General features: G+C 70.1%; 42 protein-coding genes and 1 pseudogene (1 of these 43 running past the window's edge). 26 read left to right on the top strand and 17 right to left on the bottom strand.

The window, feature by feature from the left end; genetic code table 11:
• The first annotated feature begins 214 nt into the window (after positions 1–214).
• On the top strand, positions 215–1,066 hold the full coding sequence (locus ACWD4O_RS35220) for an alpha/beta fold hydrolase (RefSeq protein ID WP_451286244.1): 852 nt from the start codon (positions 215–217) through the stop codon (positions 1,064–1,066).
• A gap of 166 nt (positions 1,067–1,232) precedes the next feature.
• Here ACWD4O_RS35220 and ACWD4O_RS35225 read toward each other — a convergent pair whose 3' ends face one another.
• The gene (locus ACWD4O_RS35225) at positions 1,233–2,714 is read right to left on the bottom strand and encodes an FAD-dependent monooxygenase (RefSeq protein WP_451286245.1); all 1,482 of its coding nucleotides are present in this window, start codon (positions 2,712–2,714) and stop codon (positions 1,233–1,235) included.
• A 50-nt stretch (positions 2,715–2,764) separates the two neighbouring features.
• Here ACWD4O_RS35225 and ACWD4O_RS35230 point away from each other — a divergent pair, with 50 nt between their 5' ends.
• The 4 genes and pseudogenes from ACWD4O_RS35230 to ACWD4O_RS35245 all read left to right on the top strand — a co-directional run bounded on the left by ACWD4O_RS35230 (position 2,765) and on the right by ACWD4O_RS35245 (position 6,635).
• Positions 2,765–3,388 (top strand): TetR/AcrR family transcriptional regulator C-terminal domain-containing protein, encoded by a 624-nt coding sequence (locus ACWD4O_RS35230; RefSeq protein WP_451286246.1) that lies wholly within the window; start codon positions 2,765–2,767, stop codon positions 3,386–3,388.
• Between the two features lie 291 nt (positions 3,389–3,679).
• Positions 3,680–4,368 (top strand): annotated as a pseudogene (locus ACWD4O_RS35235) (maleylpyruvate isomerase family mycothiol-dependent enzyme); the annotation flags it as partial.
• 420 nt (positions 4,369–4,788) lie between these two features.
• Positions 4,789–5,649 (top strand): LysR family transcriptional regulator, encoded by an 861-nt coding sequence (locus tag ACWD4O_RS35240; RefSeq protein ID WP_451286248.1) that lies wholly within the window; start codon positions 4,789–4,791, stop codon positions 5,647–5,649.
• Between the two features lie 119 nt (positions 5,650–5,768).
• Complete coding sequence (locus tag ACWD4O_RS35245; RefSeq protein ID WP_451286250.1) at positions 5,769–6,635, top strand: NAD-dependent epimerase/dehydratase family protein; 867 nt, start codon at positions 5,769–5,771, stop codon at positions 6,633–6,635.
• 84 nt (positions 6,636–6,719) lie between these two features.
• On the opposite strand, the gene ACWD4O_RS35250 is transcribed toward ACWD4O_RS35245, so the two are convergent.
• Positions 6,720–7,484, bottom strand: coding sequence for a hypothetical protein (locus tag ACWD4O_RS35250; protein ID WP_451286252.1), 765 nt, complete (start codon positions 7,482–7,484; stop codon positions 6,720–6,722).
• Positions 7,485–7,793: 309 nt separating this feature from the next.
• Here ACWD4O_RS35250 and ACWD4O_RS35255 point away from each other — a divergent pair, with 309 nt between their 5' ends.
• From ACWD4O_RS35255 to ACWD4O_RS35305, 11 genes are all read left to right on the top strand, one after another.
• A complete protein-coding gene (locus ACWD4O_RS35255; protein WP_451286254.1) occupies positions 7,794–8,789 on the top strand; it encodes a LacI family DNA-binding transcriptional regulator in 996 nt (331 codons plus the stop codon).
• 409 nt (positions 8,790–9,198) lie between these two features.
• The gene (locus ACWD4O_RS35260) at positions 9,199–10,728 is read left to right on the top strand and encodes an ABC transporter substrate-binding protein (protein WP_451286256.1); all 1,530 of its coding nucleotides are present in this window, start codon (positions 9,199–9,201) and stop codon (positions 10,726–10,728) included.
• Between the two features lie 90 nt (positions 10,729–10,818).
• Positions 10,819–11,760 carry an ABC transporter permease gene (locus ACWD4O_RS35265; protein WP_451286258.1) on the top strand — a complete coding sequence of 314 codons (942 nt, stop codon included), beginning with the start codon at positions 10,819–10,821 and terminating at the stop codon, positions 11,758–11,760.
• Positions 11,757–13,622 carry a dipeptide/oligopeptide/nickel ABC transporter permease/ATP-binding protein gene (locus ACWD4O_RS35270; RefSeq protein ID WP_451286259.1) on the top strand — a complete coding sequence of 622 codons (1,866 nt, stop codon included), beginning with the start codon at positions 11,757–11,759 and terminating at the stop codon, positions 13,620–13,622. Before ACWD4O_RS35265 ends, ACWD4O_RS35270 begins: the two co-directional genes overlap by 4 nt.
• Positions 13,619–14,584 carry an ATP-binding cassette domain-containing protein gene (locus tag ACWD4O_RS35275; protein ID WP_451286261.1) on the top strand — a complete coding sequence of 322 codons (966 nt, stop codon included), beginning with the start codon at positions 13,619–13,621 and terminating at the stop codon, positions 14,582–14,584. The genes ACWD4O_RS35270 and ACWD4O_RS35275 overlap by 4 nt, the downstream gene beginning before the upstream one ends.
• A complete protein-coding gene (locus tag ACWD4O_RS35280; RefSeq protein ID WP_451286263.1) occupies positions 14,581–16,116 on the top strand; it encodes a glycoside hydrolase family 43 protein in 1,536 nt (511 codons plus the stop codon). Before ACWD4O_RS35275 ends, ACWD4O_RS35280 begins: the two co-directional genes overlap by 4 nt.
• 58 nt (positions 16,117–16,174) lie before the next feature.
• The gene (locus ACWD4O_RS35285; RefSeq protein WP_451286265.1) at positions 16,175–18,364 is read left to right on the top strand and encodes a beta-galactosidase; all 2,190 of its coding nucleotides are present in this window, start codon (positions 16,175–16,177) and stop codon (positions 18,362–18,364) included.
• A complete protein-coding gene (locus ACWD4O_RS35290) occupies positions 18,361–20,901 on the top strand; it encodes a beta-glucosidase (RefSeq protein ID WP_451286267.1) in 2,541 nt (846 codons plus the stop codon). The genes ACWD4O_RS35285 and ACWD4O_RS35290 overlap by 4 nt, the downstream gene beginning before the upstream one ends.
• Before the next feature lie 7 nt (positions 20,902–20,908).
• Positions 20,909–22,480: an apiosidase-like domain-containing protein gene (locus ACWD4O_RS35295; RefSeq protein WP_451286269.1), complete on the top strand. Its 1,572-nt coding sequence runs from the start codon at positions 20,909–20,911 to the stop codon at positions 22,478–22,480.
• A gap of 5 nt (positions 22,481–22,485) precedes the next feature.
• Positions 22,486–25,173: a family 78 glycoside hydrolase catalytic domain gene (locus tag ACWD4O_RS35300; RefSeq protein ID WP_451286271.1), complete on the top strand. Its 2,688-nt coding sequence runs from the start codon at positions 22,486–22,488 to the stop codon at positions 25,171–25,173.
• 87 nt (positions 25,174–25,260) lie between these two features.
• Entirely contained in the window at positions 25,261–25,785 is a 525-nt protein-coding gene (locus ACWD4O_RS35305; RefSeq protein ID WP_451286426.1) for an enoyl-CoA hydratase-related protein, read from the top strand.
• Positions 25,786–25,804: 19 nt separating this feature from the next.
• On the opposite strand, the gene ACWD4O_RS35310 is transcribed toward ACWD4O_RS35305, so the two are convergent.
• Both ACWD4O_RS35310 and ACWD4O_RS35315 read right to left on the bottom strand, forming a co-directional pair.
• Positions 25,805–26,014, bottom strand: a complete 210-nt coding sequence (locus ACWD4O_RS35310) for a hypothetical protein (protein ID WP_451286273.1) — start codon at positions 26,012–26,014, stop codon at positions 25,805–25,807.
• A 68-nt stretch (positions 26,015–26,082) separates the two neighbouring features.
• Positions 26,083–26,982, bottom strand: coding sequence for a LysR substrate-binding domain-containing protein (locus tag ACWD4O_RS35315; RefSeq protein ID WP_451286275.1), 900 nt, complete (start codon positions 26,980–26,982; stop codon positions 26,083–26,085).
• A gap of 153 nt (positions 26,983–27,135) precedes the next feature.
• On the opposite strand from ACWD4O_RS35315, the gene ACWD4O_RS35320 reads away from it, so the two are divergent.
• From ACWD4O_RS35320 to ACWD4O_RS35330, 3 genes are all read left to right on the top strand, one after another.
• Positions 27,136–28,146, top strand: coding sequence for an aldo/keto reductase (locus ACWD4O_RS35320; protein ID WP_451286277.1), 1,011 nt, complete (start codon positions 27,136–27,138; stop codon positions 28,144–28,146).
• Positions 28,147–28,193: 47 nt separating this feature from the next.
• Positions 28,194–28,625, top strand: coding sequence for an SRPBCC family protein (locus ACWD4O_RS35325; protein WP_451286279.1), 432 nt, complete (start codon positions 28,194–28,196; stop codon positions 28,623–28,625).
• 889 nt (positions 28,626–29,514) lie between these two features.
• Entirely contained in the window at positions 29,515–31,998 is a 2,484-nt protein-coding gene (locus tag ACWD4O_RS35330; RefSeq protein ID WP_451286281.1) for a SpoIIE family protein phosphatase, read from the top strand.
• A gap of 86 nt (positions 31,999–32,084) precedes the next feature.
• On the opposite strand, the gene ACWD4O_RS35335 is transcribed toward ACWD4O_RS35330, so the two are convergent.
• Positions 32,085–32,657 (bottom strand): GtrA family protein, encoded by a 573-nt coding sequence (locus tag ACWD4O_RS35335; protein WP_451286282.1) that lies wholly within the window; start codon positions 32,655–32,657, stop codon positions 32,085–32,087.
• A 152-nt stretch (positions 32,658–32,809) separates the two neighbouring features.
• On the opposite strand from ACWD4O_RS35335, the gene ACWD4O_RS35340 reads away from it, so the two are divergent.
• On the top strand, positions 32,810–33,388 hold the full coding sequence (locus tag ACWD4O_RS35340; protein ID WP_451286428.1) for a TetR/AcrR family transcriptional regulator: 579 nt from the start codon (positions 32,810–32,812) through the stop codon (positions 33,386–33,388).
• 258 nt (positions 33,389–33,646) lie between these two features.
• Positions 33,647–34,465 (top strand): APC family permease, encoded by an 819-nt coding sequence (locus ACWD4O_RS35345; RefSeq protein WP_451286284.1) that lies wholly within the window; start codon positions 33,647–33,649, stop codon positions 34,463–34,465.
• Here ACWD4O_RS35345 and ACWD4O_RS35350 read toward each other — a convergent pair.
• Positions 34,451–35,671, bottom strand: a complete 1,221-nt coding sequence (locus ACWD4O_RS35350; RefSeq protein ID WP_451286286.1) for an MDR family MFS transporter — start codon at positions 35,669–35,671, stop codon at positions 34,451–34,453. The genes ACWD4O_RS35345 and ACWD4O_RS35350 overlap by 15 nt on opposite strands.
• Before the next feature lie 324 nt (positions 35,672–35,995).
• Between ACWD4O_RS35350 and ACWD4O_RS35355 the strand changes: the two genes are divergently transcribed.
• The gene (locus ACWD4O_RS35355; RefSeq protein ID WP_451286288.1) at positions 35,996–38,659 is read left to right on the top strand and encodes a LuxR C-terminal-related transcriptional regulator; all 2,664 of its coding nucleotides are present in this window, start codon (positions 35,996–35,998) and stop codon (positions 38,657–38,659) included.
• Between the two features lie 91 nt (positions 38,660–38,750).
• Here ACWD4O_RS35355 and ACWD4O_RS35360 read toward each other — a convergent pair whose 3' ends face one another.
• The gene (locus ACWD4O_RS35360; RefSeq protein ID WP_451286290.1) at positions 38,751–39,881 is read right to left on the bottom strand and encodes an FAD-dependent oxidoreductase; all 1,131 of its coding nucleotides are present in this window, start codon (positions 39,879–39,881) and stop codon (positions 38,751–38,753) included.
• A gap of 117 nt (positions 39,882–39,998) precedes the next feature.
• On the opposite strand from ACWD4O_RS35360, the gene ACWD4O_RS35365 reads away from it, so the two are divergent.
• Together ACWD4O_RS35365 and ACWD4O_RS35370 are read left to right on the top strand one after the other, a co-directional pair.
• Complete coding sequence (locus tag ACWD4O_RS35365; protein ID WP_451286291.1) at positions 39,999–40,589, top strand: TetR/AcrR family transcriptional regulator; 591 nt, start codon at positions 39,999–40,001, stop codon at positions 40,587–40,589.
• Positions 40,590–40,811: 222 nt separating this feature from the next.
• The gene (locus tag ACWD4O_RS35370) at positions 40,812–42,977 is read left to right on the top strand and encodes an MMPL family transporter (protein WP_451286293.1); all 2,166 of its coding nucleotides are present in this window, start codon (positions 40,812–40,814) and stop codon (positions 42,975–42,977) included.
• 159 nt (positions 42,978–43,136) lie between these two features.
• On the opposite strand, the gene ACWD4O_RS35375 is transcribed toward ACWD4O_RS35370, so the two are convergent.
• From ACWD4O_RS35375 to ACWD4O_RS35395, 5 genes are all read right to left on the bottom strand, one after another.
• Positions 43,137–45,794, bottom strand: a complete 2,658-nt coding sequence (locus tag ACWD4O_RS35375; protein ID WP_451286295.1) for a LuxR C-terminal-related transcriptional regulator — start codon at positions 45,792–45,794, stop codon at positions 43,137–43,139.
• 145 nt (positions 45,795–45,939) lie between these two features.
• Positions 45,940–46,944, bottom strand: a complete 1,005-nt coding sequence (locus ACWD4O_RS35380) for a threonine ammonia-lyase (RefSeq protein WP_451286297.1) — start codon at positions 46,942–46,944, stop codon at positions 45,940–45,942.
• Between the two features lie 25 nt (positions 46,945–46,969).
• Complete coding sequence (locus ACWD4O_RS35385; protein ID WP_451286299.1) at positions 46,970–47,896, bottom strand: GNAT family N-acetyltransferase; 927 nt, start codon at positions 47,894–47,896, stop codon at positions 46,970–46,972.
• A gap of 110 nt (positions 47,897–48,006) precedes the next feature.
• Entirely contained in the window at positions 48,007–49,479 is a 1,473-nt protein-coding gene (locus ACWD4O_RS35390) for an MFS transporter (RefSeq protein WP_451286301.1), read from the bottom strand.
• A 412-nt stretch (positions 49,480–49,891) separates the two neighbouring features.
• A complete protein-coding gene (locus tag ACWD4O_RS35395; protein ID WP_451286303.1) occupies positions 49,892–50,383 on the bottom strand; it encodes an ATP-binding protein in 492 nt (163 codons plus the stop codon).
• Between the two features lie 470 nt (positions 50,384–50,853).
• Between ACWD4O_RS35395 and ACWD4O_RS35400 the strand changes: the two genes are divergently transcribed.
• Both ACWD4O_RS35400 and ACWD4O_RS35405 read left to right on the top strand, forming a co-directional pair.
• Complete coding sequence (locus ACWD4O_RS35400) at positions 50,854–51,894, top strand: hypothetical protein (RefSeq protein ID WP_451286304.1); 1,041 nt, start codon at positions 50,854–50,856, stop codon at positions 51,892–51,894.
• A 98-nt stretch (positions 51,895–51,992) separates the two neighbouring features.
• Complete coding sequence (locus tag ACWD4O_RS35405) at positions 51,993–52,760, top strand: alpha/beta hydrolase family protein (RefSeq protein ID WP_451286430.1); 768 nt, start codon at positions 51,993–51,995, stop codon at positions 52,758–52,760.
• A gap of 339 nt (positions 52,761–53,099) precedes the next feature.
• On the opposite strand, the gene ACWD4O_RS35410 is transcribed toward ACWD4O_RS35405, so the two are convergent.
• The 5 genes from ACWD4O_RS35410 to ACWD4O_RS35430 all read right to left on the bottom strand — a co-directional run.
• Positions 53,100–54,419, bottom strand: coding sequence for an aspartate aminotransferase family protein (locus tag ACWD4O_RS35410; protein ID WP_451286432.1), 1,320 nt, complete (start codon positions 54,417–54,419; stop codon positions 53,100–53,102).
• Between the two features lie 196 nt (positions 54,420–54,615).
• Positions 54,616–54,924, bottom strand: coding sequence for an ATP-binding protein (locus ACWD4O_RS35415; RefSeq protein ID WP_451286433.1), 309 nt, complete (start codon positions 54,922–54,924; stop codon positions 54,616–54,618).
• Positions 54,921–55,265, bottom strand: coding sequence for a hypothetical protein (locus ACWD4O_RS35420; protein ID WP_451286306.1), 345 nt, complete (start codon positions 55,263–55,265; stop codon positions 54,921–54,923). Before ACWD4O_RS35420 ends, ACWD4O_RS35415 begins: the two co-directional genes overlap by 4 nt.
• A gap of 417 nt (positions 55,266–55,682) precedes the next feature.
• Positions 55,683–56,891 carry a serine hydrolase domain-containing protein gene (locus tag ACWD4O_RS35425; protein WP_451286308.1) on the bottom strand — a complete coding sequence of 403 codons (1,209 nt, stop codon included), beginning with the start codon at positions 56,889–56,891 and terminating at the stop codon, positions 55,683–55,685.
• 320 nt (positions 56,892–57,211) lie between these two features.
• Positions 57,212–57,671, bottom strand: partial view of a helix-turn-helix domain-containing protein gene (locus tag ACWD4O_RS35430; RefSeq protein ID WP_451286310.1) — the 3' portion only. It continues 155 nt past the right edge of the window; the window shows 460 of its 615 coding nt (coding positions 156–615); the start codon falls outside the window, past its right edge; the stop codon is at positions 57,212–57,214.

A 57,671-nucleotide genomic window follows, 5' to 3' on the forward strand; every position in this document is an offset into this window, starting at 1 on the left:
GCCGGGGCCACCGTCTCCGAGACCCCCGGCAGCCACGCCGTCTACGTCTCCCGCCCGGCCGTCGTGGCCGCCGTCATCGCCCAGGCAGCCCAAGGAACCAACGGCCAGGCCTAGCAGCGGGACGATGCCGCCGCGTCGCGTCACCGCACCATCTCCTCCGGCCCGCAGCCGGGCGAGACCCATTCCCTCCCGACCCACCTCGAAGGAGCCCCTGATGGGCCCTGAACTCACCCGCCGCCGAGTGCTCGCCACCGGTGCCGCCGCCGCGGGCACCGCAGCACTGGGACCGCTCTCCTCACCCGCCTCCGCCGCCGACCGCTCCACGGCCGGAACCAAGCCGACCATCGTGCTGGTGCACGGCGGATTCGCCGACGCCTCCTGCTGGAACGGCGTCATCGAGCGACTCCAGCACGCCGGCTACCCGACCATGGCCCCCGCCAACCCGTTGCGCAGCCTGCCCACCGACGCCGCTTACCTCGCCAGCGTCCTCCAGTCGATCAGCGGCCCGATCGTGCTGGTCGGACACTCCTACGGCGGGGCCGTCATCACCAACGCCGCCGCCGGCATCCCCCACGTCAAGGCGCTGGTCTACATCGCCGCCTTCGTCCCCGACAAGGACGAGCAACTCGGCGTACTGATCAACAAATACCCCGGCAGCATCATCCAGGCCGCGACACGGCCAGTGCCCTACCCAGGCCCCGACGGCACCACCGGTACCGACCTGTACCTCCAGGCCGACAAGTTCCGGGCCGCGTTCGCCGCCGACCTGCCCGTGGCCACCACCCGCCTCATGCAGGCCACCCAACGGCCCTTCAGCACCGCCTGCTTCACCGACGTCACCACCACCGCCGCCTGGCACACCATCCCGTCCTGGGCACTGACGGCCGAAGCCGACAAGGCCATCCCGCCCGCGCTGCAACGCTTCTTCTACCAACGCGCCGGTGCCCGCAAGATCGTCGACGTGCCCGGCGCCTCCCACGTCGCCATGATGAGCCACCCGCGCATCACCGCCCGCCTCGTCCAAGACGCCGCCAACGCCGCCCACACCGCCCACACCGCCATCTGACCCTGCGTCCACCAGCCCCGGCTCGCACCTTCGCAGGCCGGGGCCCAGCCACCCCGGTGCGCTCGCGTCCTTCGGGGCGCTGTACGTCGTCCGGACACGGCAGTCGGGCTGACCGAACAGGCTGCCGCGACCGCCGCCGTTGACCAGGCATGTCGGCGGGGCGCGGTTAGCGGGCGGCAGTGCGGTGGGTGGTGGCGAGCGCACTGTCCACGGCGGCGGACAGTGCGGTGTTGTCCTCGTCGACGCCGGCCCAGGCGACGTGCCCGTCGGGGCGGATGAGGGCGGCCCGCACGGTGGCCCATGCGGCCGGGGGCTGGTCGAGGGTTGAGGTGTGCACCGCGAGCCCCGGCCGCGTCCGGTTCGCCAGGACGCCCGCCGTCAGGTCGAGCAGGAGGTAGCTGTCCGGGCGCAACCGGGAGAACAGGTGGTTCTCGGAGCCGGTGAAGGCCAGGTCGGGGGCGCGGGTGCCGGTGAGCGGGTGGGCTGTCGGGTCCGGCGCGGGATAGCTGACGGCGAGCGCGGTGAGACGTTCGGACAGGGCCTTGTTGAGTGCCGGCTGGGTGGCGACCAACCCGCTGAACAGGGAGCGCAGGTCGAGGCCTTCGGGGGTGAAGCAGGTCATCAGGGCGGTCTGGGCGCGGCTGTGTTCCATCAGCTGGGCGCCTATGGGGTGGCGCTCGGTGTGATAGGTGTCGAGCAGGTGGTCGGGGGCCCAGCCGCGGAGGGTGGCGGCGAGTTTCCAGCCGAGGTTGTGCGCGTCCTGGATGCCGACGTTCATCCCGACGCCACCCGCCGGGAAGTGCTGGTGGGCGGCGTCACCGGCGAGCAGGATCCGGCCTCGCCGGTACTGGGCGGCCAGCCGGGTGGCGTTGCCGAATCGGGAGAGCCAGATCGGGTCGTGCATCCCGAAGTCCTCGCCCGTGATGGCGACGGTCTTGGCCCGAAGCTCCTCCAGGCCGAGGTCGCCGGGCCGTTCCGTCGTCAGGCTGTCGGGGCTGACACCGACCACGCGGTAGCGCCCACCGGGCAGCGGCGCGACCATCACCCCGCCCCGGAGTCCGAAGGTGCTGAACCCGGGCCGCGGCGGGCTGTCAAGAGTGACGTCGCCCAGCCAGCCCAGGGCGGTGGAGGGCGTGCCGGCGAAGTCGATGCCGGCGGCGGTGCGAACGGTGCTGCGGGAGCCGTCGCAGCCGATGACGAACGCCGCCTGAAGTTCGTACGGCCCGTCCAACCCGTCCACCTGCACGGTCACCGAGTCCGCGTGCTCGGTGAACCCGGTGACGCGGTGACCGCGCACGATCTTGGCGCCGAGCGCGAGCGCGTGTTCTTCCAGTAGTTCCTCGGTGCGGGCCTGGGGCAGGGCGAGGGTGTACGGGAATTCGGTCTCCATCTCCCGGAAGTCGAGCCGGTCGTCGAGCATGGCGAAGTGGCCGCCCGGGATCGGCAGGCCCTCGGCGAGGAAGGGCTTGTGCACACTGCGCGAGGCCAGGATCTCGATGGTGCGTGGGTGGATGGTGAGGGCCTTGGAGCGCTGGTCGATGTCCACACGCTCCTCGACGACGGTGACGGAAACCCCGCCCAACCGCAGTTCGGCGGCGAGCCAGAGCCCGACCGGTCCCCCTCCGGCGATGACAGCCTGCTGTTCCATGAGCCATCCTAGGTCAGTGACCAATAAACCGTCCGCAGTAAACTAGGTCAATGACCAATAGGCAAGCGAGCGGGGACCGCGGCCCACGACTGGACCCCGGAACGGTGATCCGCACCGCGCTGGAACTGCTGGACGAGAAGGGCCTGGACGCCCTGTCCACCCGGGCGGTCGCCGACCGGCTCGGCGTACGGATGAACACCGTGCTGTGGCATGTGAAGACCAAGGCCCGGATGCTGGAGTTGATGGCGGACGCCGTCGTCGGCGAAGCCCCGCTCGACGATCTTCCGGCCCCCTGGGACGAGCGCGCCCGCGAACTGGCCCGCCGGTACCGCCGCGCCCTGCTCGCCCACCGCGACGGCGCCACGCTCGTCGTCGGCACCTACGCCGCCGAACCGCATACCCTGCGTTTCGCCGACACCCTGGTGGGCGCGTTGCTGGACGGCGGCCTGGACGAGCGTGAGGCCGCCTGGACCACGTGGGCGATCATCTACTTCACCCTTGGCCTCACCCAGGAAGGACAGGCGGCGGCCCAGCAGCCCTCGAACGGCCGTCTGGCGAACGCGGTCTCCAAGGCGGGCTACCCCGCCCTCCATCGCGTCCTCGGCCATCTCGACGCGGAATCATTCGGCGAGCGCTTCGAGTTCGGCCTGTCCGCGATCCTCGCGCGAAGGTGACCGAGGACGAGAAGACGAGCCAGAGGGGCCCCGACCGCCGAGCGGCCGAACCCCGTCCGCGACATCCACGGCAAAACCGCGGAAGTCATACGGTCGACGACGTAGAGGATGGCAGTGCGCCGCGAGGCGCGCTGTTGTTTCGGACGGAGGTGGAGGACCACCGTCGCTTCGCCGTCGTAGCGGCGAGGGGACAACGTGCGCCTTCATCTCACTGCCGGAGTGCGGGAGTTCATCGCTGCGAACCGAGGTATTCGATGGCAGACCGAGCCTCCCGGCTGACAGGCTTCGACCATGAGTCTCCAGCCCGACGGCGTGTCCGACCCTTCCTGGCTGGGCAAGCCGATCGACGCTCGCCCACTGTTCGGGCCAGAGCTGGCGTCACTCCTCGACCTGCTACGCGGTCTGCGGCGCAATGAGTGGAGCAGGGCTGCGGTCCCGGGCTGGACCGTGCACGATCTTGTCGCGCCGATCACAGCCCCATCGAGATCATCGAGGCCCTGGAACTGGCCGGGACCCAGGTCGCCCGTCAATTCGAGGGTGACGACCTCGACGCAACGGGCCTGGGAGTGTCCTGGGCAGGGGCCGACCCGGCGCCCAAGTGGCTGGACGTCGCCCGGGAGTTCACCGAGTACTGGACCCACCGCCAGCAGATCCGCCACGCCACCGGGCGGGACACCGATCCGGAGCCCAACGCTCTGTCCACGGTCCTGGACGCCTTCATGAGGGCCTTGCCCCACACACTGCGTGACACGCCCGCACCCGCCGGGACACAACTCCAGGTGGTCATCGATGAGCCGGCCGTCGGCACCTGGACCGTGACCGCCACGGCGGACCGCTGGTCACTGGCCGAAGCACCCAGCGGCCGGCCGACCGCATCGGTGCGGCTCGACCCAGAGACCGCCTGGCGACTCTGCACCCGCGGCATCGATCCCGGCACTGCCCTCGCCCGGGCCCGCATCAGCGGAGACCGCCAGATCGCCGCCCAGCTCGCAGCCGAATACGGCTATGTCAACCGCGTTCTGCCCGAAGGTGAGCTGGACGATTTCGTCGACGCCTTCGCCCGCCGCATCGCTGGATTCGACAAGGCCGCGATCTCCGGCACGAAGGAGTTCGTCGACGCGGCCAGCCGAGTCCGGTCCGTTGGGGCACGTACGGCATCAGGCCACGCTCCGCTGGTTGTCGACGAGCGCGGTCTGCCGTGCGGCGGCCGGCCCCAGCAGACTGCCGCCCGCATTCGAGGCGGCGGCCACCGGCGTCAGCCGGCCGGACTGCAGACCGTCTGTCGCCGCATCCAGCCCGGGCAGTCCGAATGCGGGGCCGTCGGCCGGACCGGTGGCGAGCACGGCAGGCTAGGCTGAGAGGTTGCTGTTCGTACCGTGGAAGTTGCCGTGGGAGTTGCCGTGGATGTCGACCTGCGCAAGCTGCGCTACTTCGTGGCCGTGGCCGAGGAGTCACACTTCGGCCGGGCAGCCGAGCGGTTGCACATCACACAGCCGGTGCTTTCCCGGCAGATCCGGGCCCTGGAACACGAATTGGGCGCGCAACTGTTCACCAGGGGCAAGCAGTCCACCGAGCTGACGGCCGCCGGCCGCCAGCTGCTGGAGGACGCCCGGCCCCTGCTGGCCTCCGCCCAGGCGCTCGGCCGCCGCGTCCAGCGGGCCGCGCAAGGGGTGTCCACGTTCACGGTCGGATTCATGCCTGGAATCACCGTGACCGGCGCCGTGCGGGACTTCACCGCCAGGCACCCCGAGCTGGACGTGCAGGTGGTGCGCACCTCCTGGGACACCCAGGTCCAGGCCGTGCACGAGGGCCTCCTCGACGTCAGCTTCGTGCGGCTGCCGGTCGAACGCCGCGGCCTGACGCTGCGCCCTGTCTTGCGCGAGCCGCGCGTCGCCGTCCTTCCGTCGCATCACCGCCTGGCGGGCAAGAAGTCCATCGGCATCGCGGACCTGGCCGCCGAACACCTGCTCCAGGACCCCGACGCCGTCCCCGAGTGGCGGGACCTCCCCGACCGGATCGACGACGAGGAGGCCGGCGCGCGGCCCGCCTTCGGCAGTGTGGAGGAGAAACTGGAGCATGTCGCGACCTCGGGGGGCGTGCTGGTCCTTCCCTTGTCGACCGCGGCCTACTACACCCACACCGACGTCGCCCACGTGCCCATCGACGACATCGGCCCCAATGAGGTCTGTCTTGCCTGGAGCGCGGACCGGCACTCTGCACTGATGTCCGAGTTCGCCGACGTCACCGCCGCCCAGTGCTGATGCCCCCAGGGCATCAGCACTGACAGAAGAGGTCTTGGACGCCCATCGCAGCGTGGCCGCAGGGTGGAGGAGCGGCAGGATTCCCGCCGCATCCGACATCCGAAAGGACCGTGAGGACAATGAAGGTCTTCATCACCGGCGGCTCCGGCTACATCGGCCGCTCCGTCATCGCCGCGCTGATCCGACGCGGCATCGAGGTGACGGCGCTGGCGCGCAGCGAGCAGTCCGCTCGCACCGTGTCGGACCTGGGCGCTACTCCCCTGGTGGGGTCGCTCACCGACACCGATGTCCTGCGGGAGGCCGCCGGCCGGGCCGACGGCGTGATCCACCTCGGGGTGGACTACTCCGAGGGCACCGCGGACGTCGACCGCGCCGCGGCCGAGGCGATGCAGGACGGCGCAGGGAGCCGGCCGTATGTGCACACCGGCGGGGTGTGGGTGTACGGGGACACCGACGGGGTCGTGGACGAGGACGCCCCGCTGAACCCGCCGGGCATCACCGCCTGGCGGCTGGACAACGAGAAGCGCGTGCTCGCCCGGGCCACCACCGGAGAGCACCCGGTGGTGGTGATGCCCGGGCTGGTCTATGGCCGGTGCGGAGGGCTCGCGCAGTCGTTCTTCGTCGAGCCGGGGCGTGCCGCAGGCGCTGTCCCCTGCATTCGGGACGGCTCCGCCCACTGGGCACTGGTCCACGTCGACGACATCGCCGAGCTGTACGTCCTGGCCCTGAACGCCCCGGCCGGCGCCGTCTACGCAGGGGTCAGCGGACAGAACCTCCCGCTCGCGGACATCACTCTGGCACTCAGCCAGGCCGCCGGATGCCCGGGCAGGATCGACTCGCTGTCCCTGGACGAGGCCGTACAGCAGATGGGCCCGATCGCCGAGGCGTTCGCCCTCGACCAGCAACTCACCGGCGCCCGGGCCCAGCGCGAGCTCGGCTGGACGCCCACTCGGCTCGACGCCCTGGCTGAACTCTCCCAGGGCTGAGGCCCCCGGCAGAACTGACGCGGGCTCAGCCAAATGAGGGGAGACATCCAGACGGCTCCGACGCCGTCACCGCCAGGGCCGAGATCAAGGAGTCGGAGTCCCGCCGTCTGCCTCTTGCGGTCGCATGAAGTCGAGGTCGTCGCCCCACGCGTCCAGCACCTCGCCGTGTCCGGCCTCCCGGGCCGCTGTCTCGACGAGGCCGAAAAGCTGCCGTTGCAGGGTCACGTCACCCGTGGCGGAGATGCGGTCCACGGCACGGAGCAGCACGTCGGTGTCCCAGCCCGGCAGCGGATCCCGGGCGAGTTCCCACTCCAGGTACTTGTTGTAGGGGCGGGGGCGACGGTCGAGAGCGAAGAGCAGTTCGAGCAGGAGTCGCATGCTGTCGGCTGCGTCGAGGCGAGCGGCGAGAGCCCGGCCGTCCCGGTGGTTCTTGACGGAGCGGTAGAGGGAGTTGGTGTAGGCGTCGAGCCATCCGCCGGAGTCCCGGAAAGCCTCATCGGCGTCCAGCCGAGCCCAGTCGGCAAGGATGCGGGCGATACCTCCGTCGAGCCGGTCGAGCACGATCCGGGCACGGGCGAGGGCGTAGCGCTCCCAGCCGGGCATCCCGGCCCCACGGAACTCGGTGAGAGTGACGACGACGAGGTCGAGCCCGGCGCTGCGGTGACCCGCGAACCGGGTCAGATCGGTCCTGGCGTCATCGGCGACGACCGCATACAGGTCGTGGTCGGAGTACGGGGTGACCATGCCGTCGTGGGCTCGGGACCCTTTGAGGACAAGGCCGACGACGGCCGGATCAGCGGCAGCGAGTTCGACGAACGCGTCGTAGGTGAGGGGCTGCTGAGCAGTCAAGGTGTGGATCTCCGGTGAGGTGAGACGGGAATGCCTGCCGGGGCGACCCCGTTACGAGGCGCCCACACCGTCCGCGGCTGCACGTGGCTGCACGTGGCTGCCGCCCGGGAGATCAACGCACATCTCGACTCTATCGCCCGCCCCGCCCCGGGGCCCGTCCCGCCCCAGCCCGGCCCGGCCCGGATTTCCTGGTGCGGGGTGTCCGAAGTCTCGGGTGCCCCGCACCTTCACTGTTACGATTCAGTGATGCTTGCCGCCCGGTCGGGCGCACCGTATCGGCTTGTCCGACATGTTCTCCAGGAGGCTCCCGTGGCGCGCAGGACCGGCCGGGTGACGGCGACCGACGTCGCCAAAGAGGCAGGGGTCTCCCAGACCACGGTCAGCTATGTGCTGAACGACGTGCCCAACCAGAAGATCTCCGAGCAGACCCGGCGCAGAGTCCTGGACGCGGTGGCGAAGCTGGGCTACAAACCGTCGGCCGCCGCCCGCGCGCTGCGCCTGGGCCGCAGCGATCTGGTGCTGATGTTCCTTCCGGACGTTCCGGTCGGCGGCACCCTGACGGCCCTGGTCGAGCTCCTCGGCGACGAGTTGGAGCGGCACGGCCTGAACCTCGTCACCCGGCGCGAGCGGCACACCCCGCTGGAGTCGCTGTGGCGGGAACTCATGCCGGCGGCCGTGATGACGACCTTCGACGTCTCCGCCGAGGACGCGGCCAGCATGCGTGCGGCCGGCATCCACGTGGTCAGCGCCGGGATGAGCCCGACGACCGACCCGGGCGTCCTGACCATCCCCCAGCAGCTCATCGGTGCCATGCAGGTCGAGCGGCTGGCGGCGACACGGCACTCCCGCATCGGCTACGCCGCTCCCGGGGATCCCCGGCTCGAGGGTTTTCTGGCGCTGCGGCTCGACGGCGCTCGTGCCGCCTGCGCGGAACGCGGTCTGGAACCCCCTGTCGTGCTCGAGGTGCCCCTCGACATCTCGGCGGCCGCGGCGGCCGCCGAGCAGTGGCATGCGGCCGTCCCCGCCGTCACGGGAGTCTGCGCCTACAACGACGAGACGGCTTTCGCCCTCCTCGCGGGCATGCGCAGGGTGGGCCTGGCCGCCCCCGGCGACCTGGCCGTGATCGGCGTCGACAACGACAAGCTGGCGCCGTTCGCGATGCCGCCGCTGACGACCATCGACAACAACCTCGACGTCCTCGCGGGCCGCGCGGCCCGGATGATCGTCAACGGCGTGACCGGCCGATCGCTGCCGACGCCGCCCCAGGTGACCCCGCTGAGCCTGGTGGTACGCGAGTCGGCCTGACGCCGACCGCTCCGCTTCCCGGCGCCCCACTGCACCGCCCCTCCGGTTCCCGGTTTCGGCGATCCGGCTTTCGGCGATCCCGCTATCCCTCTATCCGGCGATCCGGCGATCCGGCGATCCGGCGATCCGGCGATCCGGCGATCCGGAGAAAGCTGACGCACGAGTCTTGTGGTCCGCCAAAGTGCGGGGCTACGTTACCCATACGTTTCACTTGTACGTATCAGTACGCATCACCACGTCCGCTCACCCCACCGAAAACGGTGGAAGCGAACGGCCCTTCCACCAGGGACGGCTGACCGCCAAGAACGGTCCAGGCCGCGTCAGGACCTGGTTTCCCCTACCTCCGAGGCCCTTGAGGGCGGCTCGCTGCCCGACGCCGCCCGGTCATCCACTCACCAGCGGAGCACCCATGCGAAGAATCGCGCTGACGGCCGTATCGGCTGCCCTGATCTTGTCCTCGGCCGCATGCGGCTCGGGCTCGGGCTCCGGTTCGGGCAAGGCGGCCACCGGCGGCACCCTCACCCTGGCCCCCCTGGTCGCGGCGCAGCCGTGGGACCTGGCCGACGCCGGACTCGGCAACAACGCGCAGTACTACCAGCCGGTGTACGACTCGCTGCTCCGGCTGTCCCCGACGGCCGAGGTCAAGCCCAACCTGGCGACCAAGTGGTCGTACGACGCGGCCCGCACGGTGCTCACGCTGACCCTGCGCACCGGCGTCAAGTTCACCGACGGCGCCGCCTTCGACGCGGCGGCGGTCAAGGCCAATCTGCTGCACACCAAGGAGGGCAGCAACGAGGCGGCGGGCCAGCTCAAGGGCATCAGCGGCGTCGATGTGGTCGACGCCACCACGGTCGCCATCAAACTCTCGGCCCCCGACCCCTCGTTGGTGCCGAACCTCGGCAACGTGGCCGGAATGATGGCCAGTCCGCAGGCCATCACCGCGGGGACGCTCAAGACGGCCCCGGTGGGCTCCGGCCCGTACACCCTGGACAAGTCCGCGACCACGGCGGGCAGCACGTACACCTTCGTACGCAATCCGGGCTACTGGAACAAGGCCGCCTTCCCCTTCGACAAGGTCGTCCTCAAGCCGCTGACCGACCCGACCGCCGTGCTCAACGCGCTGCGCTCGGGACAGGTCAACGGCGCCCTGCTGGCCAGCGCCAAGAACGTCGCGCCGGCCAAGAGCAGCGGGCTGAACGTCACCAAGTACACGTCCGGGGACATCGAGGGCGTGTACATCTGGGACCGCGAAGGGAAGATCGTCAAGGCGCTCGGCGACGTCCGGGTCCGCCAGGCCCTGAACTACGCCTTCGACCGGTCCACGATCGTCAAGACGGCGAAGCAGGGACTGGGCAAGGCCACGACTCAGATCTTCAACCCCGCGAGCTCGGCCTTCGACAGCTCGCTGGACTCCACGTACTCCTACGACCCGGCGAAGGCCAAGCAGCTGCTGTCCGAGGCGGGTTACCCGAACGGCTTCTCGGTCACCGTGCCGGACGTCTCGGCGGTCTTCCCGGACCAGCAGGCGGCCATGATCCAGCAGCTCGAGGACGTCGGGATCAAGGTGAAGGTCGACAAGATCCCGGTCGCCCAGTTCATCAACGCCCTCCTCGCGGGCAAGTACGCCCTGTCCTACATGACACTGGCCTCCTTCAACCCCTGGGACACCATCCAGATCGAGGTCGCCAAGACCGCCCTGTGGAATCCGCTGCACACCGAGGACGCCAAGGTCACCGACCTCATCGACAAGGCCCGGTCGGCGACCGGCGCGGCCCAGGACGCCCTGTTCAAGGAGCTCAACACCTACCTCGTCGACCAGGCGTGGAACGCGCCCTGGGACTCCGTGGAGAGCACCTACGCGACGACCAAGAACGTCACCTTCACCCCGCAGGCGTTCGCCGTCGTTCCTCCGATCTACAACTTCAAGCCCACTGGCTGACCCGGTCGGCGAGCCGGGCGGGAACGTTTCTTCCGATCCCGCCCGGCCGCCGATGAACACCGGTCAGGGAGAGGCAAGGTGGAGAGACTGATGATCGTTTTCTTGATCCGGCGCATCGCCGCCGGGCTGGTCCTGGTCCTGGTGATCGCGACCACGACCTTTGCGCTGATGGGCCTCACCGGCTCCGATCCGGTGCGCCAGATCGTGGGGCAGACCGCCACCCAGCAGCAGGCGGCCGCCAAGTCCGCCGAACTCGGGCTCGACGATCCCTTCGTGGTCCGCTACGGGCACTGGCTCGCGGACGCGGTACACGGCGACCTCGGCAGCTCGTGGTTCAGCAGCGAGTCCGTGACGAGCTCACTCGCCAACAAGCTGCCGGTCACCCTGTCGATCGTGCTGGCGGCGCTGCTGCTGTCGGCGGTGCTGAGCACGGTGCTCGGCGTGGCCGCCGCCGTCCGCCGGGGGGTGCTGGACCAGTTGGTGCAGTTGCTCGCGGTCCTCGGGTTCGCCGTGCCCAGCTTCCTGGTCGCCCTGGTGTTCGCCGTGGTGATCGGCGTCGACCTGGGCTGGCTGCCCGCGACCGGCTACGTGCCGCTGGCGGACTCGGCCGGCGGCTGGCTCCGGTCGATCACCCTCCCGGCGCTGTCGCTCGCCGTCGGAGCGATCGCCGCCACCGCCCAGCAGGTGCGCGGCTCCATGGTCGACGTCCTGCGCGCGGACTACGTGCGCACGCTCCGCAGCCGTGGCATCAGCGAGCGCAGTCTGCTGTTCCGGCATGCGCTGCGCAACGCCGCCCCGGCCGCGCTGACCGTGCTGGCGCTGCAGTTCATCGGTCTGGTCGGCGGCGCGGTGGTCGTCGAGAAGGTGTTCGGCCTCAACGGGATCGGCAGCCAGGCGACGACCGCCGGATCCCAGGGCGACACCCCGGTGGTCATGGGCGTCGTCGTGGTCATGGTCGCCCTCGTCGTGGTGGTCAACATCCTGATGGACCTCGCGTACGGATGGCTCAACCCGAAGGTGCGTGTCGGATGACGCTCCCCCAGTCCGCAGCAACGCCGGACACGATCGCCCTCGCCACCGCCGCACCCGGGCGGGCGGGCCTCCTGCGCCGCCTCCTGCGCAGCCCAGCCGCCGTGACCTGTCTGGTAGTCCTCGCGCTCATCTCGCTGGCCAGCCTGTTCGCGCCGCTCCTGACCAGCCAGGACCCGGCCCACACCTCGCTGACCGACAGCCTCGCCCCGGTCAGCGGACGGCATCCGCTGGGCGGTGACGGCGTCGGCCGCGACGTCCTGTCCCGACTGCTCTACGGCGGGCGCACCAGCCTGCTGGGAGCCCTGATCGCGGTGGCCGTCGCCCTGGTGATCGGCGTGCCCGCCGGTCTGGTGGCCGGCTACTACCGCAAGTGGTTCGACGCCGTCAGCAGCTGGCTGGCCAATCTGCTGATGGCCGTGCCGGCGATCATCGTGCTGTTGGTCGTGATGTCCGCGGTGGGGCAGAACACCTACGTCGCCATGGCGGTCTTCGGCGTGCTGATGTCCCCGGGCGTCTTCCGGCTGATCCGCGCCTCGGTGATCTCCGTGCGCGAAGAGCTGTACGTGGACGCGGCGCGGGTGTCCGGTCTGGCCGACCCCCGGATCATTCGCCGGCACATCCTGCCCGTCGTGCAGGCGCCGACCGTCATCCAGGCCGCCCAGATGCTCGGTCTCGGCATCGTCATCCAGTCCGGCCTGGAGTTCCTCGGCCTGGGCTCGGCGACCCAGGCGAGCTGGGGCTCCATGCTGAACGACGCCTTCGCCAACATCTACACCAAGCCGGTCCTGATGGTCTGGCCCGGACTGGCGCTCGCGGTGACCGTCGCCGCGTTCGGCCTGCTGGGCAACGCCCTTCGGGACGCGCTGGACGGCAGCACGGCGACCGGTCGGAAGCCGCGCCGTGCCACGGCCCGCAAGCAGGCCGCAGAGAAGCAGACGCCGCCCGTCACACCCGGCATGAGCACGTCCGAGACGGACGACGCCCTGCTCGTCCTCGAAGGCCTGAAGGTCTCCTATCCGACGACCGAGGGCGAGAAGACCGTCGTCGACGGAGTCTCCCTGACGGTGCGTCGGGGTGAAGTCCTCGGACTCGTGGGGGAATCGGGCTCGGGCAAGAGCCAGACCGCCTTCGCCGTCCTCGGCCTCCTGCCCCGGGAGGCCCGGGTCGCCAGCAGCCGGCTGGTGTTCGACGGCACTGAGCTGGGCGGGCTCGGGCGCGCGGAGATGAACCGGTACCGCGGCCGCCGGATCGCGTATGTGCCGCAGGAGCCGATGTCGAACCTCGACCCCTCCTTCCGTATCGGCGCCCAGCTGGTCGAGCCGGTGCGCCGGCACCTCGGGGTGTCGGCGGCCGAGGCGAGGACGAAGACTCTCGGCCTGCTGGAGCGGGTCGGCATCGCCGACCCGGAACGGGTCTTCCACTCCTATCCGCACCAGATATCCGGCGGCATGGCGCAGCGCGTCCTCATCGCCGGCGCGGTGTCCTGCGAACCGGACCTGCTGATCGCCGACGAGCCGACCACGGCGCTCGACGTGACCGTGCAGGCCGAGGTGCTCGACCTGGTGCGGTCCCTTCAACGCGAGCGGAACATGGGCGTGATCCTGGTGACCCACGACTTCGGCGTGGTGGCCGACATCTGCGACCGCGTCACGGTGATGCAGACCGGCGCCGTCGTGGAGTCCGCACCCGTACGGCAGTTGTTCGCCGATCCGCAACACCCGTACACCCGCATGCTCCTGGCGTCCACGTTGGAGGACGCCGCGCCGCGATCCGCGCTCGGCCGCCCGGTGTCGGTGGGCGTCGCAGGGCCCGCGAACAGCGCAGCGATCACGAACACCGCACGTCAGGAGGGTCCGGCATGACCGGGACACTGGACAAGGAACTCCCGGCGGAACCCCTGCTGGTCGCCGACGACGTGGTCGTGGAGTACCCGTCGAAAGGCTGGCGCAAGCCGCCGTTCCGGGTGCTGAAGGGGGTGTCGATCGCCATCGGCGCGGGCGAGACCCTCGGGCTGGTCGGCGAGTCCGGATCGGGCAAGACCACCCTGGGCCGGGCCGTCCTCGGACTGGCCCCGGTCGCCTCCGGCACCGTCCGCTACCGCGGCAAGGTCATCTCGGGCCTGGGCAGGAAGGAACGCCGGGCGCTCAGCGACGACATCCAGGTGGTGTTCCAGGATCCGTACACCTCGCTCAATCCGGCGATGACGGTGAACGACATCCTCAGCGAGCCGCTGAGAGTCGCGGGCACCTCTCGGACTGCGGCCGAGCAGCGCGTGAAGGACCTGCTCGACCAGGTCCGGCTGCCGGCCGACGCCGGGGAGCGGCTGCCCCGGGAGTTCTCCGGCGGCCAGCGGCAGCGCATCGCCATCGCCCGGGCGCTGTCCCGGGACCCGCGGGTCATCGTGTGCGACGAGCCGGTCAGCGCGCTGGACCTGTCGACCCAGGCCCGGGTGCTGGATCTGTTCGTCGAGATCCAGGAGCGCACCGGCGTCGCCTATCTCTTCGTCACGCACGACCTGTCCGTGGTCCGGCACATCAGCCATCGGGTGGCGGTCATGTGCGGTGGCGAGATCGTCGAGACCGGGGACGCGGCGACGGTCACCACCGCGCCCGAACACCCCTACACCCGACGGCTGTTGCTCGCCGCGCCGGTGCCGGACCCGGAGCGCCAGGCGGAACGCCGGGCCGAGCGTCGGCGACTGACGGCGGCCGACTCGTCCCCGGGCGCCTCCGCAGCCGTATCCACGATCGCTTCCCCGAACGCGTCCGCCGACGCCTCCACCAACGCTTCCACGATCGCTTCCACGTCGGGAGACCGAGCATGACCCTGTCCAACCCCACCGTCCCCGGCTTCCACCCGGATCCCAGCGTCACCCGTGTCGGCGACGACTACTACCTCGCCTGTTCGAGCTTCGAGTACCTCCCCGGCCTGCCGCTGTTCCACAGCCGCGACCTGGTGAGCTGGGAGCCGATCGGCCATGTGGTGACCCGGCCCGGGCAGCTCGCGGTGGAGAAGGTCCCCACGCTCGGCGGCGCGTGGGCGCCCACCATCCGGTTCCACGACGGCCGCTTCTGGCTGGTCGTCACCGACGCGATGGGGCGCGGCAGTCTGATCTTCACCGCCGAACGCGCCGAGGGGCCCTGGTCCGACGGCGTCGTCATGCAGGGGGTGTCCGGTATCGACCCTGACCTCGCCTGGGACTCCGACGGCACCTGTTTCGTCACCTACTCGGGTCTGCAGCTCGACGGCGACCGGGCCGGCGAGCATCTGGGCGTGCAGCAGGTCCGTATGGACCTGGAGACCGGTCGGGCCCTCGAAGCACCCCGGTCGCTGTGGTCGGGTACCGGACTGATGTTCCCCGAGGCCCCGCACCTGTACGAGATCGACGGCACCTGGTACCTCCTGATCGCCGAGGGCGGCACCGAGCGCGGGCACTCCGTGAGCATCGCCCGGGCCGCCCGCCCGGACGGCCCCTTCGAGGGTTGCCCGGCCAATCCGGTGCTCAGCGCCCGCAGCACCGACCGGCCCGTCCAGAACACCGGCCACGCCGATCTGGTGCGCACCCCCGACGACGGCTGGGCGCTGATCCTGCTGGGCATGCGACCCCGCGGTCTGACCAGGGCTTTCTCCCCCATGGGCCGGGAGACGTTCAGCACCGCGCTGGAATGGGTCGACGGCTGGCCGGTGGTGCAACCGGTCCAGCTGACCGCGCCCACCGGACCGGTCGAGCACCACGACGACTTCACCGGCGCAGAACTCGGCCTGGAATGGCTGTCCATCCGTACACCGGCCGCCGACTGGTCCTCGCTCACCGAGCGCCCGGGCCACCTCGTCGTGCACGCCGACGGCTCCACCATGGACGACCCGCGGCCGCGTTTCGTCGGCCGCCGCCAGCAGCACGAGTCGGCCGTCTTCTCGGTCCGGGTGGACAGCGCCGACGGAGTCGGCGGGCTGAGCCTGCGGATCGACGAACGTCACCACTACGACATCGAGGTGGGCGCCGGCGTCGCCCGTGCCCGGGCCCGGGTGGGCGGGCTCTGCCAGACCTGGGAGCAGCCGCTTCCCCCGGGTCCGGTGACCGTGCGGATCGAGACCGAGCCGGTCGGCGGCATGGGTCTCGACGCCCTTGGCCCGGACGTGGTCCGGCTGTCCGTCGTTCCCGACACCGGCACTGGCACTGACTCCGGCAACGGCACCGGCACGGGCACCGGCACCGGCCCGGTCGAGCTCGCGGCGCTCGACGGCCGCTATGTCTCCGCGGAGACCGCGGCGTCCTTCACGGGCCGAGTCGTCGGCATGTACGCAGCCGAAGGCTCCGTCGCCTTCGACCGGTTCAGCTACCGGGGCGAGGACTGACGCCTTCATCCCGTCCAAGAAAGCCGACCGGCACCTGACAGAAAGTCACCAGCACCGTATGGGCACCTTCTTCCCGCGCATGCTCTTCGGAGCGGCCTACTACACCGAATACCAGCCCTACGAGCGGCTCGCGCAGGATCTCGATCTGATGGCCGAGGCCGGGTTCGGCGTCATCCGGGTCGGCGAGTCGGTCTGGTCGACCTGGGAACCCCGCGAGGGGCAGTTCGACCTCGACTGGCTGCAACCGGTGCTCGACGCCGCCCACGAGCGCGGCATCAAGGCGATCGTGGGCACCCCGACCTATGCCGTCCCGCCGTGGCTGCGCCGCAAGTACCCGGAGACAGCGGCCCGTTCGGGTACCGCGGAGACCATCCCGTACGGCATGCGGCAGGACGCGGACTACTCGCACCCCGCGTTCCGGCATCTCGCCGAGCGGCTGGTCCGCAAGATCGTGGGGCGCTACGCCGACCATCCGGCGGTCATCGGCTGGCAGGTCGACAACGAGCCCGGGCTGCGCATCTTCCACAACGACTCGGTGTTCCAGGGCTTCCTCGACCACCTCCGCGAACGCTACGGCGACGACGTCGAGACGCTCAACCGCCGCTGGGGGCTGACGTATTGGTCCCACCGGTTGCAGGATTGGGCGGATCTGTGGACCCCCGACGGCAACTCCACCCCGTCGTACGACCTCGCCTGGCGGCGCTATCAGTCCCGGCTGACCCAGGAGTACATCACCTGGCACGCCGAGCTGGTCCGCGGCCTCGTGCCGGAACACCACTTCGTCACCACCTGCGTCGCCCTCGGCCAGCAGGGCCTGGACATCTCGGCGATCGGCCGGCCGCTCGACGTCGCCGGGGCGAACATCTACTACGCCACCCAGGAAGGGCTGGCCCTGCCGGGTCCCGACGAGCCGGAGGGCGGCCTGTATCCGTTCTTCGTCGCCTGGTCCGGCCCCGCCTGGCTCTACCTCCAGAACGACATGGCGCGCGGTATCCGCCAGGAGCCGTTCCTCGTCATGGAGACCAACGCCACCTCGATCGGCGGCTCCGCGGACAACTTCCCCTTGTACCGGGGCCAGGCCCGCCAGGCGGTGTGGAGCATGGTCGCGCGCGGCGCGCGGATGATCGAGTACTGGCACTGGCACTCGCTGCACTACGGCGCGGAGACCTACTGGGGCGGCATCCTCGGCCACAGCCTGGAGCCCGGCCGGACCTACGAGGAACTCTCGGTGATCGCCCGGGAGTTGCAGCAGGCCGGGCCGGCGATCGACGGTCTGCGGCCCCGCAGCGACGTCGCGCTGCTGCTGTCCGCCGACAGCCGTTGGGCCATGGAGTTCATGGCCCCGCTCAGGGGGAACGCCCCCGCCTGGTTCGGCGATCCGCAGTCCTACGACCGCATCGTCGCCGCGTTCTACCGGGGGCTGTTCGACGCCGGGCTGTCCGTCGACGTCGTCTCCCCGGAGCAACTGCCCTCCGACCCAGAGGAGTTGGCAGCCCGCTGGCCGGTGCTGGTCGTCCCGGCGCTGTACATCGCGGACGACGCGACCCTCGATCTGCTGCGCCGGTACGCCGAAGCCGGCGGCCATCTCGTCCTGACCCCTCGTACCGGCTACGCCGACGAGGAGGCCGTGGCCCGGCACACGGTCATGCCCGGAGTGCTGCGCCCCGCCGCGGGCGCGTATTACCAGGAGTTCACCAATGTGCTGACGCCGGTCACGATCACCCAGGGGGACGGAACCGCCCTCCGGGGGCAGGCCACCGCATGGGCCGACGGGCTGATCGCGGACGGCGCCACGGTTCTCGCCGGGTACGACCATCCGCACCTGGGCCAGTTCGCCGCCGTCACCACTCACGAGCACGGCGGCGGCCGGGTGACGTACGTCGGCACCGTCCCGGACCGTGAGCTCTCGCGCAGCCTCGCGGAGTGGGTCGCCGCGGTCTCGCTTGCGTCCGACGCCTGGCGCGAGGACCGGTCGGCGTCCGTCACCTGCACGTCCGCCGCCACCGCCGACGGGGCCGTCCTGCGCTTCGTCCACAACTGGGCCTGGGAGCCGGTCGACTACCGCTTGCCGGGCGACGTCCGCGACCTGTTCACCGGGGCGGACCTCGCCGCCGGAAGCGCGCTCACGCTCGGCCCCTGGGACGTCCGGATCCTCGTCGAGCGCGCAGCCGACGCCCCCGTGGCGCCCGTCTCCCCCATCGACCCCACCGACCCCATCGACTCCACTTCTTCGAGGAGGACGCCGTGACCCGGCAGCCCACCACCGACGCCCCGTCCGCGGCCGACGAGGCCGAGTTCGCCCGGCGCCTCGGCGCGCTCACCCTGGAGCAGAAGGTGAGACTGCTGACCGGCGCGGACTTCTGGTCCCTGCATCCCGAGCCCGCCGTCGGCCTGCGCCGGCTGGTCGTCTCGGACGGCCCCGCCGGAGTCCGCGGCGAGCTGTGGGACGAGCGCAGCCCCTCCGCCAACGTGCCCTCGCCGACGGCGCTGGCCGCCACCTGGGACGAGCCGCTGATCGAGCGGCTGGGCGGACTGCTCGCCCACGAGGCACGCGCCAAGGGCGTGGACGTCCTCCTGGCCCCCACCGTGAACCTGCACCGCACCCCCTACGGCGGCCGGCACTTCGAGTGCTTCAGCGAGGACCCGCTGCTCACCGCGCGGATCGGCGTCGCCTACGTCCGGGGCGTCCAGGACGGCGGCGTCGCGGCCACCGTGAAGCACTTCGTCGGCAACGACTCGGAGACCCAGCGCATGACGCTCGACGCGCGGATCGACGAGCGCGCCCTGCGGGAGCTGTACCTGACGCCGTTCGAGCACATCGTCGGCGAGGGCCGCGTCTGGGCCGTCATGGCCGCCTACAACGGGGTCAACGGGCACTCGATGACCGAGAGCCCGCTGCTGCGCGAGGTCCTGCACGACGACTGGGGCTTCGACGGGCTGGTGATGTCGGACTGGTTCGCCGTGCGCTCCACCGAGCCGTCGGCGCGCGCCGCGCTCGACCTGGTGATGCCCGGCCCGATCGGCCCGTGGGGCGAGGCGCTGGTCGCCGCCGTACGCGAGGGCAAGGTCGACGAGGCACTCGTGGACGACAAGGTGCTGCGGCTGCTGCGCCTCGCCGCCCGGGTCGGCGCGCTGAGCGAGATGCCCACCACCGGCACCGCCACCTCCGCCCGGCCGCCGGAGCACGACGCCGTGTCGGTGGCGGCCCGGCTGCGCGAGACCGCCGCCGCCGGGTTCGTGCTGGCCCGCAACGAGGACGCCGTGCTCCCGCTGGACCGCGCGGCCCTGAGCCGAGTCGCGGTCCTGGGGCCCAACGCCGCCGTGGCCCGCACCCTCGGCGGCGGCAGCGCCACCGTCTTCCCGCCCCACACCGTCTCCCCGCTCGACGGCATCCGGGCCGCTCTGGGGGACGACGTCGAGGTCGTCCACGGAATCGGCGTCACCCCGCAGACCCGCACACCCGTCGCGACGCTGTCCCATCTCCGCCACCCGGACGGCTCCGGCGAGGGCACGGAAGTGCGCTTCCTCGCCGCGGACGGCACCCTGCTCGGCTCCGAGCGCCGCGCCGGGGCCGCCTACACCTGGATGGGGTCCTACGGCCCCGGTGTGCCCGTCGGCCAGGTCGCCCGGGTGGAGGTGCACACCGTCGTCCGCGCGGCCGACGCCGGACGGTACGCACTCGGCGGCTCGGGCATCGGTCGCTTCCGGATGTCCGTCGCGGGGGCCGAGGTGTTCGACGTGACCCTGCAACTCCCGCCGGGCGCGGACCTGGTGGAGGGGCTGATGACTCCGCCGCAACGGCTCCACGCCGTCGATCTCGCTGAGGGCGAGGAGACCGAGGTCGTGCTCACCCACGACATCGTCTCCGTCTCCGCGGGCGACGCCATCGGCGACGCGGTCACCATGTTCCAGCTCAACCTCCAGCCACCGCAGGGCAGCGACGACGAGGAGATCGAGCGGGCCGTGGCGCTCGCCCGCGCGGCCGACGTCGCCGTGGTCGTGGTCGGCACCACCGAGGAGGTCGAGAGCGAGGGCTTCGACCGCGACAGCCTGGCCCTGCCCGGCCGACAGGACGAACTCGTCCGCCGGGTCGCCGAGGCCAACCCGCGTACCGTCGTGGTGGTCAACTCCGGGGCCCCGGTGCTGCTCCCCTGGGCCGAGGAGGTGGCGGCGGTGCTGCTGGCCTGGTTCCCCGGGCAGGAGTTCGGCAACGCGCTCGCCGATGTCCTGCTGGGCGTGGCGGAGCCGGGCGGACGGCTGCCGACGGTCTGGCCCGCGTCCGAGCGGGGACTGCCCGCCACCGAGCCGGTCGACGGCGTCCTCGCCTACGACGAGGGGCTGTTCATCGGCTACCGGGGCGCCGGCCGTGCCGACCGGCAGCCGCCCCGCTACGACTTCGGCCACGGACTCGGGTACACCACCTGGGAGTACGTCTCGATCGACGTCCAGGGCGCGGAGCGGCCCGACGCCGACTGCACGGTGAAGGTACGGATACGTAACAGTGGCACGCGGCACGGCAAGGAGGTCGTGCAGGTGTACGCCGGCCGTCCGGGCGGCGGCGTGGAGCGCCCGGTCCGCTGGCTGGCCGGCTTCGCCGTGGTCGAGGCGGCGGCCGGCGAGGAGGTCGTCGCGACGGTGACGGTGGACGCGCGGGCGTTCCGGCACTGGGACACCGAGGCGGGCCGCTGGGCCGTCGAACCGGGGACCTTCACGCTGGAGGCGGGTCCGTCGTCGGCTGTCCTCCCGCTCACCGCCGACATCGCCGTCGCCGTCGGCCGGAAGTGAGCCGGTCATGACCGACAAGCGAGCGAAAGCGGAGCCCGTGGTCGCCCCCTGGCGGCAGACCGAGATCACCCTGACCGGCGCGCGCGACTACGCCAACCCCTACACGGACGTCGACGTATGGGCCGAGTTCACCCATGAGTCCGGGACCGCACTGCGCCGCCCGGCCTTCTGGGACGGCGGCCGGACCTGGAAGGTCCGGTTCGCCTCCCCGGAGCCGGAGGGCCGCTGGACCTGGCGCAGCGGGAGTTCCGTCGCGGACGCAGGGCTGTCCGGGCAGAGCGGTACGGTCGTCGTCCGCCGCGCGGCAGACGACGGCGACGCCTTCCACCGGCATGGCTTCTGGCGGATGTCGCCCGGCGGACGCAGCCTGGTGCACGCCGACGGGACGCCCGCGCTGCTGGTCGGCGACACCGCCTGGGCCCTGCCCTGGCGGGCCACCGAGGAGCAGGTCACGCAGTACGCCGCCGACCGGCGGGACAAAGGCTTCAACGCGGCCCTGCTGATGACCGTCCAGCCCGACATGGACGCACGCGGGCCACGCGACCGCACCGCCGACGAGGGCTTCGACGTCGGCTTCGAGGATCTACCCACCGGTCACGTCAACGTGCTCAACCCGGCCTACTTCCAGTACCTCGACCGGCTGACCGGCATCCTCCGCGACCACGGGATCGTCCCCGTGCTCCAGCCGCTCTTCCACGGCTTCGGTTGGAAGGGCCTGCGGGTGGCGGGCCCGGTCGTCCCGCCGCAGGAATACGCGCGCTACTGCCGCTACCTGGTCGCCCGCTACGGCGCCGCCCCCGTCGTCTACCTGGTCGGCGCCGACGGCGAGGGCGGCGAGCCGCAGATCGCGGCGGGCGGCGCCGAGGTCGGCCGCTGGGACGGCTACGGCCAGCCCTGCGGCATCCACTACCGTCCGCACTCCGACAACCGCGCCCACCAGAGCGAGAGTTGGCTGCACTTCCAGTGGTGCCAGACCGGCCATATGGGCGGGCACGTCCAGGAGCGGGTCGCGGACATGTGGCGCAACACCCCGCCCAAAGCGGTCGCCAACGGCGAGCCGACGTACGAGAACACCGGCCGCCCCGGCCGGGCCGCGGGCTGGTGGCAGGGACACGAGGCCTGGAGCAACCTCTGCGCCGGCGGCACGATGGGCGTGGTCTACGGCGCGGCCAGCCTGTGGCAGTGGCGGCTGCACACCGCCGAACCCGGCCACGAAGAGTTCTTCCTGGCCAAGGACGCGGGCTGGCGGGAAGCGCTCGACTTCGAGGGCTCACGCCATGTGGGACTCATCTCCCGGATCCTCGACGGCCTTCCGCTCACCGACATGCGGCCGGACTGGCGGTCCGCACTGGCGCCCCGGGGCCTGTCCGTGCCCGGAGTGCTGTACCTCTGCTACGCGGAGGAGGGCGGCCCGCTGTTCGTCACCGATCCGGCGAACGTCCCGCTCCCCTATCGGGTGGTCGATCCCCGGACCGGCGAGACCATCCGCGAGGGCGTGCGCGCCGGTGCCGGGGACCCCGTCCCTGACGAGGGCGGTGCCCCACGGGTGTACATCTGCCATGACCCGAACCGGAGTTGACGCCCGTGCAGGTCACACCGCCCGCCTTCGAGCACCACCGCGAACCCCTGGGCATCGGCGAGTCCGCTCCCCGCCTGAGCTGGCGCACGGTCACCGACGCCACGGACTGGCGGCAGGCCGCGCACCAGGTGGAGATCATCGCCGCCGACGGCACGGTCCTCGCCGACACCGGACGGGTGGCGTCCGCCGAGTCCCTCCTCGTCCCCTGGCCGGGGCGGCGGCTCGGCTCCCGGGAACGCGTCGGCGTACGCGTACGCGTCTGGGGAGAGGAGGAGGACGAGCCGTCGCCCTGGTCGGACGTGTCGTACGCCGAGACCGGCCTCCTTATGCCCGCCGACTGGACCGCCCGCCCGGTCACCCCGGACCACGCCCCCGCGGGTGAGCCGCTGCCCGTCGCGCTGCTGCGCCGCGACTTCGCCCTCACCGGCCGCGTCGCCTCGGCCCGGCTGTACATCACCGCGTACGGCGTCTACGAGGCCGAGATCAACGGCGTGCGCGTCGGCGGCCACGTCCTGGCCCCCGGCTGGACCTCCTACGCGCACCGGCTGCGTTACCAGACCTTCGACGTCACCCCCTTGCTGCGCACCGGCGAGAACACCATCGGGGCACTCCTCGGCGAGGGCTGGTACACCGGGCGACTGGGCTTCCACGGCGGCAGACGCAACATCTACGGCGAACACCGCGCGCTTCTGGCCCAGTTGGAGATCGTGTACGCCGACGGCACGATGCGGACCGTCGTGACCGACGAGCACTGGCGCACGGCGGAGGGGCCCGTGCTGCGTTCGGAGATCTACGACGGTGAGGCCTACGACGCGCGGCGGGAGCGGCCGGGCTGGTCTGCGCCCGGACACGACGCGTCCGACTGGGCACCCGTCCGCGAACTCCCGCCTCCCGTGGCGGAGTTGGTCGCACCGACCGGTCCCCCCGTCCGGCGCACCCAGACCGTCGCCCCGGTCTCGGTCACCACGACACCGTCCGGGAAGACCGTCCTGGACTTCGGCCAGAACCTGGTCGGCCGGCTGCGCATCCGCGTCTCGGGGGCCGCAGGGCATGAGGTCACCCTGCGCCACGCGGAGGTGCTGGAGGACGGCGAACTGAGCACCCGTCCGCTGCGGTTCGCCGCCGCGACGGACAGCTATGTCCTGCGCGGCGAAGGCGTGGAGACGAGCGGAGGTACGAAGACGAGCGAGGGCGTGGAGACGAGCGAGGATGTGGAGACTTACGAGCCTCTCTTCACCTTCCACGGCTTCCGGTACGCCGAGATCGGGAACTGGCCCGGACCGCTCGACCCCGCCGACGTCGAGGCGGTCGTGCTCCACACGGACATGGCCCGCACCGGCTGGTTCGAGTGCTCCGATCCGCTGGTGAACCGGCTGCACGAGAACGTCGTGCAGGGCATGCGCGGCAACTTCCTCGACGTCCCGACGGACTGCCCGCAGCGCGACGAACGCATGGGCTGGACCGGCGACATCCAGGTCTTCGCGCCCACCGCGTCCTTCCTCCACGACTGCGCCGGCATGCTGGTCGGATGGCTGCGCGACCTGTCCGCGGAGCAACTGGCACGGCCGGACGGCGTGCCGCCCCTCGTCGTCCCCGACGTACTGCCGACCGCGTTCCAGGGCGTGGGCGCGCAGGCGGTGTGGGCCGACGTCGCGGTGCTCCTGCCGTGGACCCTGTACCAGCGGTTCGGGGACCTGGAGGTGCTGCGCGCCCAGTACCCGAGCATGCGGGCCTGGGGCGAAGCCACGATCCGGCTCACCGCCGAGGGCGACGGGCTGTGGCGGCAGGACTTCCAACTCGGGGACTGGCTCGACCCGCAGGCCCCGCCGGACCGTCCCGGCGAGGCGCGGACCGACGGCGACCTGGTCGCCAACGCGTATGTGGTCCGCTCGGCCGAGGTCCTCGCCGAGACCGCCGAACTCCTGGGCGACAAGGGCGACGCGGCCCGTTTCCGCGCGCACGCGACTGCGGTGCGCGAGCGATTCGCCGACCACTTCGTCACCCCTGACGGCCTGCTGTCCTCGGACACCCAGACCGCCTACGCCCTGGCCATCGCCTTCTCCCTGCTGCCGACGGAACGCCAACGGCGGGGCGCTGCCGAACGGTTGGCGCACATCGTGCGCCGCGCGTCCTTCCGTATCGCCACCGGTTTCACGGGCACACCGCTGATCTGCGACGCCCTGTGCGCGGCGGGCGAACCGCAACTCGCCTACCGGATGCTTCTGGAGAAGGACTGCCCGTCGTGGCTGTACCCGGTGACCATGGGGGCCACCACCGTCTGGGAGCGCTGGGACTCGATGCTGCCCGACGGCACCGTCAACCCCGGCGAGATGACCTCCTTCAACCACTACGCGCTCGGTGCCGTCGCCGACTGGCTGCACCGTACGGTGGCGGGTCTCGCCGCCGCCGAACCCGGCTGGCGGCGGCTGCGCATCGCCCCGGTCCCGGGCGGCGACCTGACCTGGGCGAAGGCGTCCCACGACACCCCGTACGGCAGGGCCGAAGCGGGCTGGCGCATCGAGGGCAGCGAGGGAGACACCCTCGTCGTCGAGGTCGTGGTCCCCCCGAACACCCGGGCGGAGGTCCGACTCCCCGACGGCAGAGACCCGTTCGAGATCGGCTCGGGACGCCACACGTTCCACTGTCCCTACACCGCCCCGGCCTGGCCGCCGACCCCGATTCGCCATCCGTAAAGCAGGTCGAGTGCGGCAAGGGGGTCAGCTCAGGTGAGGAGTTTCGCGAGCCGGGCCATCTCGGTGGGCGGGTCGATCACCGGCTGGATGAATGGAAAGTTCTACTCCAACGGCCTGGACCTGGACTGGCTGCTTGCCAACCTCAGCGAGCACCCCGGCTACGTCATCTCCGTCCAGGAGCTCTTTGCCCGGATGCTGTCCCTGCCGGTGATCACCGTCGCAGCTCTGCAAGGACATGCCTTCGCGGCCGGAGCGATGTTCTCCCTCGCCCATGACTTCCGCGTCATGCGCGCAGATCGGGGGTACTGGTGTCTGCCCGAAGCGGACATCGACATCCCCTTCACCCCTGCCATGTCCGCACTCATCCAGGCACGGCTAACCCCTCGTACCGCACACCAGGCCATGCTCACCGCACACCGCTACTCCGGAGTCGACGCAGTGGCCGCCGACATCGTCGACCGGGCGGTCGCCGAAAACGAGGTACGCACGGCCGCCATCGAACTCGCCCAGTCGCAGGCCGACAAGGCGGGCGGCACCCTTGGCACCATGAAGTCCCGCATGTACGCCCCGGCCCTGACCACACTGCGCGACACCACCCTTCCTCTCAGCTGACACACTGTGGTGCTGTGGTTCACGCTGCACCGAATCCGATCTGTACTGTCGGCTCGGCGTTGTCACCTCTGATCTGCTGTACACCGGCGCGGGCGGCGTCCGTGCCGCGCTGGTCCGGCAGGCGGGCTCCGGCACCGAAGACGGCCGGGAAGCAGGTGGTGCCCAGCACGGCCGGCAGTCGCCGGTCGCCGGTCGCCGGTCGCCGCCTGCGGCCTGCCGCCTGCAGCACCTGGGCCTTGTTCTCCAGGTCGGTGACGTCGACGAGTTCCAGCCCCGGGCCCGGTTTTGCACCCTCGCTCAGACGGCACCCCGGCGCACGAGGACCGTTTCGCGGAATGCGGCCACCACGGGACGGAGATCGACCTGGTGCCAGGCCGCCCACAGCTGAACAGACCCTCCGTACCAGGGCAGTTCGCGTACCGCGACGCCGTCGGTCGTGCCGCGCATCATGCTCTTCTGGATGAGCGCGAGACCGAGACCGGAGGCGACCAGGCCCAGTGCGGTGAGTGGATCGGCTGCGTCAAGACGGATGTCCGGAGTGAAGCCGGAGGCTACGCACGACGCAACGAACGCGTCGCGCCAGGCCGGGTCCTGGGAGTCGCCCACCGCGATCCACGGCTGCCCGTCCAGGGCGTTGGGGGTCAGCTCTTCCTGCCCCGCGAGGGAATGCTCCGAGGGCAGCGCGAGCAGCAATGGGTCCTTCAGCAAAGGGGCCGCGTTCAGGTCCGGGTCGTCCTCGGGCGGCGGCGTGCGTACCAGCGCGATGTCCAGGCTGCGCTGGCGCAGCCCCTCGAACTGCTCGGCCGACTCCTGGTCGTACAGCGCAACGTGGATGCCCGGGCGTTGATCGCGCAGTGTGCGCAGGGCAGTGGGCAGGATGCCCGTGTGCATGGCGTCGGTCACGTAGCCGATGCACAGGCCGCCCTCCTCGCCCCGGCCGAGTCGCCGTCCGAGATTCTCCAGCCGGTCCGCGTGGCGCAGCAGGGCATGCGCCTCGGTCAGGAAGACACGGCCGTCGGAGGTCAGCCGGATGCGCTGCTGGCTGCGTTCGAAAAGGGTCAGGCCCAGGTTCTTCTCGAGCTGGGCAATCTGCCGGCTGAGGGGCGACTGGGAGATGTGCAGCCGCTCAGCGGCACGGCCGACGTGTTCGGCCTCGGCGACGGCAACGAAGTAGCGGAGTTGACGCAGGTCAAGCATGTAGGACCTCGAAGGACTCAAGTGTGTCCGAGCAAGTCTTGGACAGTCTCATCTATGGATCCTAACCTCGAACACGCAAGGCCGACGGATCACACATTCGCTGATGAATCCGCAGCAATCGGTATCACCCTCGCTATCGCAAGGATCCCCCCCATGAGCATCAAGTCCCTCCTGCCCGGCGCCCTCGGCTTCGGTACCGCACCGCTCGGCAACATGTTCCGCGCCATCCCCGACGAGGAGGCTGCGGCCACCGTCGAGGCCGCCTGGGGCCAGGGCATCCGGTACTTCGACACCGCGCCCTTCTACGGCGCCGGCCTTTCCGAGATCCGGCTCGGCGACGTACTGGCGCAGCGCCCCCGGGACGAGTTCATCCTCAGCACGAAGGTCGGCCGCGTCATCTTCGACGAGATCGAGGACCCGGCCGTACGCGACCTCGGCGAGAAGGGCGGCCTCTTCGAACACGGTCGCCCGAACAAGATGGTCAACGACTACACCGCCGACGCCACCCTCCGCTCCATCGAGGACAGCCTCAAGCGCCTGCGGACAGACCACCTCGACATCGTGTGGGTGCATGACGTCGCCCAGGACTTCTACGGAGACGAGTGGCTGGCCGCCTATGAGAGCGCCCGCACCGGCGCGTTCCGCGTCCTGCAGACGCTGCGCGAGGAGGGCGTCATCAAGGCCTGGGGCCTGGGCGTCAACCGTGTGGAACCCCTGGAGCTCACCCTCGACCTGGACGAGCCGAAGCCCGACGCCTTCCTGCTCGCGGGCCGCTACACCCTCCTCGACCATGACCGGGCCCTGCAGCGCCTGCTGCCGGCTGCTGCCGCCCAGGACGTCGACGTCGTGGTCGGCGGTCCCTACAGCTCGGGCATCCTCGCCGGAGGAACGCACTTCGAGTACCAGAAGGCGCCCGCGCACATCATCGACAAGGTGCAGCGGATCAAGGCGCTCGCCGAGCGGCACGGGGTCGGCATCAAGTCCGCCGCGCTGCAGTTCTCCCTCGCCCACCCTGCGACGGCGGCCGTGATCCCCGGCGCCACCAAGCCCAGTCGCATCTCCGAGGACATCGCCGCTCTCGGCGAGACGATCCCGGCCGGGTTCTGGACGGATCTGCGCGAGGAGCGGCTGATAGCGCAGGACGCTCCCGTACCCGCCGCCTGACCCCCCGCCCCCTGCCCCGTGACCCCGCACGCATCCAGGAGAATCCCGTGGCCACGACCACCGCATCCCTCGACATCCCCGCCTCGCCCGAACGCGTCTGGCAGCTCATCGGCGGCTTCGACTCACTGCCTGAATGGCTCCCCTACATCCCCAGCAGCGAACTCCTTGATGGCGGACGCGTCCGCAGTCTCAGGAACGAGGACGGCGGCATGATCGTCGAGCGCCTCGAAGCCTTCGACAACAAGGCCCGCACCTACAGCTACTCCATCCTCCAGGCCCCCTTCCCCGTCACTGACTACCTCTCGACCCTCACGGTGCACGGGACGCCCGGGCAGGACACGGCCCGCGTGGAGTGGTCCGGCGTCTTCACACCGGACGGCGCCAGCGACGACGAAGCCATCGCCCTGTTCCACAGCATCTACACGGACGGCCTCGCCGCTCTGAACCGAACCCTCACCGCGCTCGACCGACACATATAGGACTGTTCCGGCATCGGCCTCCAGCGCCGTGACCGCACTCTCCTCGCACGACATCCGCGCACCCGGATCGCGGGCCCCCAGCGGAGCATCAGACAAGGAAACGCTGAGGTCACGTCCACTCAGGGCAGGCATCACGAGCACTACAGAAGCCATTCGTGATGGCCGTAACGGTCACATGGGGCAAAGTATGACAACTTGGGTAGGGTCTGCCGCTCACCATCAGGAAGTTGGCCAGCACATGGCTGATGGCGCTCGCACCCCCGCTCCCCGCCCGGATCTCGCCCTGGCCCACGACTGCGAGAGATGCCTGGGATGGGGCACCGTCGTCACGCCCGACGGGCGTCACCAGCTGTGCCTGACGTGCCAGAACCCCACCCGGCCGCCGCCCTCTGCGAAGGCCGCAACGAAGTGACCGGCACGACCGGAAGACTGACGGTCGGGGTGGTGATGCCTGGCTGTCGGCGGACACGGCCCGCATGGTCGGCACGGTCGGGCCGGACCAGCCACCGAAGTCGGGCACGTCCACCGTGGGTGCACTGCCCGATGCGTGCCAGGCGGCTTGGCGTTCGGCTGGGACTGGCATCGGGCACCACGGCATGTCCCTTGGCCGATCTCGCGGCGCACCGTGATTTCAGCGGCAACCGCCGGGTGATCCGTGTGCCACATCGGGCCCCAGCGCGCACGGGGTCTGAGAATCCAGCCTCAGGGTTCCCAGCGACGCCCGGCGTTGTCGCGGGCTGGTGGGAACAGACGGCGTACCGTTGGGCAAACGGGTGGCTCTGGCCGATCACGGGTCATAGTGCGAATGTGAAGCTGCGGTCGGCTGGGCGTGCGAGTCCGGGCGCCGCACCCTGGAAGCGGTGAAGATCTCCGTAGGAGATGAGCAGCCATGGCGCGACGCAGGGCCACCAACCGGGTGCCGGGGTCTTCCGAGCGCATCTTCGACGAGGCACTCAGTGCACAGGTCATCGTCGACGAGGACGGCATGGTGACAGCGTGGAACGCGGGGGCCGAGAAGTTGCTCGGGTACTCGCCCACGCAGATGGTGGGGCAACCCGCGGCTGGTCTACTGACCGATGAGATCGACGAGGAGGGGCTGCGGTCCCTCACGCAGCTGCCGAGATGGAACGGGCGGATCGCTCTCCGGCACCGCGACGGTCACCGCTTGGAGGTCAGGGTCCTGGCACACAAACGGGTGCCGAACGGCGGGCGACCCGGAGAATGGTTCCTGGTCTCCGCACTGACAGGGCTGCGGCCCGAGCCCGACGACGACGCTCTCGCGAGTCTGCACCACGAGCACGCTTCGGGCTGCCTTGTCGGGTTGTACGACACCGGGCTACGCCTGCGCAGGGCCAACGAGGCCTGGCAGCGTGACGTGTCTCTTCCCCCGGACGCGACGCGCGGGCTGCGGCTTCGCGAGTACATAGACCATCCGGAGATGGACAGGGTGGAGCGGTCCATGCTGCGGGCGCTGGAGACCGGCGAGCCGCAGTTCCTGGAGGTCTACGCAAGGGCCTCCGGGGAGAGCCGGGAACACGCTTGGTCGGTCTTCGTCACCCCGCTGAAGGGCGAGGACGGACGTGTTCAGGGCATAGGTCTGGCCGGTCATGACATAACCGAGAAGTACTGGGCGCACAAGCGGCTCATGCAGCTCGCGGAGGCCAGTACACAGATCGGCAGCACCCTGGACGTGACGCGAACGGCTCAGGAACTGGCGGACCTGGCCGTCCCGGAATTCGCCGACTTCGTCAGCGTCGACCTGCTCCCCTCCCTGGACGGCGCACAGGAGCCGTCCCCGGGCACACCGCGCGGTCCGGTCTCATTGCGGCGCGTCGCCCACCGGTCCGTGGAGCCGGGAACCTTCGAGGCGGTCGTCGTTCCAGGCCAGGTGGAGAGCTATCCGGACGGTTCCCCGCCGGTCGAGAGCCTCAGGTCGGGACGTGCGCTGCTGCACCACGCGACCGACCCCGCGATCACCGAATGGACGGCCCGCGATCGGGCCCGGTCCGTCACGGTCCGCGACTTCGGCGTGCACTCGGTGATGACCGTGCCTCTGACCGCCCGCGGTACCACCTTGGGCGTCGTGGTCTTCATCCGCCACCGGCATCCGGAGGTGTTCCGTGAGGACGACCTGGTGCTGGCCGAGGAGCTGGCCGCCAGAGCGGCGGTATGCATCGACAACGCGCGGCGCTACACCCGCGAACGCGCCACCGCGGTCACCCTGCAGCGCAGCCTGCTGCCACAAGCGCTGCCGGCGCAGGCCGCGGTGGAGGTCGCGTCCCGCTACCTGCCGGCCGGCGGCCGGGCCGGGGTGGGCGGGGACTGGTTCGACGTCATCCCGCTGTCCGGCGCCAGGGTCGCGCTCGTCGTCGGTGATGTCGTCGGCCACGGCATCCATGCCTCCGCCACCATGGGCCGGCTGCGCACCGCTGTACTCACCCTTGCCGACATCGACCTGCCCCCCGACGAACTGCTCACCCACCTCGACGACCTCGTCGCCCGTCTGTCCGCCGAGGGGAGGGACGCCGTGCGGCCGGGCCCCGGGGCGGAGACTGCAGGAGATGTCGGCGCGACGTGCCTGTATGCCGTGTACGACCCGGTGTCCCGGCACTGCACGATCGCCCTCGCCGGACACCCGGCTCCTGCCCTGGTCACTCCCGACGGGGCCGTGAAACTGCTCGATCTCCCCATCGGCCCCCCGCTCGGACTGGGCGGGCTCCCCTTCGAGGCGACCGACATCGAACTGCCTGAGGGCAGCCTCCTCGCCCTCTACACCGACGGGCTGATCGAATCCCGCGAGCGGGACATCGACGTCAGCCTGTCCCTGCTGTGCCAGGCCCTCGCCCAACCGTCAGCCGCCCTGGACAATCTGTGCGACGCGGTTCTGGCCGCCCTGCTACCCGGCCGTCCCTCCGACGACATCGCCCTGCTCATCGCCCGTACCAAAGCGCTGGACGCCGACGGGGTCGCCACCTGGGAAATACTCGCGGACCCGGCCGCCGTCGCCCAGGCCCGAAAGGACGCCAGTGTCCAACTGGCGGCCTGGGGACTGGAGGATGCCGAATTCGTCACCGAACTGGTCGTCAGCGAACTCGTCACCAACGCCATCCGATACGGAGAACCCCCCATTCATCTGCGCCTGATCCACGACCGAAATCTCATCTGCGAAGTCTCCGACGCCAGCGGCACCGCCCCCCACATGCGCCGTGCCCGCACCTTCGACGAAGGAGGCCGCGGCCTGCTCCTCGTCGCCCAGCTCACAGCCGCCTGGGGCACCCGGCAGACTACCGAGGGCAAAACCATCTGGGCGGAACAGATCCTCCCGGCGAACCCGTTGGCCGACTTCGACTTCACCATGTTCGACACCGAATGACGCTGCCTCTGAGCGTGCGCGTGCGACAGGGTCACCGGCACGCTCCACAACCCTGCGCGCCCACTCGCCGGCCGCGTGGCTCTCGGTCACTCCGGAGTCGTGATGGACCATGGTGTGCTCTCGCTCGCTTCCTCAGCCCCCGCCGGACCTTTCTGCTGCACGGTGGTCGGGCTGTCTGCGAAGACGAACAGGCGCAGCACCAGGAAACGTCCGATTCCGGCGAGTCCGGAAGCGCTGAGGTAGACGGCCTGCTCACTCAGCGTCCCGGCCGACGGCCGTATCAGGTGCAGGACGAACATCGCCGCGCAGGTGATCGCATAGGCGGCCGTGGCCGACCCGGCGGACTGCCAGTGCCGGCGCCATCCGGGACGCAGCCCGGGCTTGAAGGTGAAGCGTGCGTGGAGTTCCGTGCAGAGGACGGTGGACGCTGCGGTGACCAGCGCGTTCGCCAACGCCCAGGGCAGCTGCGCGGCCAGCAGGGTCACGGCCGGGCCGGAAGCGAAGCCCACACCGCCGCCGCACAGGACGAACCGGGCGAAGGAGACGAGCGGGCCGGGAACGGCCTCGGTCCGGCGCGCGTCGTCCCTGCCGGTCTTCGTTCGGTCTGTGCACTGCGCCCCGTACGCCGTATCGGGCTTCGAGGCGAGCAGCGAATTCATGGCGATTTTCCTTCCGGACCGGGGGCCTGCGGACCTCGGTCTCCGGGACGGGCACGGAGCAGATTGCCAACAAGCGTTGGCCACCACTTGTTGACAGGATGCCTACCCCTCGCTGGAAAGTCAACGCGAGTTGGCCTACGTTTGTTGGCATGATGCAGAAAACCGAGAAACCCGCAGCTCCCCGACGCTCCGACCACACCCGGGCCGCCATCCTGGAAGCCGCCCGCCGACGCTTCGCCGGCCACGGCTATGAGCGCACCACGATCCGCGCCGTCGCCGCCGACGCCGACATCGACCCCTCGATGGTCATGCGCTACTACGGAAACAAGGCCCGCCTCTTCGACGCCGCCCTCGACGTCGACCTACACCTTCCCGACCTCGCCGGCGTCCCCGCGGACGACCTTGCCCGGGCCTGGGTGCGCCACTTCCTCTCCCGCTGGGAGCACGACGGCGAGGACGACGCCCTGCTCCTGCTCCTGCGCTCCGCAGTCACCAACGACCATGCCAGGCAACGCATGCACGAGATCTTCGCCGCCCAGGTCGCCCCCGCCCTCACCGCGGCGCTCGGCCCCGAACAGGCTGCCGCCCGGGCCGGCCTGGTCTCCGCGCAGCTCCTCGGCCTCGCTCTCACCCGCCACCTGCTGCGTCTCCCGGCAGTCGCCCGCCTCACCTCCGACGAGATCGTCTCCGCCCTCGCCCCCGCCATCCTGGCCACTCTCGGACAGCGCTGAACACGCCATGCCGACCCCCGAGCGCAGTCGCCGCGAACAGGACGGCGCCCCGGCCACCGCCCGGCGACGTCGGCCACGCCGACGAGGTCCCCAAGCAGAATGCCTCTCCGCCGCAGATCAAGTGGTGTTTGCTGCCCGACTTCCACCGGCCGCCCAGCGACGCGACGTCAGCTCGCCCCTCCACAACGCGGCACAGCCGGCTGAAGCCACCGGCCGCGCACCGACCGGGCGGGCTCGGGCGGCGGTGCCGGCGCTCTGGTGGGCACCAGCCCCTTCACGAACAGTGCAACGACGCTGGCAGGCGTCTCGGCCGGCGCCGCCTACTCCTTCCTCGGCTTCGACGCCGTCACCACCCTCACGGAAGAGACCGTCGACCCCAAGCGCACGATGCCGCGCGCGATTCTTCTGATCGCCCTGATCGGTGGCGCCATTTTCGTCACGGTCGCCTATGCCGCTCAGCTCGACCACCCGGGAGCCCGCTTCGACGATGAAGGATCGGCCGCCTTCGAGATAGCCAAGAGCATCGGCGGTGACCTCTTCTCCTCGGTCTTCCTCGCCGGACTCGTCGTGGCCCAGTTCGCCTCCGGCATCGCCGCCCAGGCCAGCGCTTCCCGGCTGCTGTTCGCCATGGGCCGTGACGGCGCCCTGCCCCGCACCTTCTTCGCCCGCGTCCACCCCCGCTACCGCACTCCCGCCCTCAACATCCTGCTGACCGGCGCGATCGGGCTCATCGCCCTCCGGCTCGACGTGGCGACATCGACCTCGTTCATCAACTTCGGCGCCTTCGTCGCCTTCACCTTCGTCAACGTCGCCGTCATCGCCCCCTACCTCCGCATGCGACGGGACGGCGAGCGGCCCAATCCGCTGACCTACGCTGTCGCGCCCGCGATCGGCGCAGCCGTCGATCTCTACCTGCTGTACAACCTGGACGGCGCGGCCCTCACCCTCGGTGTCGTCTGGCTGGGCCTGGGCGTCGTCTACCTCGCCTACCTCACCCGGATGTTCCGCAATCCGCCGCCCGGCATGGCGTTCCACGAGGCGGAAGGCGGCCAGGAGGCCGCATCAGTGCCCCGGTGAAGTCGCGCGGCGGGGTGAGGAGGCCACGTCCGCTTCCGGTTCTTCCTGGGGCAGCCGCCGCATCAGCAGCCAGTAGCCCAGCCCCGCCGCCGTTCCCAGCCCCGCGCACACGCCCCACAGCCACGCCGCGCCGACGTGTTCCATCACGAGGCCGCCCAGCAGAGGGGCGACCAGGGCCGACGCCGACCACGACATGCTGCTCATCCCCTGGTAGCGGCCCCGGCCGTGCACCGGGGAGAGCCGCGCCGTCAAACCCGTCTGCGTAGGCGCGTTGACGATCTCGGCCAGGCTCCAGACACAGATGGTCAGGGCGTACACGGCGATCGAGTCCGCGAAGGCCGTCAGCCCGAATCCGTACCCGGCGACCAGCGACGAGAGGATCAACAGCCCTCGTGCGTCGCCGTGTTGGATGAAACGGGTCACCGGCATCTGCAACACGACGATCAGGACGCCGTTGACCGCGATGGCCAGCCCGTAGTCGGCGCTGGTGAAGCCGTCCGCGCCCATGGCCACCGGCAGCGCGACATAGCCCTGCATGAAGATCAGTGAGGTGACGAAGGACAGCCCGACGCCGCTCATGAAACGGCCGTCGCGCAGCACTGTCGCCATGCCGATGTTCGGGGCCGCCGGGGTCTCCGCCGTCGCCTTCACCTGCTCGGGGCGGGATTCCGGCAGCTTCAGGAAGACCAGCACCGCACATGCGAGGGTCATGAAGGCCTCGCCCAGGAAGCCGGCCAGATAGCTGTACTCGGCGACGAAGCCCGCGGCGGTCGAGGAGATCGCGAAGCCGAGGTTGATCGCCCAGTAGTTGAGGGAGAAGGCTCGGACCTGGTCCTCCGGACGCACGATGTCCGCGATCATCGCCTGGACGGCCGGGCGTGACGCGCTGGATGTCATCCCGACGAGGAAGGCCACCCCCGCGATGGCCAGGGGATCCTCCATGAAGCCCAGGAGCGCCACCGAGGCCGCGGCCGAGGACTGCGCCAGCAGCATCGTGGGCCGACGTCCCAGTCGGTCGGTCATCACCCCGGCGACGGGCGAGGAGACGACCCCGCCGAGGCCGTGGAGCGCGACGACCAGGCCGGCGTACGAGGCCGAGTAGCCGCCCTCCCCCATCGTGAGATAGAGGGCCATGAACGTGGCGACGAACGAGCCGAGCCGGTTGACGAGGGTGCTCGTCCACAGCCACCAGAACTCTCGGGGCATCCCCGAGACGGCCCCCCTGACGGTACGTCTCAGACCCGACACGGTCGGACCGGTAACGGACACGTGACGCCCCTCCAAGGAAACGACTCGGGCGTCTACCACGGCCCGAGGTACTCAGCTTGAAGAGCGAAGGGCGGGGAAGGCGTGAGTATTCACCACTCGTGTGCGGCCCGCATCCGTACCTCCCCTGAGGCGATGCCGGGTGGACCCGCTGAGGCGATGCCGGATGGATCCGCGCAGGGCAGCCCTCCATCTCTCGATCACCGGCCTTCTGCGCGGTTCGGTAGCATTGGCGAACCGGTCGCCCCTTGAGGGAGCACTTCCATGCAGGGCTGGGCAGACAGATGGCCGCTCGTGGGGCGGCAGCCGCTCCTGGATTCCTTCGCCCGGGACCTGGCCGACGGACACACCCACGGTTGGATGATCTGCGGGCCGGCCGGAGTGGGGAAGACCCGTCTCGCCGAGGAGTTCCTGGGACTGGCCATCGCCGTGAGCGGACAGCGCACCGCGAGGGCCCTGGCCAGCAAGGCCGCCGCGCAGATACCCCTCAGCGCGATCTCCCACCTGCTGCCCCCGGGCATCGACCTGACCGACCCGGTCAGCGGCTTCCGCGCTGTCGCCCAGACCCTGGCCGGACCGCCGGGCAAGCCCACCGTGGTGTTCGTCGACGACATGCACATGCTGGACGGGTCCTCAGCCGTCCTGCTCGGCCAGCTCCTGGACTCCCAGGCCATCGCCCTGGTCGGCACCGCCCGCACCGGCGAACCGGTCGGCGACGCCGTCGAGGCCCTGCTGCAACGCGGGGACCGCGTCCGCCGTATCGACCTGTCGTCCATGGACCGCACCCAGGTCGAAGCACTCGTCCAGCGCGTCCTCGGCGGCCTCGTCGGCAGCCGCACCCTGCACGCGCTGTTCACGGCAAGCGGTGGAAACGTCCTGTTCCTGAGAGAGCTCGTCCTGGGAGCCGTCGAATCCGGCAGCCTCAGCCTCAACGGCGACGTCTGGGAGATTCCCGACCAGTGGCTCGCCGTCACCCCGCACCTCAACGACCTGATCACCGCCAAAATCGCGTCGGCGCCGCCCGCGGCACTCCCCCTCCTGCAATCCCTCGCCCTCTGCGGCACCCTCTCCGTGACCGATGCCGTGTCCCTCATCGACCGCGCCCACCTGTCCGAAGTCGAACGCTCGGGCATCATCCGGGTAACCGCACACGGGCGCAGGATCACCGTCGCGCTGTCCCACCCCCTGTACAGCGAGGTCATCGCCGCCGGGATCTCGCCCCTCCAGCGCTACGACCTGGGCCTGAACCTGGCCGAACGGCTCGAGACCCACGGACTCAAACGCCGTGACGACGCCTTGCACATCGCCTCCTGGCGGCTGGCGGCCATCGGCACCGCCGACCCCGCCCTCCTCGCCCGCGCCGCCACCATCGCGATGAACGCCAACGACAACGAACAGGTCATCGAGCTGCTCACGGCGATCAAACCGGACCAGCACACCCTGGAGACCCGGGTCCTGCTGGGCCGCGTGCTGACGTACACCGGCCAGCTGGAACGCGCCGAAACCATCCTCGCCGAGGCCGACGCCCACGCCCGCGACGACCAGGAAAAGATCACCGCGGTGACGATCCGCAGCATGAACCTGTTCTGGTCCAGCCCGCAACTCGACCAAGCGCTCTCCGTCTGCGCCGACGCCCGCGCGGTGCTGCGAAGCCGGACGGCGAAGCAACAGCTGCGTTTCATGGAAGGCGCCATGCGGGCCGCCTCCGGGCAGCCCGAGGCCGGGCTGCGGCTTCTCGACAACCTCCCAGGAGCCCCACCTCAGGACAGCCCCGACATCTGGCTGCTGGCAGTGACCGCGAAAGCCCTGGGCCTGGCCACTGTCGGCCGGGTGGCACAGGCCAGGGCCCTGGCCGAGCACGGGCACACCATGCACCAGGCGATCGGCGAAGGAACGCTGCTCCCCCATCCCGCGATCCAGCTGGCGCCCCTCGCGCTGGCGCTCTCGGAGACCGGTCTGATCAGTGAGGCTCGCGAGGCCTGCCTGAGCGCCTTCGACAAGCTTCAGGCCTCGCCCTCCCCCCTCGCGCGCCAGTGGCTCGCCTACTACAGCGCACGAACGGAGTGGCTGGCCGGGCGTCCGTCCAGTGCCCGCCGCTGGTACGCGGAAGCCGCCGCCCTCGCCCGCACGCACCGACACACCAGGACCACCAGGCACTTCGTATCGGGGCTGATCGCCTGCGCGGCACTGACCGGCGACACTGAGACGGCAGCGTCCCTGCTCCCGGATCTCGAACAGTACGCACCGACCGACTTCATGGCCGGCGAGGAGACTCTCGGCACCGCCTGGCTGCACGCGGCCCGAGGCAACCTCAGCCGCGCCCGCGACGTCCTGCGCGCCGCGGCCGCCCACGCTCGTCGCACCGGCCACACCCTGTCCGAGGTCCTCCTGCTCACCGACATCGCACGCCTCGGTGACGCCCCGAGCGTCCAGCACCGGCTCACCGCACTCGCCTCCGACTGCGACGGGGCGATCACCCATACCCGGGCACGCTTCGCGACCGCCCTGGCAGACAACGACCCCGGCCGCCTCATGGACTGTTCGCACAACTTCGAGCAGATGGGATCGCCCATCCTCGCCGCCGAGGCGGCAGCCGCATCAGCCGGCGCCTGGACACACCATGGCGACCCGCGCAAAGCCACTGCCGGCGCCACTCGCGCCACGGCCCTCGCAGCCCAGTGCGAAGGTGCCCGAACCCCACTGCTGTCCACGCTCGGCACCCCCTCCGGCCGACTGACCAAACGCGAACAAGAGATCGCCCTGATGGCCGCCGCGGGAAACTCCAGCAAAGCGATTTCCCAGCGCCTCACGCTTTCTGTCCGCACCGTCGACAACCATCTCCAGCACATCTTTCTCAAACTCGGCGTGCGCAACCGAGCCGACCTCGCCCAAGCCCTCGCATACCAAGCGGCCCGTCGGCCGGAATGATCCGGAATGTGACCGCGGCCGTTCCGCGCGTCATCACCTGGCAATGGCGGGTGGCGGGCGGCGGCGCACGGAGTGGCTGCTGCGGGTATCTCTACCGGTAGTTGAGCTCGGCGAGTTCGGTGGCGAGCTTCTTGGGCATGGCGGTGTGGCCGAGCAGGGGAAGGACGATGTTGCGGGTACCGCGCGCGAAGGCGTTGCGGGTGGTGGCGATGCGGGTCATCCGGTCGGTGAAGGCGACCACCCGCTGGGCGACGGGGCGGCGCCGGGCCTCGTAGCCGTCGAGCTGCCCGGTGGCGAACGCCCGGCCCAGGGCGTAGCCGTCCTGGATACCAGTGTTCATCCCCTGGCCGCCGGCGGGGCTGTGCACGTGCGCGGCGTCTCCGGCCAGCAGCACACGGCCGGCCCGGTAGTGGTCGGCGACGCGGTGGTGCACCCGGAAGCGCGAGGACCATGCAAGGCTCGTGACCTTGGCCTGGCCGGGGGCGCGCTCGTCCAGCAACTGCTGGACGAAGGCGAGGTCGGGGGTTTCCGGAGCGGCGTTCACGGTGGCGACGACCCGGTAGTGGCCACCGGGGAGCGGGGCGACGACGGTGAGACCGGCGGTGCCGAAGGTGAGCGACACCTCGCTGGGGCCCGGGGCCCAGTCCATCACGACATCGGCGAGCACGAAGGACTCGGCGTAGGCGTTGCCGGTGAAGCCGATGCCCGACGCCTCGCGCACGGTGCTGTGCATGCCGTCGGTGCCGACGGCGTACCCGGCGCGCAGTGTCTGCCCGGTGCTCGTGGTGAGCGTGACGCCATCCTCGTCCTCGACGACCGAAGTGACTTCGTACGGGCGGTGCACATCGCCGCCGAGCGCCCGCAGCCGGGCCAGCAGCACCCCCTCGGTCTCGTACTGGGGAACCATCAACGTGTACGGGTGGACCGTGGGCAGCTTGTCGAACGCCACGGTCAGCAGCTTGCGGGAGCCGTCCCGGACGGCGAACCGGGTGACCTTGATGCCGCGCGCGATCAGCTCCTCGGAGGCTCCCAGCTCGTCCAGGACCTCCAGGGTGCGGGCGTGCACGACAGCAGCGCGCGAGGTGTTCGCGCCCTCCGCCAGCTTGTCCAGGACGACGAAGTCGATGCCGGCGGCAGCGAGCGTGACGGCGAGCGCGAGGCCGGCCGGGCCGGCACCGACGATGGCGACCTCGGTGCGGGCGGGGAGTGCGGTGGTGTTCATGGCGGAGTCTTCCGTTCGCGTCCAGAAGGGAAGCCAACAACCGTTGGCCTACGTCTGTTGACAGAGTGCCTGGATCCGCGCTGGAAAGTCAACCGTCGTTGGCCTACAATTGTTGGCATGATGCCGGGCACTGAGACCACCAGCACAGACAAGCGTTCCGACCGGACCAGAGCCGCGATCCTGCGCGCCGCGCGTGAGCGATTCGCCGCCGCGGGCTACGAACGCACCACCATCCGCGCGGTGGCCGCCGACGCCGACATCGACCCGTCGATGGTCATGCGCTACTTCGGCAACAAGGCCCAGCTCTTCGACGCGGCGCTGGCCATCGACCTGCGCCTGCCGGACCTCACAGCCGTCGCGCCGGACGAACTGGCACGAGCGCTGGTACGGCACTTCCTGGAACGCTGGGAGGGCGACCCGGCCGACGACGCGCTGCTGGTCCTGTTGCGCTCGGCGGTCACCAACGAACATGCCGCGACCCGGATGCACGAGATCTTCGCGACGCAGATCGCCCCGGCGCTGGTCGCGGCCCTGGGCCCCGAACTCGCCGCACGACGGGCGGGCCTGGTCTCCTCCCAGCTCCTCGGCCTCGGGCTGACCCGCTACCTGCTGCGCCTTCCTGCGGTGACCGCCCTCACCCGGGACGAGATCGAGGACGGCCTGGCCCCGGCCATCGAGGCCACCCTCAAGTCGAACCAGACGCCCTGAGCCCGCCCCCGGCGCCCGGCTCCCGGCGCCCAGCGCCCAGCGCCCAGCGCCCAGCGGGCATTTGTAGGCATCGTTTACTCATGTGAGGGGCTCGGAGCCGGAAGGACGATGAGTACCTGAGAGGACCCGCGCCTGAGGTGCGGCGCAGCTCTCTGACCTGAGTGGTCAAGGAGGCAGGCCGACCCTGTTCCTCTCGTCCCCCTCAATGAACAGGGAGCCCTCGTGGCCTCGTTTCTCTACAGACTAGGGCGGCTGTCCTTCCGTCGCCGCAGGCTTGTGGCCCTCATGTGGGTGGCCCTACTGGCGCTCGCCGGCTTCGGCGCGGCGTCCGCGCCGGCTGCCACCTCGTCGTCCTTCTCCGTCCCGGGCACGGAGGCCCAGAAGGCCTTCGACCTGCTGGACGAACGTTTCCCCGGTGGCAGTGCCGACGGCTCCACCGCCCGCGTCGTCTTCAAGGCGCCCGCCGGCGAGAAGATGACGGACGCCGGCCCCAGGGACGACGTCACCGACGCGGTCGCCGCGCTGAAGTCCGGCTCCGGCCAGGTCGCCTCCGTCACCGACCCGTACACGGCGCAGGCGGTGTCGAAGGACGGCTCGACGGCGTACGTGTCCGTCACCTATCGGGTCGGCTCCATGGAGCTGACCGACGACACCCTCGACGCCCTGAAGGAGACCGGTGCGCAGGCCCGGGACGACGGGCTCACCGTCGAGATCGGCGGCGACGCGCTCCAGGCCACGCCGGAGACGGGCGCCGGGGAGATCATCGGTGTGGTGATCGCCGGGGTGGTCCTGGTCGTCACCTTCGGGTCGCTGATCGCCGCGGGTCTGCCGCTGCTCACCGCGCTCGTCGGCGTGGGCATCGGCATCTCCACGATCACGGCGCTGGCCGCAGCCCTCGACCTGGGCACGACCACCTCGACGCTCGCCATGATGATCGGCCTCGCGGTCGGCATCGACTACGCGCTGTTCATCGTCTCCCGCTACCGCGCGGAACTGACCGAGGGACGCGAGAAGGAGGAGGCCGCCGGACGGGCCGCCGGCACCGCGGGCTCGGCCGTGGTCTTCGCCGGCCTGACCGTGGTCATCGCCCTCGTGGGCCTGGCCGTCGTCAACATCCCCCTGCTCACCAAGATGGGCCTCGCCGCGGCCGGTACCGTCGTCATCGCGGTCCTCATCGCGCTCACCCTGATTCCGGCCCTGCTGGGCTTCGCCGGGGACCGGGTCCTCGGCCGCAAGGTCCGCCGGGGCAAGGCCGTCTCCGGCAAGCCGAACGTGGGTGCCCGCTGGGCGGGTCTGGTGCTCCGTCACCCGGTCGCCGTCCTGCTCGTCGGCGTCGTCGGCCTCGGCGCGATCGCCGTGCCGGCCGCCTCGCTGGAGGTCGGCCTGCCCGACGACGGCTCGCAGCCCGTCAGCACCACCCAGCGCAAGGCGTACGACCTGCTCTCCGACGGCTTCGGCCCCGGCTTCAACGGCCCGCTGACGGTCGTCGTCGACGGCGACCGGGCCGAGGCCGACCGGGCGATCGAGCTCATCCGGAATCTCGACGGCGCGGCCGCGGTCGCCCCGCCGACCCTCAACAAGGCCGGCGACACGGCCATGATCACGGTCATCCCGAAGGGCCGGCCGTCCTCGCTTGCCACCGAGGACCTGGTCCACGAGATCCGGGACAGAAGCGGCGACCACGTCTATGTCACCGGTGCGACCGCGTTGAACACCGACTTCTCGCAGAAGATGAGCGACGCGCTGCTGCCCTACCTCGCGCTGGTCGTCGGCCTCGCGTTCCTGTTGCTGATGGTGGTGTTCCGCTCGGTGCTCGTGCCGCTCAAGGCGGCGCTCGGCTTCCTGCTCTCGGTCGTCGCCGCGCTCGGCGCCGTCGTGGCCGTCTTCCAGTGGGGCTGGCTCGGCTCGCTGTTCGGCGTCGAGCAGACCGGCCCGGTCATGTCGATGATGCCGATCTTCATGATCGGCGTGGTCTTCGGCCTCGCCATGGACTACGAGGTCTTCCTGGTCACGCGGATGCGCGAGGCGTTCGTCCACGGCCAACAGCCCGGGGAGGCGATTGTCACCGGCTTCCGGCACAGTGCCCGCGTGGTGATCGCGGCGGCCGTCATCATGATCGCGGTCTTCGCGGGCTTCATCGGATCCAGCGAGCAGATGATCAAGATGATCGGTTTCGGACTCGCGATCGCGGTGTTCTTCGACGCCTTCGTGGTCCGCATGGCGATCGTTCCGGCCGTACTGGCCCTGCTCGGCCGACGGGCCTGGTGGCTGCCGCGCCGGCTGGAGCGGAGTCTGCCCAACGTCGACGTCGAGGGCGAGCGGCTCAACAAGGAGACGTCCCGGAGCGCGGGTGGTCCGGACGAGGACCGCGAACTGATCTCCGTCTGAACCCGGGACGGCCCGGGGATCTCGGGGCCTTGTGCCGCGCGGTCGGTGCCGCCACCGATCGGAAAAGGGGCCATGCCGTCACTGCAGGCGGCACGGCCCTCCCCCCCCCGCTCTCGACCGGTTCTCGAAGTGCAGGGCGCACCGCACGAGCCGAGCGGCTCAGTTCGTTGCCTCCAGCGCTTTCTTGAGCTCTGCGCGAGTAGAGACGCCCAGCTTGCTGTAAACGCTGTACAGGTGGTTCTCCACGGTCCGCCGGGAAATCGAGAGCGCCTCCGCCACAGCTTGCGCCGATGCGCCGGAGCTGGTCAGGACAGCGATTTCTCGCTCACGGGCCGTCAGTGTCGCAGCCGGTTCGAGGGCCATGGTCAAGCCGGGAGTCCGGGCGCCCTCACACCGGACAGCGAGCCGGGCGGTCCGGTTGGCGCCGGCTGTGGACTTGCGGGCCTCGCCCGCGCGCTTCCACGCCGCGGCAGCCGCCGCGGACGCCTCCGCCGCGAGCAGGTCTGCCCCCATCTCCTCGAACGAGACGGACGCGGCTTCCAAGGCAGCCGGGTCGTTCGCGGCCAGCGCTCCGGCATAGCCGGCCCGAGCACGCGTGAAAGCCGAGTCGCAGACGTCTGCGAGTTCCCCTAGTCTGCTCACCGCCTGCCGCGCGTCACCCAGTCGGGCGACATCGGTGAGGAGCGCGGCTTCCGAACTCAGAACCCCGGCTGCGCGGGCCGTGGCCGCGGCTGCCTCGAGTACCTCGCGCGCGGCTGCGAGCTTCCCTTCGGCGACGAAGAGCCAGGCCGTGGCGAGGTCGTCTTCTCCCACGAACAGGCCGACATGGGGGTACCGCGCTGCTTCGTCGATGGCCTTGCGCGCGCTGACGGTGTCGTTCACCTGCGCAGCGGCCGCCGCGAGGCCGCACAGAGCGGGTCGCATCGCCAGCGTCTGACCATGCGACCTGGCCAGGGCGACCGACTCCGCGTACCAGTGCCTGGCCGAACGCGGATGTCCCGAAAGCCATTCGGCGCGTGCCATCTGCAGTGCCGTCCACACATGGGGCACCTGGGCTCGCGCGGCCATGAGCTCCCCCAGGGCGAGGTCGCCCACGGCCCGGGCCTCCGGCAGTCGGCCGGCCTCGGCGAGCGCGAAGATCAGGCCGTTGCGCTGGGCGGAAGGGTGCAGGTAGAGCGCCTGATCGTGGTACTTGAGGTTGACCTTGTACGCGTTCTCGGCAGTGCTGATGGCCTCGGCCGTACGGCCGGTCATGGTCAGTCCCGGGGACTGGTACATGAGGCTCAGCAGCAGCACGTTGATCTCTGCGGGATCCTCGACGTCGTAGTCGATCTCGCCTAGGGCGTCCAGGCCGGCCTGCGGATCACCGCAGGCGATGCGGATGGTGGCCTCGGCAGAGCGAATCCGGAACAGCGCCGATGAACTGCGGGCGTGCCGCCCGGCCTCGGCGATCACGTTCAATGCCTCGGTCTTGCCGCCCTGGACCCAGAACAGGTTCTGCACCCGGGCAAAGGCGACGTCGAGGATCTCGTCCTCGCCGACGGCCAGCCCCTGAGCCTGGACGAGCACGTCCTCGACCTCTTCTGTCCTGCCGGCCTGAGCAAGGCAGTGCCCCAGAAGGAGGAGTCGGGCAGCGGTTCTCTCCGGCCGCGGTACGGCCTCCAGAAGCTGTACGGCTCGGGTGTAGCTGTGCGCGTCCCGGGCGAGCCTGGCGGCCGAGACGAGGTGATCCGTCTCCGCCGATCCGGTCGCCTCGACACGCCAGGCGACCGACCGGAAGAAGTCGTCACGACGCCGTAGACCATGAGCTTCCAGTGAGGCGACCTGATTGAGGTACACGCGTCTCCGCTTGAAGGGAGGCATGTTCCTCTGGAGAACCTCGCCATAGATGGGGTGCGCCAGGTCGATGCGTGTACGACGCCCGTCGAGGGCAATGTTCACCAGGCCCTCGGACTCGAGTTCCATCAGGGCGTCTTCCTGCTTTTCCCGGGGGACGACGCCATCGAGTGAGACCTCACCGCACACGGAGATCACCTCAAGAAGAGCGCGCCCCTCGGCCGAGATGGCCGAGAGCCTGGACTCGACCAGATCGACGAGTTGCGGTGTGGTCGTGGCGGATTCCGCCGCCGGTTCCAGCTCCCAGACCTCGCCGTCGTTCTTCATGAACCCAGACTCGAGTGCGGCAAAGACAAGTTCGCGGAGAAACAGCGGGTTCCCTGCGCTCTTCAAGTACAACTCGTACGAGGTCCGCCGGCTCACGGCTCCCTCAAGAGTGGACTCGAGCAGGCGATGGATCGAGTCCTGGTTGAGATTCTTGAGGTTTATTTGCCGGAAACCGTACCCCCTGGTCAGGGAATCAGCGTCCGGATTTTCACGCTCTCCGTCACGCATGGTCGATATCAGAAATATCTTCCCCGCATCGGAAAGCCGTTGAACGATGATGAGAGAGGACTGGTCCAGCAGGGGAATGTCCTCCACGAGAAGCAGAGTCCCTTCTCTCATCTTCTCGTCGAGACCGGATGCGACTCCGGTGAAAACCGCGGCAATATCGGTAGCGGCCACTCCGACTGGAATGAGGTGCGCGATAGCACCGAAGGGGACAGTCGACGCTCCCCTCGTGGCAGTTACGCGGAGTGTTTTCCATCCGTCCTCTGCGCCCACTTTGAGGAATTCGTCAGCCAGTCTCGACTTTCCGACGCCTTGCGGTCCGAAGATCGCGAAACCTCTGCACTCCGGGTCGGCCAACGCAGCTCGGTAGAGGCGAAGTTCGGAGTCGCGCCCTGCCAGCGGACGCTGTCCGACACCAATCTTCTTCATCCGCGCCCCTTCCTTGCCGGCGGCCCACAGAGCCGTCCCATGCAGGGCAGGTAATCACTTACTCAGTGTGAACTCGGGCGTACCCAGCATACGCGCCGTCCAGTGCGACCCTCAAGCAGTGGGTCACCCCGTCGATGCGCTCCGGCTAATGGCAACAACCCACGAACGGGACCGGGGGTTCTTTCAGCAGCAATTCGAGGAGGTCGGCATCGATATTTCCACCGCTGACTATCGCAACGTGCGCGGCACCGGCCGGAAGGTCGCGCTCGTGATAGAGATATGCCGCCGTCGTGACGGCCCCGGAAGGCTCGGCGATCATGCCGGCCTGCCGTGCCAGGACAGCTACGCTTGAACAGATCTCCTCCTCGGTGACGGTGATGATGTCGTCGACGAGTACTTGCATGTGCTCAAAGGGGTGCACGCCCACGGTACTCATCTGCATCCCGTCGGCCAGGGTTCTGCTGACGCGCTGAGTCGGCCAGGTCACCCGCCTGCCGGTGCGCAGGCTTTCCCTGGCGTCGGCCGCCAACTCCGGCTCTACGCCCACCACTCGCACTCCGGGCCTGGTGAGTTTCAGCGCCGCCGCGACACCGGAGATCAGGCCGCCTCCGCTGACCGGCACCAGCACCGTGTCGACGTCCAGCCCCCGGGCAACCGCCTCCTCGGCGATTTCGAGGCCGACCGTCCCCTGGCCGGCGATGATGTCGAGGTCGTCGAATGGCGGGATGATGACATAGCCGTGCTTTTCGGCCAGCTCCTCGGTGACCTTGGCGCACTCTTCGAGAGGGGCGAACTTCACCTCGGCCCCGTATTCGAGAACGCCGTCGACTTTGGCCTTGGCCGCAGTGGCCGGCATGACGATGGTGACCTTCACGCCTTCTTGGCGCGCCACGTGAGCGAGGGCCTTGCCATGGTTTCCGCTTGACCGCGCGATGACCCCTCGTGCCTTCTGGGCCTCGGACAGCCGCGACAAGCGGTTGTAAGCGCCGCGGATCTTGAACGAACCTGTGATCTGCAGGTTCTCGGGCTTCAGAAGCAGGGAACGGTGGGCGCACGACGCCCAGGACGCCTTGAGCAACGATGTATGGGACACCGCATGCGCCAGGCGCTGGCCGGCCGCATAGATGTCATTGAACGTCACGAGAGTCATTGGCCGGCCTCAATTCGACGGTCGCTCATGATGCCCGCTGTGGCCCGGAATCGTCGGCTCCGGATTCCGCGTGCTGCCGGGTGAGCCGAAACTGGGCCATACGCAGGTTGGGGGCGGGTTCGGTGGTGCCCACGCGGGAAAAGCCATGGCGCTCGTAGAGGGCGATGGCGGGAGAGTTGTCGGCGCCTGTGCTCACCAGCACATGCCCGCTGGGGGCAGGGGTGGCCAAGAGGTGCTCCAGCAGTCGTGACGCCACACCGTGCCGGAACCATGCGGGATCGACGCACACGCGCGCGATGTCGATGCCGCCGTCCGCGGCCAGGTGCTGCCAGGCGACGAAGGCGACGATCTGTCCGCCGTCCGTCTTCGCCCCGAGCCAGCGCAAAGGCTGTGCCTGCATCTCCTCCAGACTCTCGCGCAGGGCCGGTATGCCGTCGAAACCGATCAGTTCGGCCTCGACGGCATACGCGCGGCGGCCGATCCGGTGCACTGCCGCCGCCGTCGCCTCGTCCGCCAGGTCCAACTCGCTCACCACAAGGTCGGGACGGCTGCGCGCACCGCGCTCGGGGAGCCCGGGGGACGGCGTCCCCATCGCGGTGACGTGGTCCTGCGCCCACACTGTCAGGGCGGCCAGGGGGATGAGAGAAGCCGCACCATGGGAAGAGAGCGTGTAGTGGGTGCACGGTGACGCGCCCGGCTGGGCAGTGCCGGTCACAAGGCCGGCCATGGTCAGCTCCCGGAGGCGGCGGGAGAGCATGCGGTCGCTGATGCCGGGCACGCGCTCGCGCACCTGCGCGAAGTCAGCCGGGCCTTTGGCCACGGCCGCGATGATCAGGCCGTTCCAGCGTCTGCCCAGCAGGGCGAAGGCCGAGGCGAGGGCCACAAGGGGCTCGGGCAGTTGCTGCGGAGACGGGGAGTGGTGCACCCGCTGGGGGTGCCTCGGAGTGGTCATGGTGGGTCCTTATCTCGCTACCGGGCGAGGCCCCGCGGTGCGAGGCCCCGCCCGGTAGCGCGTGTGACATGGCGTCAGTCGGCTACCGACTACCTGCTACCTGCTACCTGCTACCGCACCGACTTCGCCAATCGGTGGCCCGTGTCGCTGTCCGGCGTCTCTCCGACAACCGTGCTGGTCTTGCCTGCCCGGCGAAGCAGGAAGGTGACAACGACGGCAGCCAGCAGTGTGGCTCCGGCGCCGCTGATGAGGGCGAGGTGCATTCCGGAGGCGAAGGCGTCACGAGCCTCTTCGATCAGTGACGAGTTGCCCGTGGCGAGGCCCACATGGTTGGCCGCCGCGAGGGACGAGCGGGCTGCCTCCGCGACGGGGGCCGGGAGTCCTGTGAGGTCGAGCTCGTCGCGGTATCCGGCGTTCAGGACGCTGCCGAGGACGGCGATGCCGAGGGCGCCGCCGAGATCGCGGGACAGGTCGTTCACGGCGGAACCCACGTTCTGCAGGCGAGGAGGCAGTGCGTCGGTGATGGCCGCGGTGGCCGGGGTCATGGCCAGCCCCATGCCCGCGCCGAGCGGCACGAGCCCGCCCACCATCAGCCAGTACGAACTGTCGGCGTCGAGTTGGGCGAGCACGATCAGGCCGGTGGCGACCAGGAGGAGACCCACGGTCCAGGGGCCGCGCGCACCGCGCCGGGCGACCAGTCGCGGGCTCAGGCGGGCGCTGGGAATCATCGCCGCGGACATCGGCAGCACGCTGACGGCAGCGATCAGAGCGCTGTCGCCGCGTACCAGTTGGAGGTACTGCATGACGACGAAGATGAATCCGAAGAACGCGAAGAACTGGAGCGTGATCGACAGCGATCCGGCCGCGAACGGCATGTGGCGGAACAGCCGCGGGTCCAGCAGGGGGTGCGGGTGCCTGAGTTCCCAGGCGACGAACCCGATCAGCACGGCGAGCCCGACACCGATGCCCACCAGGGTGCGGGCGCTGCCCCAGCCGTGCTCGGGCGCCTGGATGACCGAGTAGACCAGCGCACCCAGTCCCACCACCGTGAGTACTGCCCCGACCACGTCGATGCGCTGCTTGCCCGGCTGCGCGGACTCGGGCACGAAGAGGTAGGTGCCGATGAACGACGCTCCTGCCAGGACCACGTTCAGCCAGAACACCGACCGCCACGACCACACTTCGAGCACCGCGCCGGAGGCGAGCAGTCCCAGCACGGCGCTGGCTCCCGCGACCGCCGCCCAGACGCTGACGGCACGCGCCTGCTGAGCTCGAGGGAAGGTGCTGGTGATCGTCGACAGTGTGGCAGGCATGACGAACGCCGCTGCTATGCCCAGGACCGCGCGAAGGGTGATCAGGACGACCGGGTCGGTTGCGAAGGTCGCGCCCAGCGAGACTCCCGCAAACAGTCCGAGCCCGGCCAGGAGCGCCTTGCGACGGCCGAAGCGGTCGCCGAGGGTCGCCGCGAGCAGCAGGAAAGAGGCGAAGATCAGGCTGTAGGCGTCGATGATCCACGACAGCTCGGTCTGGTTGGCATGCGTCTCACGGGCGATGTCGGGCAACGCCACGTTCAGCGATGCCATCGCCGATACGACGGTCGCCAGTGCCAGGCAGGTCACGGCGAGAACCGCACCCTGGCGAACCACGCGCGCCGGTGCGCCGGCCCGGTCTGGATTGGGGAGGCCATTCACGAGGAATATCCTTAAATCGAAACTGGTAAATAGACGGTGCGCCCCGACCTGTCCTCAGAACAGCGCTCAGCGCTCTATCCATTCGAGAGCTTTATTGCCCCGCGAGATGATCCTCTGAAGTCAGCGTGAGTGAAGCTGTTCTTTCGGCTGCTGTCCTGAGGCTCGCCCCGGTTGAGATAGTCCGCCTAACCAGGCTTACCACCAGGGTCTCAAGGGGCTCGGCGGTGGAAATGAGTAACGGGTACTTAACTGGAGCCGGGGCAACGGGCGAGGGCCGGACCGGAGCAGCTCTACGGCTGCGAGCTCAGGACCGGTAATCGTCGGGTGACCCCACGGCGGCCCAACGGTGGACGGCTCCGTCATGCCGATTTATTTCACCGGCGCCCGCGGTCAGGGCGCCGACGATAACACCGCCGCGCCCGTGTTCGTCGGCAGGACGGTCTGCGGTCCACCCGTCGTCGACAAGGGAAGGGCCGCCGTCGGACACGTCGACGAGCAAATCCTGGTCGTCGGAGAGGTGGAGAGACAGGCTGATGGGCGGCAGAGCATATTGCACCGCATTGGTGACCAGCTCCGAGACGACCAGCAGAGCGTCATCCAGAATCTCGCCTTCGAGCCCCCAGGAATTCATCACCCTGCGGGCCTCGCGGCGGGCGGTAGAGGGGGACGAAAGATCACGTTCCAGCGGCAGACCCCATGCCAGGGCGGTCCGAGCCGCCGTGGACAGCCTGGGCTTCACCAAGGCGGTGGGGACTCGGGTGGGAGTGCCGGCGACGGCTTGCGCGGTGGGACTCATGATGATCACGACCTTGGGAGCGGGTTTCCGACCACTCCAGGAGACGGCCACGCACCACCGTGACGATTGAGCAAGCCATACTCAATCTGCTCATTTCTACCGAAATGGATATATGCGGCATGGCGAGTCGTCGCCGAGACATAGCCCGGCCAGCACCACCTACTCGTCCGCCGCAACCGCAGTACTGGTGAACGCGCCTTCCGCCGGTCGGTCCGCGAGGCTGCCGCCTCGGCCGGGCGGTTCGGCAGGTTGCCCCTCGACGACTTCGGGACGAGCGTCACGGCGCTGTGGTCGGGTGAACAAGACGTGGCGTCGTTCTACATCGGAGTCAGCGACGACTCGGAAGGCCGCGCACTCCTCGACGAGCTCCACTCCGCAGTCCCCCGAGCCAAAGGCTTCTGAGTCGGACAGCCTTGGCGCGAGGTGGAAAGCCGTGCCGGGCCGACCGGCCTTCGGTGACGCTACCGGCCGTGGTCCTCCCGCACGGCACAGTACTCAGAGGCGAGCAGCCCGAAGAGGACGTCGTCGGTCCACTCGCCCTTGATCCAGGTGCTCCGGACGAGAACTTCTCCTCGGACGAGGAAGAGATCACCGTCCTGAGCACCGCGCAACCCGCGCCTCCGGTCGTGCGACAGGTCGTGCCACTGTTCCGTTGGGACGCCCCGGCAACCGACCAGAGCAGGCGTCGCGGTAACGCCGTCCGCATCTGTCTGGAGCGTCCCTGGTGGTCCTCCGGCGCCGGGGAGAAGCTCGGTGTGGTGCTGGTGAGCAGCAGCACCGAACCGCCCCAGGCCTTGCGCCCGTACCTCACCATGCAGGGTGTGGACCCCACGGTGACGGACTTCGTCCTGCCTCCCTACCCGCGGCTGGCGTCACTCCCTCGCACGGCCGAGTCGGCCACCGGCGTGACCTTGGCAGAGGTATCCGGCACGACGGTCACGATCGCCGGCCATGACGTCTCCTTCGACGCGGCCCGCGACCTTTGGTATGCCGACGTCGAGCTGGTCGCGCCGAACGGGACGCCGCTCGCGGCGTGGCTTCCGTTCGTGCGTCTGGCGCTGGTGCGCTACCAGCCGCACTCGCTCGACGGCTACTCGGTGTCCAAGGTTGTCCAGGCCCCGCTGGTCCAGCTCAGTCCGGAGCGCAAGGCCACCCTTGTGCGCGGTTCCGGCACGGCGACGGTCTCGGTAAGGGGACCGGCGTACACGGGGACTTCGGCGGCGGCGAGCAGCCGTCCGTCGGTTCGCGCTGTGGTCGAGCAGGCGAACCCGGCCGTTCCCGACCCTCATCTGCGTTGGGAGGAGATCGCGGGCTCGGCCGTCACGCTGACCGCGACCGGAAGCAGCGCCCAAACGACCTGGACCGCGCAGCGGCCTGCGCCACATCCAACGACGTACCGACTTCATCGACGGTTGCCTCACCAAAACCGGTCTCTCGCTGGACACGACAACTCAACGGAAAGATCGATGGGACCTCTTAGGGCGGGCGACCTCCCTACGATGTCGCCATGACGATCTCTGGACAGGGACAGCCGCGGATACAGGTCCTGCACGATGAGTCCCGAAGTGACCTGCGGGATCCGGCTCGTCCGCGTCCTGTCCGTGTTTACCTGTGGGAGCCGAGCCGCCCACAGCCTGCACCCGCTCCGCTGGTCGTCGTCTCTCACGGCACCGGAGGTTCCGGCAGTGACATGGAGTGGCTGGTACGACCGCTGCACGAGGCGGGTTTCCGGGTCGTTGCCCTTGATCACCACGGCAACAACTACATCGACGGCTACGAGCCGGAGGGCTTTCTCCATGTATGGGAAAGGCCCCGGGACGTCTCCTTCGTCCTCGAAGCATTCGCCCAGGAACAACCGCTCGGTCCGGTCGGTGTGGCGGGTTTCTCCCTCGGCGGCTATACGGCGGCGGCGCTCGCCGGGGCCCGTGTCGATCCGCAGATCCTGTGGGCGGTACTGACGGGGGCAGTCCCGCTGCCGGAGATCCCCGAGTTCCCCGGCGCGCTGGAGGCGCTGCGGAAGAAGCACCCGCTCAACGAGTCGTCACGACGTGCGCTGGATGCCGCCGCAGCAGACCTCTCGGATCCGCGAGTGCGGGCGGTCTTCCAAGTGGCCCCCGGAGTCGGCGGTCTCGTGACCCCGGAAAGCCTGGCAACCGTGCGGGTGCCTGTGGGCATCCGCTGGGGCGGGGCGGACACAGTCAATCCGTACGAAGTCGACACCAGGCCGTATCTGGAGCACATCCCCACAGCGAGTGGCTGCTCGGCCGGGCCCCATGTCCGCCACGACGACTTCTTCGCCCCGCAACCTGCCGACCCGGCTGTCCGCGTGCGGGTCGGCAAGGAGGCGGCCGCCTTCTTCCAGCAGCACCTTGGCTGACCCCTCGGCGGAGAAGGGGTCGGCGTGGAGCACCCGAGGTGCCGAGCGGTACCTGCAGTGCGAGGACTCCAACGATGTCCATCACCTAGCAGGCCCGGTCATGGTCGCCGTCTGTTCCCGACCAGTGGGACAGCGCGGCATGGGGAACCACGCATTCGAACGCGATACCGCCACTCTCCGCGACCGCTCCCCAAGATCTGTGCCAGAACCCAGCTTTGACGGCACCAAAGCTCCGCCCGGTCCGCTCACCCGGTGCGATGATCATCCACGTGCGGACACGGGCGTTTCAGACACGGCCGATCCAACCCCTTCCCGGCTCATTTCGATCTCCCCCGCCGCTCACGGCTGTCCCCGCAGGAGGCCGTCGTCGCGCACCCGCCGCATCGCCGTCCGCGCGTGGTCGGCAATCTCGTCCAGGTCTCGCTGGTCATGGGCCGTCGACAGGTACATCTTGAAGCCGGGGTAGGCGAACACCCCTGCCCGGATGAGTTCGAGGCCGAAGGCGCGCGAGGCAACCCGGTCCTGCTCCTCGTACGAACGCTGGTCGACGACGGGCCCGGGGCCGAAGACCGGTTCGATGAACGCGCCCGGGCCGATCACCTGGAGCTCGACGCCGAACTCGGCCGCCACATCCAGCAGGCGCCCGCGCAGCGCCCGGCCCGACTCGGCCATGCGGCTGATCCCGTCCTCGTCCTCCAGGACACGCAGCGTGGCGAGCCCCGCCGCGCACGACAGGGGATTGCCGAGCGTGGATCCGCTGACGTAGACATCGGGTTCGTGCGACCCCCCGGCGGCCTCGATCGGCCGGGCGGCGGCGAGTTCGATCAGCTCCCGCCGGCCGGCGACCGCGCCGATCGGGAGTCCCCCGCCGAGCGCCTTGCCGAGCGCGCACAGGTCCGGGATCACGCCGTACAGCTCTTGAGCGCCGCCGAGAGCGAGCCGGAAACCCGTCACGACCTCGTCGAAGACGAGCACGGCACCGATCCGGTCGCACACGGCGCGCAGCCCGGAGAGGAAGCCGGGGGCCGGCTCGATCGCGCGCTGCACCGGCTCCACGATGATCGCGGCGAGGCGCTCTCGATGGGCCTCGGCCAACCGGGCGGCCTGGGCGAGGTCGTTGAACGGGGCGTGCAGCACATCCGCGGCGACCGCGGCCGGAACGCCTCCGCAGGCGGGGCCTTCGACCGCCCGTCCGTAGTCGTGCGAGCCCAGGTACCCGCCATCGAACTTCAGGATCATGTCGCGGCCGGTCGCGCGCCGGGCGAGCCGCAGCGCGCTGAAGGTCGCGTCGCTCCCCGACGCGCAGAACTTGACCGCATCGGCGCACGGGACCAGTTCGACGATCCGCTGCGCCAGCCGGGCCGCCGGCGCGTTGAGGTAGTAGTACGTCGTGCCGTCGCGCAGCTGACGCTCGACCGCCTCCACGACACGCGGATGCGCATGCCCGAGGACGAGCGGCCCGCAGCTCATCACCAGGTCGATGAGCTCGCGCCCGCGCGTGGTCCTGATCCGTGATCCGGCGCCCGCCGCGATCACGAAGGACAGTTCGTCGGGCAGGCGGAACGCGCCGAGGCTGGCGTCCGGCAGCGCCGAGTCGGGAGTGGGCGGGTCGACGGGCGAGTGGAGGGACGACGCTCCGTCCGGTCCGGGAACCCTCATCACGACCGGGGCGATCGACCCGACACGGACACCTCGCACAGCCCGCGCATCCCGGGATCTGTCTCGTCGTTCATGTTTTCCCCCAGCGCGTCGACCCACGCGCGATCATGGTGCGGACCCACATGTCGGCTACGCGCGACTCGTCACCCACATCCGACAGGTGAGAAAACGACCCCGCTACGTCAGTCGACGTCGGTCATTCCCCGGTGCCGACCGCGCGAACCCGCCCGAGGGCACGGCCGCACATGCGGTAGCTGAGGTCGCCCTTCAACGAGATCACCTCGGCGTGACGGACGAGACGGTCGATCACCGCTGCGGCGACCGTGTTGTCGCCGCAGACCTCGTCCCGTCGCCCGAAGGGCTTGTTGCTGGTCACGATCACCGAGGCGCGTTCGCGGCGGCCCGAGGCAACCACGAAGGCGACCCGGCGGCCGGCAACGAACTCGCGCCGGAAGTCGAGATTCTCGCCGGATCCAGGCTGTCGTTGTCCCAGCCACGGACTCAGCCCTCCGCGTCAGAAAACCCCTGCGCGAGGTCGCGATGCCTGTCTGCGGCCAGCCTCCCCTGAGCGGGGCTGACGGTGGATCCGGGCATGCGGCTCAAGCGTTCGACCTCCTCCGCAAAGCGGAGGTGCTCGCGCCGTGCATGCTCACGGCAAGCCAGGCAGGTGACGCGATCCGACCGCGCGGAGGTCATCGCGTACGGCACCCGCAGCCCGCATCCAGAAGCGACGAGGCTCGGCAGGTCGCCGGCCAGACCGAACGTGGATGCCAGCATGTTCCGGACCACGGCATTCCCGCGGACTACCTTCGCCTCGACATGGATGTGCGGATCGTTTCCGCCCATGTGTCCTCCCTGCCCCGGCAACTGGACTGCCCGAGAGCGCTCCTGCCCGGCCGCAACCTGCAGGATCAGTCTGCCATGTACGCGATGATCTTGCGGGTGGCTGGTGCGAACACGGCGCCGGAACCTCCCCCGGCCAACCTGGAGCTGCTGACCCTCCTGGCCCACCAGGGCTACGTGGGGGCCTCGCTGCCCGAGGCCGAGACGGTCGAGGGGTGGAAGGAGACGTACCTGGCGGTGTGGGAAAGCTCCATCGACGGGTTGGATCTCCAGCTCGTCGGCGCGCAGGACGCGGTGGCCGCCCGGTTCGGGGCGGCCGGCCTGGTCCCACTCGCGCGACCACAGTCCGCGAACGTCAGGGCGTCCCGTCCTCGCCGAACACGCCCACGAGAGCCGGCCTTGGGTGACAACGCCGCATGCTCACCGCCCGTCGCGCAGCAGTGCGCAGACGAAGTCTTCCTGGACGGCGCGCAGCCGCTCGAGCCGTGCGGGATCGTTGGTCCCGTTGATCTGGCTCGTGACCGAGAACGTCAGTGAGCGCCGGCCGTCGGGAGTGGCGGCCACGAGTTGCGTGTAGCCCGGGAAGTTGCCGGTGTGGCCCAGTACGACGCCGCACCGTGTCGTGTAGCGGAAGATGCCCAGTCCCGCGGTGTTGCGTCCCGGACCGGCGGGTTGGGAGGCACCCGCGATCCACCGGCGCTGCTCCCACACGACGCCCTTGCCGTAGAGCGCGCCTGAGGCGTAGCCGCGGATGAAGCGGGTCATGTCGACCGGAGTGGAGATGATGCCCCCGGATGCCCATGCACCGGAGGCGCTGACGAGCTCGCTGACGTCCTGCGGGGACGCGGGGTCACTCACGTCGTACCCGTGCAGGTAGGGCTCGGGCATGCGGTAGCCCTGCGGGAGGCTGGTGTCACGCAGCTCCAGCGGCCGGTAGACCAGTCGCCGCAGGAGTTGTTCGTACGGGGTGCCGGTGGCCGCCTCGGCCATCAGGGCGACGGCGATGTTGTCGGAGTTGGAGTACTCGTACCGGCTGCCCGGGTTGAACCGCAGGCGCTCGCCGGACACGTAGTCGAGCAGGCGGCGGGAGTCGAAGTGGTGGCGCGGGTCGGCTACGACCACCGCGGTGAACGAGGGGGCCTGCGAGTAGTCCGGCAGGCCGCTGGTGTGGTTCAGCAGCTGCCGCAGTGTCACCTGGGCCCAGGCGTCCGGGAGCTGCGGGAGGCGCTCGTGCAAGGTGTCGTCCAGACCCAGTGCGCCGCGGTCGACGAGGGACAGGGCCACCGCTCCGCTGAAGGCCTTGGCCGTGCTCGCGATCCGCATATGGTCCTTCTCATGCGGCAGGCGGCCCGTTGCCAGGTCGGCGACACCGGCCCGCAACACGCGGGTCTGCCGGCCGTCGCGCAGCACGGCGATGATTCCAGGCGGACCGCCCGGCTCACTCACGAGCCGCTCGATCTGACGCTGCAGCGCACGGTCGTCCGCCGGCCCTGCGGCGGTCGCCGGCCCGGCGGCGGTGCCCGCGGTGGCCGGTACCAGTACCGCCAAAGAGGCGGCCGCGATGACGAACACGGGCCCCAGACGTGGACGCAGGACGGCACGAAGAGGTCGTGCGGGGCGCAGAGGCATCGAGGCTCCTGAAGGTGGGCGACGGCAGTGCAGGTCAAGCTTCACCGGCCGTGGATACCGGTGCCGCTTCCTGTTGCTGCAAACAGCCCAGTCGGGCATGGGTGGCCGGGTCGGGTCGCCGCCTCTGTGGAAAGGGCGGAGGGCAGCAGCTCCGCGGAGCGACGCGCTGTTTGCCACTGTGCGGCAGGCTTCCACCGGCCCCCGTGGGCCCCGGTCAAACTGTCCTCCGGGTCCACCCCTGATGGAGCCACTGGCAGCCGCCCTGGCCAGGCATCCCGTCGTCCGTCGTCGCCCGCTCCGTGGCTGAACACAGCCGGGCTTCAGTGCTGCGGGCTGTCCCCGAAGGCCGTCACGGTCAGGAAGCGGATCGGCAGTTCGACGAGGCGTTCAGGGCCGTGCGGCGCTTCGCCGTCGAACTGGAGGGCGTCGCCGGGCCGGAGGGTGTAGCTGGACTTGCCGTGGCCGTACGCCATGACTCCTTCCAGCATGTAGATGATCTCGGTTCCGGCGTGCTGGAAGAGCGGGAAGACCTCGCTCTGCTCGGTCAGCGTGACCAGCAGGGCGTCCATCCGCTTGTGGGCGCCCCGCAGCGAGCCGAGCTGGGCGTACTCATGGCCGACCCTGGTGCCGCGCCGGACGATCCGGGCGCCGTGGCCGGCGGGGACGAAGACCGCCTCGCGCTCGTCGTCCATGCCACGGAAGAGGGCCGTCACCGGGACGTCCAGACCGCGGGCGAGCCGGGAGAGGGTGGTGAGGCTGCACGCGGTCTGGGCGTTCTCG

The sequence above is a fragment of the Streptomyces sp. NPDC002623 genome, from assembly GCF_053592635.1.

What these genes read in the sequence shown, in the direction of transcription:
- ACWD4O_RS35220 (WP_451286244.1), top strand. Translation starts at nt 215, where the DNA reads ATGGGCCCTGAACTCACCCGCCGCCGAGTGCTCGCCACCGGTGCCGCC.
- ACWD4O_RS35225 (WP_451286245.1), bottom strand. Translation starts at nt 2,714, where the DNA reads ATGGAACAGCAGGCTGTCATCGCCGGAGGGGGACCGGTCGGGCTCTGG.
- ACWD4O_RS35230 (WP_451286246.1), top strand. Translation starts at nt 2,765, where the DNA reads ATGACCAATAGGCAAGCGAGCGGGGACCGCGGCCCACGACTGGACCCC.
- ACWD4O_RS35245 (WP_451286250.1), top strand. Translation starts at nt 5,769, where the DNA reads ATGAAGGTCTTCATCACCGGCGGCTCCGGCTACATCGGCCGCTCCGTC.
- ACWD4O_RS35260 (WP_451286256.1), top strand. Translation starts at nt 9,199, where the DNA reads ATGCGAAGAATCGCGCTGACGGCCGTATCGGCTGCCCTGATCTTGTCC.
- ACWD4O_RS35265 (WP_451286258.1), top strand. Translation starts at nt 10,819, where the DNA reads ATGATCGTTTTCTTGATCCGGCGCATCGCCGCCGGGCTGGTCCTGGTC.
- ACWD4O_RS35270 (WP_451286259.1), top strand. Translation starts at nt 11,757, where the DNA reads ATGACGCTCCCCCAGTCCGCAGCAACGCCGGACACGATCGCCCTCGCC.
- ACWD4O_RS35275 (WP_451286261.1), top strand. Translation starts at nt 13,619, where the DNA reads ATGACCGGGACACTGGACAAGGAACTCCCGGCGGAACCCCTGCTGGTC.
- ACWD4O_RS35280 (WP_451286263.1), top strand. Translation starts at nt 14,581, where the DNA reads ATGACCCTGTCCAACCCCACCGTCCCCGGCTTCCACCCGGATCCCAGC.
- ACWD4O_RS35285 (WP_451286265.1), top strand. Translation starts at nt 16,175, where the DNA reads ATGGGCACCTTCTTCCCGCGCATGCTCTTCGGAGCGGCCTACTACACC.
- ACWD4O_RS35295 (WP_451286269.1), top strand. Translation starts at nt 20,909, where the DNA reads ATGACCGACAAGCGAGCGAAAGCGGAGCCCGTGGTCGCCCCCTGGCGG.
- ACWD4O_RS35305 (WP_451286426.1), top strand. Translation starts at nt 25,261, where the DNA reads ATGAATGGAAAGTTCTACTCCAACGGCCTGGACCTGGACTGGCTGCTT.
- ACWD4O_RS35315 (WP_451286275.1), bottom strand. Translation starts at nt 26,982, where the DNA reads ATGCTTGACCTGCGTCAACTCCGCTACTTCGTTGCCGTCGCCGAGGCC.
- ACWD4O_RS35320 (WP_451286277.1), top strand. Translation starts at nt 27,136, where the DNA reads ATGAGCATCAAGTCCCTCCTGCCCGGCGCCCTCGGCTTCGGTACCGCA.
- ACWD4O_RS35330 (WP_451286281.1), top strand. Translation starts at nt 29,515, where the DNA reads ATGGCGCGACGCAGGGCCACCAACCGGGTGCCGGGGTCTTCCGAGCGC.
- ACWD4O_RS35335 (WP_451286282.1), bottom strand. Translation starts at nt 32,657, where the DNA reads ATGAATTCGCTGCTCGCCTCGAAGCCCGATACGGCGTACGGGGCGCAG.
- ACWD4O_RS35340 (WP_451286428.1), top strand. Translation starts at nt 32,810, where the DNA reads ATGCAGAAAACCGAGAAACCCGCAGCTCCCCGACGCTCCGACCACACC.
- ACWD4O_RS35350 (WP_451286286.1), bottom strand. Translation starts at nt 35,671, where the DNA reads ATGCCCCGAGAGTTCTGGTGGCTGTGGACGAGCACCCTCGTCAACCGG.
- ACWD4O_RS35355 (WP_451286288.1), top strand. Translation starts at nt 35,996, where the DNA reads ATGCAGGGCTGGGCAGACAGATGGCCGCTCGTGGGGCGGCAGCCGCTC.
- ACWD4O_RS35360 (WP_451286290.1), bottom strand. Translation starts at nt 39,881, where the DNA reads ATGAACACCACCGCACTCCCCGCCCGCACCGAGGTCGCCATCGTCGGT.
- ACWD4O_RS35365 (WP_451286291.1), top strand. Translation starts at nt 39,999, where the DNA reads ATGATGCCGGGCACTGAGACCACCAGCACAGACAAGCGTTCCGACCGG.
- ACWD4O_RS35375 (WP_451286295.1), bottom strand. Translation starts at nt 45,794, where the DNA reads ATGAAGAAGATTGGTGTCGGACAGCGTCCGCTGGCAGGGCGCGACTCC.
- ACWD4O_RS35380 (WP_451286297.1), bottom strand. Translation starts at nt 46,944, where the DNA reads ATGACTCTCGTGACGTTCAATGACATCTATGCGGCCGGCCAGCGCCTG.
- ACWD4O_RS35385 (WP_451286299.1), bottom strand. Translation starts at nt 47,896, where the DNA reads ATGACCACTCCGAGGCACCCCCAGCGGGTGCACCACTCCCCGTCTCCG.
- ACWD4O_RS35390 (WP_451286301.1), bottom strand. Translation starts at nt 49,479, where the DNA reads ATGGCATCGCTGAACGTGGCGTTGCCCGACATCGCCCGTGAGACGCAT.
- ACWD4O_RS35395 (WP_451286303.1), bottom strand. Translation starts at nt 50,383, where the DNA reads ATGAGTCCCACCGCGCAAGCCGTCGCCGGCACTCCCACCCGAGTCCCC.
- ACWD4O_RS35410 (WP_451286432.1), bottom strand. Translation starts at nt 54,419, where the DNA reads ATGAGGGTTCCCGGACCGGACGGAGCGTCGTCCCTCCACTCGCCCGTC.
- ACWD4O_RS35420 (WP_451286306.1), bottom strand. Translation starts at nt 55,265, where the DNA reads ATGGGCGGAAACGATCCGCACATCCATGTCGAGGCGAAGGTAGTCCGC.
- ACWD4O_RS35425 (WP_451286308.1), bottom strand. Translation starts at nt 56,891, where the DNA reads ATGCCTCTGCGCCCCGCACGACCTCTTCGTGCCGTCCTGCGTCCACGT.